Source organism: Pseudomonas sp. SIMBA_068 (assembly GCF_046534705.1).
In the GTDB taxonomy this organism is placed as follows: Bacteria; Pseudomonadota; Gammaproteobacteria; order Pseudomonadales; family Pseudomonadaceae; genus Aquipseudomonas; species Aquipseudomonas putida.
Map to the genome: position 1 here is coordinate 227,501 of NZ_JAWRYI010000005.1, position 57,671 is coordinate 285,171.

Genomic DNA, 57,671 nt, shown 5'->3' on the forward strand with positions numbered 1-57,671 from the left:
CCGCCAAAAGCTGGCTGACCGAAGCGCCACTGCGCATGCTGATGAACAACCTCGACCCACAGGTTGCGGAAAACCCGAAAGAACTGGTGGTGTATGGCGGTATCGGCCGCGCCGCCCGCAACTGGGAATGCTACGACAAGATCGTCGAAACCCTGACCCGCCTGGAAGACGACGAAACCCTGCTGGTGCAGTCGGGCAAGCCGGTCGGCGTGTTCAAGACCCACAGCAACGCCCCGCGCGTGCTGATCGCCAACTCCAACCTGGTGCCACACTGGGCCAACTGGGAGCACTTCAACGAACTGGACGCCAAGGGCCTGGCCATGTACGGCCAGATGACCGCCGGCAGCTGGATCTACATCGGCAGCCAGGGCATCGTCCAGGGCACTTATGAAACCTTCGTCGAAGCCGGTCGCCAGCACTACGGCGGCAGCCTGAAAGGCAAGTGGGTACTCACCGCAGGCCTCGGCGGCATGGGCGGCGCCCAGCCACTGGCTGCTACCCTGGCTGGCGCCTGCTCCCTGAACATCGAATGCCAGCAGAGCCGCATCGACTTCCGTCTGGAAACCCGCTACGTCGACGAGCAGGCTACCGACCTCGACGACGCGCTGGTGCGCATCGCCAAATACACCGCCGAAGGCAAGGCTATCTCCATCGCCCTGCACGGCAACGCTGCCGAAATCCTGCCAGAGCTGGTCAAGCGTGGCGTGCGCCCGGACATGGTCACCGACCAGACCAGCGCCCACGACCCGCTCAACGGCTACCTGCCTGCCGGCTGGACCTGGGAGCAGTACCGCGACCGCGCGCAGACCGAACCTGCTGCAGTGGTCAAGGCCGCCAAGCAGTCGATGGCCGTGCACGTGCAGGCCATGCTGGACTTCCAGAAGCAGGGCGTCCCGACCTTCGACTATGGCAACAACATCCGCCAGATGGCCAAGGAAGAGGGCGTGGCCAATGCCTTCGACTTCCCGGGCTTCGTCCCTGCCTATATCCGTCCGCTGTTCTGCCGCGGCGTAGGCCCGTTCCGCTGGGCGGCGCTGTCTGGCGAGGCCGAGGACATCTACAAGACCGACGCCAAGGTCAAGGAACTGATCCCCGACGACGCCCACCTGCACCGCTGGCTGGACATGGCCCGCGAGCGCATCAGCTTCCAGGGCCTGCCGGCACGTATCTGCTGGGTTGGCCTGGGCCTGCGCGCCAAGCTGGGCCTGGCCTTCAACGAAATGGTCCGCAGCGGCGAGCTGTCGGCACCGGTCGTGATCGGCCGTGACCACCTGGACTCGGGTTCGGTCTCCAGCCCCAACCGCGAAACCGAAGCCATGCGTGATGGCTCGGACGCTGTGTCCGACTGGCCGCTGCTCAACGCCCTGCTGAACACCGCAGGCGGCGCTACCTGGGTGTCGTTGCACCATGGTGGTGGCGTGGGCATGGGCTTCTCGCAGCACTCGGGCATGGTCATCGTCTGCGACGGCACCGATGAAGCCGCCGAGCGCATCGCCCGCGTACTGACCAACGACCCAGGGACTGGTGTCATGCGCCACGCCGATGCCGGTTATGACATCGCCATCGACTGCGCCAAGGAGCAGGGCCTGGACCTGCCGATGATCACTGGCTGATTGCCACGCTTTGGATCGCATCCCGCCAGGGGTGATACTGAACAACAAGAAGGAGCGCGCAGGCACCCACGAACGGGCCTGCGGCTCCACGCGATTTGGAGTAGTAACGTGACCGAACTCACCCTCAAGCCAGGCACCCTGACCCTGGCCCAGCTGCGCGCGATCTACGCCGCGCCCGTGCGCCTGCAACTGGATGCCAGCGCCGCGCCGGCCATCGACGCCAGCGTCGCCTGTGTCGAGCAGATCATTGCCGAAGACCGCACTGCCTACGGCATCAACACCGGTTTCGGCCTGCTGGCCTCGACCCGCATCGCCAGCCACGACCTGGAAAACCTGCAGCGCTCGCTGGTGCTGTCCCACGCCGCTGGCATTGGCGCGCCGCTGGATGACGACCTGGTGCGGTTGATCATGGTGCTGAAAATCAACAGCCTCAGCCGTGGCTTCTCCGGCATTCGCCGCAAAGTCATCGATGCGCTGATCGCCCTGGTCAACGCCGAAGTCTACCCGCACATCCCGCTGAAAGGCTCGGTGGGTGCTTCCGGCGACCTGGCGCCGCTGGCGCACATGTCGCTGGTGCTGCTGGGCGAAGGCAAAGCCCGCTACAAGGGTCAGTGGCTGTCGGCCACCGAAGCCCTGGCGGTTGCCGGCCTCGAACCGCTGACCCTGGCTGCCAAAGAGGGCCTGGCCCTGCTCAATGGCACCCAGGCGTCCACCGCCTATGCCCTGCGTGGCCTGTTCTATGCCGAAGACTTGTACGCTGCGGCTATCGCCTGCGGCGGCCTGAGCGTCGAAGCCGTACTGGGCTCGCGTTCGCCGTTCGATGCGCGTATTCACGAAGCGCGTGGCCAGCGCGGCCAGATCGACACTGCCGCGTGTTTCCGCGACCTGCTGGGCGATTCCAGCGAAGTGTCGCTGTCGCACAAGAACTGCGACAAGGTCCAGGACCCGTACTCGCTGCGCTGCCAGCCGCAGGTCATGGGCGCGTGCCTGACCCAGCTGCGCCAGGCTGCCGAGGTGCTGGGCATCGAAGCCAACGCCGTGTCGGACAACCCGCTGGTGTTCGCTGCCGAGGGTGACGTGATTTCCGGTGGCAACTTCCACGCAGAGCCGGTGGCCATGGCCGCCGACAACCTGGCCCTGGCCATCGCCGAAATCGGTTCGCTCAGCGAGCGCCGCATCTCGCTGATGATGGACAAGCACATGTCCCAGCTGCCGCCGTTCCTGGTGGAAAACGGTGGGGTCAACTCCGGCTTCATGATCGCCCAGGTCACCGCTGCCGCCCTGGCCAGCGAGAACAAGGCCCTGTCGCACCCGCACAGTGTCGACAGCCTGCCGACCTCGGCCAACCAGGAAGACCACGTGTCGATGGCCCCGGCTGCCGGCAAGCGCCTGTGGGAAATGGCCGAAAACACCCGTGGCGTGCTGGCCATCGAATGGCTGGGGGCATGCCAGGGCCTGGACCTGCGCAAAGGCCTGAAGACTTCGGCCAAGCTGGAGAAAGCACGCCAGGCGCTGCGCAGCGAAGTGGCGCACTACGACCGTGACCGTTTCTTCGCGCCGGACATCGAAAAGGCTGTGGAACTGTTGGCCAAGGGTAGTTTGACCGGTTTGCTGCCGGCAGGTGTGCTGCCAAGCCTGTAATGCCCCCTGGGGCCGCTGTGCGGCCCATTCGCAGCACAAGGCTGCCCCTGCAAAAGCGACGCGCTCCCTTGTAGGAGCAGCCTTGTGCTGCGAAAGGGCTGCATGCCAGCCCCCTGATCTCACGACCACAAAAACAATTTAAGGACGTGACATGCAACAAGCTCAAGGTCTCAAGCGCGGGCTAAATGCCCGCCACATCCGTTTCATGGCCCTCGGTTCCGCCATCGGAACCGGGCTGTTCTACGGCTCCGCCTCAGCCATTCAGATGGCAGGCCCGGCCGTGCTGCTGGCTTACCTGATCGGCGGCGCCGCTGTGTTCATGGTCATGCGCGCCCTCGGCGAAATGGCCGTGCACAATCCGGTGGCCGGCTCCTTCGGCCATTACGCCAGCACCTACCTCGGCCCCATGGCCGGCTTCATCCTCGGCTGGACCTACGCCTTCGAGATGGTCATTGTCGCCATCGCCGACGTCACCGCCTTCGGTATCTACATGGGTTTCTGGTTCCCGGAGGTAGCCCGCTGGATCTGGGTGCTGGGCATCGTCTTCATCATCGGCGGCCTCAACCTGTGCAACGTCAAGGTCTTTGGCGAGATGGAATTCTGGCTGTCGCTGCTCAAGGTGGGCGCCATCGTCGCAATGATCCTGGCCGGCCTCGGCATCATGGCTTTCGGTTTCAGCCAGGTGGGTACCGGGCATGCCGTCGGTGTGAGCAACCTGTTCGACCATGGCGGCTTCATGCCCAATGGCGTGGGCGGGCTGATCGCCTCCTTTGCCGTGGTGATGTTCGCCTTCGGCGGCATCGAGATCATTGGCGTGACTGCCGGTGAAGCCAAGGACCCGCAGCGGGTCATCCCCAAGGCAATCAACGCCGTGCCCCTGCGCATCCTGCTGTTCTATGTGCTCACCCTGTTCGTACTGATGTGCCTGTACCCGTGGCCGCAGATCGGCAGCGAAGGTAGCCCGTTCGTGCAGATTTTCAGCAACCTGGGGATTGGCTCTGCCGCCGCAGTGCTGAACGTGGTGGTGATTTCCGCTGCGATCTCGGCCATCAACAGTGACATCTTCGGTGCTGGCCGCATGATGTATGGCCTGGCCCATCAAGGCCATGCGCCACGCAGTTTCGGCAAGCTGTCTAAACACGGTGTGCCATGGATGACCGTGGTGGTGATGGGCGCCGCGCTGCTGATTGGCGTGCTGCTCAACTACCTGATCCCTGAGAACGTGTTCCTGCTGATCGCTTCGATCGCCACCTTCGCCACCGTGTGGGTGTGGTTGATGATCCTGCTCACCCAAGTGGCCATGCGCCGCAGCATGAGCCGTGAAGAAGTGACCCAGCTCAAGTTCCCGGTACCGTTCTGGCCATACGGCCCGGCCATGGCCATTGCGTTCATGGTCTTCATCTTTGGCGTGCTCGGCTACTTCCCGGATACCCAGGCGGCATTGATCGTCGGCGTGATATGGGTGGTGTTCCTGGTGGCGTCCTACCTGCTGTGGTGCAAGCCGCGCGCAGGGCAGGGCCAACCAGTGGCAGAGCCTGTCGAGCTGCACCGCTAGCAAAGGAGATTGTGCATGAGAACCGTCTGGCAGCATTGCCATGTGGCAACCATGGCCGAGGGCCGTTACTCGGCCATCGAAGACGCGGCCATCGTCACCAGCGCCGGGCTGATCGAATGGATCGGCCCACGCGCCGAGCTGGCGCCGGTCGACGCTGACCGCACGGTGGACCTGGGCGGCGCCTGGGTCACCCCCGGGCTGATCGATTGCCACACCCACGCCGTGTTCGGTGGCAACCGCAGTGGCGAGTTCGAGCAGCGCCTGCAAGGCGTCAGCTACGCGGAAATCGCCGCCCAGGGCGGGGGTATCGCCAGTACCGTGCGGGCTACCCGTGCGGCCAGCGAGGACGAGTTGTTCGCCAGTGCCCGCCAGCGGGTGCAGGCGCTGATGCGCGATGGTGTGACCACCATAGAGATCAAGTCCGGTTACGGCCTGGACCTGGTCAACGAGCGCAAGATGCTGCGCGTGGCCCGGCGCCTGGCTGACGAGCTGCCGGTCGCGGTGCGCGCCACCTGCCTGGCCGCGCACGCCTTGCCGCCGGAGTACGCTGGCCGGGCCGACGACTACATCGCGCACATCTGTGACGAGATGCTGCCGGCCTTGGCCGCCGACGGCCTGGTGGATGCGGTCGATGCGTTCTGTGAACACCTGGCGTTCTCCCCGGCCCAGGTCGAGCGGCTGTTCATCAAGGCGCGTGAGCTGGGCCTGCCGGTCAAGCTGCACGCCGAACAGCTGTCGTCGCTGCATGGCTCGAGCCTGGCGGCCCGCTACCAGGCGCTGTCGGCCGACCACCTGGAGTTCATGACCGAGGAAGACGCCATTGCCATGGCCGCAGCCGGCACGGTCGCCGTGCTGCTGCCGGGCGCCTTCTATTTCTTGCGTGAAACCCAGCTGCCACCGATGGATGCATTGCGCCGCCACGGGGTGAAGATTGCCCTGGCCAGCGACCTCAACCCCGGCACCTCGCCAGGGTTGTCGCTGCGGCTGATGCTGAACATGGGCTGCACGTGTTTCCGCATGACGCCGGAAGAGGCCTTGGCCGGCGTCACCGTGCATGCCGCCACGGCGTTGGGCCTGGGCGACAGCCACGGCTCGCTGGAAGTGGGCAAGGTAGCCGACTTCGTCGCCTGGCAAATCGAACGCCCCGCCGACCTGGCCTACTGGCTGGGTGGCGACCTGCCCAAGCGCGTGGTGCGCAAGGGCCACGAAATCTCCAACTGAGCGAGGCACGATGGACAAGGTTCTGAGTTTTCACCAAGGCCGCCTGCCGCTGCTGATCAGCATGCCGCACGCCGGCCTGCGCCTGAGCGACGCCGTGCGTGATGGCCTGGTCCAGGAGGCGCGCAGCTTGCCGGACACCGACTGGCACATCCCGCAGTTGTACGACTTCGCCCGCGACCTGGGCGCCAGCGTGGTAGCCGCAGAGTACTCGCGTTTCGTCATCGACCTGAACCGCCCGGATGACGACAAGCCGCTGTACGCCGGCGCCACCACTGGCCTGTACCCGGCCACGTTGTTCGAAGGCGAGCCGCTGTTCAAGGAGGGGTTGGCGCCGTCTGGCGAAGAACGGCAACGCTACCTGGAGCAGATCTGGCGCCCTTATCACGGCACCCTTCGTCGCGAACTGGACCGGTTGCGCGAGCAGTTTGGCTATGCCCTTTTGTGGGATGCCCACTCGATCCGCTCGCACATCCCGCACCTGTTCGATGGCAAGTTGCCGGACTTCAACCTGGGTACCTTCAATGGCGCCAGCTGCGATCCGGTGCTGGCCGAGCGGTTGCAGGGCGTGTGCGCCGAAGCGACAGGTTACAGTCATGTGTTGAATGGTCGGTTCAAAGGCGGACACATCACCCGGCACTATGGTGACCCCGCGAAGCATATCCATGCAGTGCAGCTGGAGTTGGCGCAAAGCACGTACATGGAGGAAACCGAGCCGTTTACCTACCGGGAAGACCTGGCGCAACCGACGCAGGTGGTTCTGAAGCAGCTTTTGCAAGCGCTGCTGGCTTGGGGGGCAGAACGATACCAGCGTTGAGTGGAAGAGGCGGTGCTCAAAGCGCAATTCAGGTTTATGATGCCCAACGGCAGTCAATATCCTCACACGGAGTGCGCAATGCAGACCCTCTACCCGCAGATCAAACCCTACGCCCGGCACGATCTGGCCGTGGAAGCGCCGCATGTGCTGTATGTCGATGAAAGCGGCTCGCCGGAAGGTCTGCCCGTGGTATTCATCCACGGTGGCCCGGGTGCTGGCTGCGACGCCCAGAGCCGTTGCTACTTTGACCCCAACCTGTACCGCATCATCACCTTCGACCAGCGCGGCTGTGGCCGCTCCACGCCCCATGCGAGCCTGGAGAACAACACCACCTGGCACCTGGTCGAGGACCTGGAGCGCATCCGCGAGCACCTAGGCATCGACAAATGGGTGCTGTTCGGCGGCTCGTGGGGCTCTACCCTGGCCCTGGCCTACGCCCAGACCCACCCCGAGCGTGTGCATGGGCTGATCCTGCGGGGCATCTTCCTGTGCCGGCCGCAGGAGATCGAGTGGTTCTACCAGGAGGGCGCCAGCCGCCTGTTCCCCGACTACTGGCAGGACTACATCGCGCCGATTCCGCCGGAAGAACGCGGCGACCTGGTCAAGGCCTTTCACAAGCGCCTCACCGGTAACGATCAGATTGCCCAGATGCACGCCGCCAAGGCGTGGTCTACCTGGGAGGGCCGTACCGCCACCTTGCGCCCGAACCCGCTGGTGGTCGACCGCTTCTCCGAGCCGCAGCGGGCGCTGTCGATCGCCCGGATCGAATGCCACTACTTCATGAACAACGCCTTCCTCGAACCGGACCAGCTGATCCGCGACCTGCCGAAGATCGCCCACCTGCCAGCGGTGATCGTGCACGGTCGCTATGATGTGATCTGTCCGCTGGACAACGCCTGGGCCCTGCACCAGGCCTGGCCGAACAGCGAACTGAAGGTGATCCGCGACGCCGGCCACGCCGCGTCCGAGCCGGGCATCACCGATGCCCTGGTGCGGGCAGCCGACCAGATGGCCCGGCGCCTGCTCGACCTGCCCCTGGAAGAAGCATGAGGGGTTTGCTGCAGCGCGTGCGCGGTGCGCGGGTTGAAGTGGCGGGGCAAGTGGTTGGCGCCATCGACCAGGGTTTGCTGGTGCTGGTGGCCGTCGAGCCTGAAGATTCCCGCGAGCAGGCCGATAAACTGTTGCACAAGCTGCTGAACTACCGTGTATTCAGCGATGAGCAAGGCAAGATGAACCTGTCGCTCAAGGATGTCGGGGGTGGTTTGTTGCTGGTGTCGCAGTTCACCTTGGCGGCGGACACCCGCAACGGCATGCGCCCGAGCTTCTCGACGGCAGCGCCGCCGGCCCTCGGGGCTGAATTGTTCGACTATCTTTTGCAGCAAGCGAAGCGCCAGCATGCCGACGTGGCGAGCGGGCAGTTCGGGGCAGACATGCAGGTGCATCTGGTCAATGATGGCCCCGTAACATTTATGTTACAAATATGAGGTCAAAAAACCCTTTGTTTAGAGGAAAACAAGGGGTTTTGTACGATAAATAGTTGTTCCAGCCTGATGCGTTGTCACGCGACCTGCTGGATAATCGCGCGCTGCATGGACCTGCGTTCGCAGGTTCGTTTCACTCTGACTCGAGCATTGTCTGGATCCGTTTGGGGAATCATTACGCCCTCACGGGGTCCGAACAGTGCTCGCCAACCCGGCATTTGTCGCTGGCCGTTGGTTTCATGATCTGTTTTCGGCGAGGGTTGCTCGTGATTGTTAGTCCCCAAAAAGCATCAAGAATCCCCGGCATCCGGCTACGCAAGGCCCTGATGGCCAGTGTGGCATTGGTCGGCCTGATGAGCGCGGGCCAGCTGTGGGCATTCAATCTTGACGATGTTGCAGCCAAGGCAAAGGATCTGGCCGGCCAGAAGTACGATGCACCAAAAAGCAACCTGCCGGCCGTGTTCCGCGACATGAAGTTCGCGGACTACCAGAAAATCCATTTCCTGCAGGAAAAGGCCGAGTGGGCCAAGGACAAGACCCCGTTCAAGCTGTCGTTCTACCACCAGGGCATGCACTTCGACACCCCGGTGAAAATCAACGAGGTCACCGCTTCCAAGGTCGAGGAAATCAAGTACGACCCGAGCCGCTTCGAGTTCGGTGACGTGCCACACGACCCGGAAACCACCAAGAACCTGGGTTATGCCGGTTTCCGTGTGCTGTACCCGATCAACAAGGCTGACAAGCAAGACGAGATCATGACCTTGCTGGGCGCCAGCTACTTCCGCGTGGTCGGCAAGGGCCATGTGTATGGCCTGTCGGCCCGTGGCCTGGCCATTGACACCGCGCTGCCGTCGGGCGAGGAATTCCCGCGCTTCACCGAGTTCTGGGTCGAGAAGCCCAAGCCGGCCGACAAGCACCTGGTGATCTACGCCCTGCTGGATTCGCCGCGCTCCACCGGTGCCTACAAGCTGACCCTGCGCCCGGGCAACGACACCGTGGTCGACGTGCAGTCCCGCGTGTTCCTGCGCGACCAGGTCAGCCGCCTGGGCATTGCCCCGCTGACCAGCATGTTCCTGTTCGGCCCCAACCAGCCGTCCAAGGTCCTCAACTACCGTCCGGCCTTGCACGACTCCGAAGGCCTGTCGATCCACGCCGGCAATGGCGAGTGGCTGTGGCGCCCGCTGAACAACCCGAAACACCTGGCCGTGAGCAACTTCAGCGTCGAGAACCCGCGTGGTTTCGGCCTGATGCAGCGCCAGCGTGCCTTCAGCGATTATGAAGACCTCGACGACAACTACCAGAAGCGCCCAAGCGCCTGGATCGAGCCGAAGGGTGACTGGGGCAAGGGCACCGTCGACCTGGTCGAAATCCCGACTGCGGACGAGACCAACGACAACATCGTGGCCTTCTGGAGCCCGGAGAAACTGCCGGAGGCAGGCAAGCCGATCGAGTACGCCTACCGCCTGCACTGGACCATCGACGAGGCGAAGTTCCAGGCGCCTGAGCTGGGCTCGGTCAAGCAGACCCTGCGCTCCACCGGTGACGTCAAGCAGTCCAACCTGATCCGCCAGCCAGACGGCAGCGTGGCCTTCCTGGTCGACTTCGCCGGCCCGGCCCTGGCCGCATTGCCGGAAGACGCCGCGGTGCGCAGCCAGATCAGCGTTGACGACAACGCCGAGGTGGTCGAGAACAATCTGCGCTATAACCCTGAGACCAAGGGCTGGCGCCTGACCCTGCGCCTGAAGGTCAAGGAAGCCAACAAATCCACCGGAATGCGTGCCGCGCTGGTGCGTGATGTGCCGGTCGAGCCCGCCAAGCCTGCCCAGGACGCCAAGCAGGACAAGGCCGCAGCCAAGCATGCCAAGGCCGAGAAAGCCGTCAAGGCTGAGCAACCTGCCAAGGCCGAACAACCTGCCGCCGATGCGGCGCCCACCAACGGGACCCCGGCCACCACCGAGAAGGTGCTGACCGAGACCTGGAGCTATCAGTTGCCTGCCGATGAGTAACTCAAACGCAAGGCCAGTATCGCTTGGCGAGTACCTGGCTCACCTGCCACTGAGTGACGAGCAACGGGCGGAACTCGCCAGTTGCAAGTCGTTCAGTGAGCTGCACCAACGCCTGGCGGCCGACCCGGCCGCCAGCCCCACCGAGGCCGTGCAGGCCTCGGTGGGCTCGCGCCTCACCGTGGGCAGCGCTGCCGAACTGGAAGACGCCGAAATGCTCGGCGTCGACGGCAGCGGCCGCCTGTGCCTGAAGATCGCCCCACCGATCAAGCGCACCAAAGTTGTGCCTGAGCCTTGGCGCACCAACGTGCTGATCCGCATGTGGAGGCGCATGACCGGCCGCCCCAACGCGCCGCAGCCACCCAAGCGCGAGCTGCCGCCGGCACGCTGGCGCACGGTTGGCTCGATCCGCCGTTACATCCTGCTGACCCTGATGATCGGCCAGACCATCGTCGCCGGTTGGTACATGAAGGGCATCCTGCCGTACCAGGGCTGGTCGTTCGTCGACCTTGACGAAGTCCTCAGCCAGCCGCTGTGGGATACCGTGGTGCAGGTGTGGCCGTATGCCTTGCAAACCTCCATCCTGGTCCTCTTCGGCATCCTGTTCTGCTGGGTATCGGCGGGCTTCTGGACCGCACTGATGGGCTTCCTCGAGCTGCTCACCGGTCGCGACAAATACAAGATTTCGGGCAGCAGCGCCGGCAACGAGCCAATTGCACCCGAGGCGCGTACCGCGCTGGTGATGCCGATCTGCAACGAAGACGTGCCGCGCGTCTTTGCCGGCCTGCGCGCAACGTTCGAGTCGGTGGCCGCCAGCGGCAACCTCGACCGTTTCGACTTCTTCGTGCTCAGCGACACCAACGACACCGACATTGCCGTGGCCGAACAACAAGCCTGGCTGGACGTGTGCCGTGAAACCAAAGGCTTCGGCCGCATCTTCTACCGCCGCCGTCGGCGCCGGGTGAAGCGCAAGAGCGGCAACCTCGACGATTTCTGCCGTCGCTGGGGTGGCGAGTACAAGTACATGGTCGTGCTCGACGCCGACAGCGTCATGAGCGGCGAGTGCCTGAGCAGCCTGGTGCGCCTGATGGAGGCCAACCCGGACGCCGGCATCATCCAGACCGGGCCGAAAGCCTCGGGCATGGACACCCTCTATGCACGCATGCAGCAGTTTGCCACCCGCGTGTACGGCCCGCTGTTCACCGCTGGCCTGCACTTCTGGCAGCTGGGCGAGTCGCACTATTGGGGCCACAACGCGATCATCCGCATGAAGCCGTTCATCGAGCACTGCGCGCTGGCGCCGTTGCCGGGCAAGGGCGCGTTCGCCGGTGCAATCCTTTCCCACGACTTCGTCGAAGCCGCGCTGATGCGCCGTGCCGGCTGGGGCGTGTGGATCGCCTACGACTTGCCGGGCAGCTACGAAGAGCTGCCGCCCAACCTGCTCGACGAGCTCAAGCGCGACCGCCGCTGGTGCCACGGCAACCTGATGAACTTCCGCCTGTTCCTGGTCAAGGGCATGCACCCGGTACACCGTGCGGTGTTCCTTACCGGGGTGATGTCGTACCTGTCGGCGCCGCTGTGGTTCCTGTTCCTGGTGCTGTCGACCGCGTTGCTGGCGACCAACACCCTGATGGAGCCGCAGTACTTCATCGAACCGTACCAGCTCTACCCGCTGTGGCCGCAGTGGCACCCGGAGAAGGCCGTGGCGCTGTTCTCCACCACTATCGTGCTGCTGTTCCTGCCCAAGCTGCTCAGCATCATCCTGATCTGGGCCAAGGGCGCCGTCGAGTTTGGCGGGCGGATCAAGGTCACCCTGTCGATGCTGATGGAGATGCTGTTCTCCATGCTGCTGGCACCGGTGCGCATGATCTTCCACACCCGCTTCGTGCTGGCCGCGTTCCTCGGCTGGGCAGCGACCTGGAACTCGCCGCAGCGTGACGACGACTCCACGCCGTGGGGCGAGGCTATGCGTCGCCATGGCCCGCAAACCTTGCTGGGCATTGCCTGGGCTGGGCTGGTGGCCTGGTTGAACCCGGCCTTCCTGTGGTGGCTGGCGCCAATCGTTGGCTCGCTGATGCTGTCGATCCCGGTTTCGGTGATCTCCAGCCGCACCCGCCTGGGCCTGGCCGCCAAGGACGAGAAGCTGTTCCTCATCCCTGAGGAATACGCCACTCCGCAAGAGCTGCTGGCTACCGACCAGTACACCCACGAAAACCGCTGGCATGCCCTGCATGACGGCTTCGTGCGGGCTGTGGTCGACCCGCGGCAGAACGCCCTGGCTTGCGCCATGGCCACTGCCCGTCATGGCCAGGCGGCGCCGATTGAAGCGCTGCGTGCCGAGCGCGTGGCCAAGGCCATGGAAGTCGGGCCTGAAGGGCTGGACCTCAACACCCGCCTGGCGCTGCTCAGCGACCCGGTAGCGCTGGCCCGCCTGCACGAGCAGGTGTGGGCAGAGCACAACGCGGCGTGGATCGATGTGTGGCGCGCTTCTATCAAGAACGACCCGCACTCGCCGCTGTTGCCGCTGCACCCTGAGAACGAAGGCCAACCGGCACTCGTCGGCGCCTGATCGGCCTGGGGCCGCTTTGCGGCCCATTCGCCGGCAAGCCAGCTCCCACAGGTATTGCGCAAGCCTCTGGCCTGTGTGAATCCTGTGGGAGCTGGCTTGCCGGCGATGAAGGCTCCCCAATCTTCCTGCCTAATCGGATTTTGGCCAACAAAGTCCCCCCCGGCGCTAGGTCCCCGAGCCGCCATGCGTTAGCATCCCATTCCGATACGACGCCTCGGCCGGTACGGCCGTGCCAACACAATAAGATTCGCTACTTTTCTTGCTAGGGGACTTGGTGATGATCAAGCAATACCTTTCGCGACTGCTGGTCGGTGTAACCGCCCTGGTCGCTGTAACTGCGGCCCAGGCAGGCGCCATCGATGACGCGGTCAAGCGCGGCACCCTCAAGGTGGGCATGGACCCGACCTACATGCCGTTCCAGATGACCAACAAGCGTGGCGAGATCATCGGCTTCGAAGTCGACATTCTCAAGGCCATGGCCAAGTCCATGGGCGTCAAGTTCGAAGCGGTCTCCACGGCTTATGACGGCATCATCCCGGCCCTGCTGACCGACAAGTTCGACATGATCGGCAGCGGCATGACCCTGACCCAGGAACGCAACCTGCGCCTGAACTTCAGCGAACCCTTCATCGTCGTTGGCCAGACCCTGCTGATCCGCAAGGAACTGGCGGGCGAGATCAAGTCGTACAAAGACCTGAACAACGAGAAGTACCGCCTGACCTCCAAGTTGGGCACCACCGGTGAAATGGTCTCCAAGAAGTTGATCGGCAAAGCCAAGTACCACGGCTACGACAACGAACAGGAAGCGGTGATGGACGTGGTCAACGGCAAGGCTGATGCCTTCGTCTACGACGCCCCGTACAACGTGGTAGCCGTGGAGAAAGCCGGTGCCGGCAAGCTGCTGTTCCTCGAAGAGCCCTTCACCTACGAGCCGCTGGCCTTCGGCCTGAAGAAAGGCGACTACGACAGCATCAACTTCATCAACAACTTCCTGCACCAGATCAAGCATGACGGGACCTACGATCGTATTCACGACAAGTGGTTCAAGAACAAGGACTGGCTGAAGGACATGGAATAAGGCCCAGGCCACAAGTCCGGCTTTGACCCCGACGCGCAGGCAAACCCTGCGCGTTCGCATTTACGGAAGTACCCCACGTGATCAAACACAAGAAAGCCCAGTGGCCCTGGCACGGGCTGACCGCCCTGGTGCTGGTTGGCCTGGCGATCAGCCTGTACATGGCCACCTCGATGATGTCCTACGAGTGGCGCTGGAACCGCGTACCGCAGTACTTTGCCTACAAGGCCGAAGACGTTCAGCGCGCTGCCGGTTATGGCACCGTGCAGGAGATCGTCATTGCCGGCGATAACGCCCGCGTCACGCTGAAGGACGAGCAAGGTGACGAGCAGGTCCTCGAAGTGGCCAAGGACAGCCTGCAACTGAGCCGCGGCGACGATGTGGCCGAAGGCGACCAGATTGGCGTAACCCGCCATTGGGCCGCCGGCCCGCTGGCCTGGGGCCTGTGGACCACATTGTGGCTGTCGGTGGTATCCGGCGCGCTGGGCCTGGTCATCGGCTTGTTCGCGGGCTTGTGCCGATTGTCCAGCAACCCGACCCTGCGTGACCTTTCAACCGTCTATGTCGAACTGGTGCGCGGCACGCCGCTGCTGGTGCAGATCTTCATTTTCTACTTCTTCATCGGCACCGTGCTCAACCTGTCCCGCGAGTTCGCCGGGGTGGCGGCGCTGGCACTGTTCACGGGCGCCTACGTGGCTGAAATCGTCCGTGCTGGCGTGCAGTCCATCACCAAGGGCCAGAACGAAGCCGCGCGCTCGCTGGGCCTGAACGCTGGCCAGTCGATGCGCCACGTGATCCTGCCGCAGGCTTTCAAGCGCGTGCTGCCGCCGTTGGCTGGCCAGTTCATCAGCCTGGTCAAGGACACCTCGCTGGTTTCGGTGATCGCCATCACCGAACTGACCAAGAGCGGCCGCGAGGCCATCACCACCTCGTTCTCGACCTTCGAGATCTGGTTCTGCGTGGCAGGTCTGTACCTGCTGATCAACCTGCCGCTGTCGCACCTGGCCAGCCGGCTCGAGCGGAGGCTTGCGCAAAGTGATTGAAGTCCGTGACCTGCTGAAAGTCTTCGACACCCGTGGCCAAGTGGTACGGGCTGTGGACAACGTCACCACCCAGGTCGCCAAAGGCGAAGTGGTGGTAGTGCTCGGCCCATCGGGTTCGGGCAAGTCCACCTTCCTGCGCTGCCTCAACGGCCTGGAGCATTTCGACCAAGGCCATGTGGCCATCGACGGCCTGCAACTGGCCGACCCGAAGACCGACATCAACGCCTACCGCCGCGAAGTCGGCATGGTGTTCCAGCACTTCAACCTGTTCCCGCACATGACCGTGCTGGAAAACCTGTGCCTGGCGCAGAAGGTGGTGCGCAAGCGCAACAAGGCCGAGCGTGAAGCCAAGGCCCGGGCGTTGCTGGAGAAGGTGGGTATTTCGCAGAAGGCCAACGAGTACCCGTCGCGCTTGTCGGGCGGCCAGCAACAGCGCGTGGCGATTGCCCGTGCCCTGGCGATGGACCCGAAAGTGATGCTGTTCGACGAGCCGACCTCGGCGCTTGACCCGGAAATGGTCGGCGAAGTGCTGGACGTGATGAAGACCCTGGCCCAGGAAGGCATGACCATGGTCTGCGTCACCCATGAAATGGGCTTTGCCCGCGAAGTGGCGGACCGGGTGCTGTTCTTCGACCATGGCAAGCTGCTGGAAGATGCCGCGCCTGGGGCGTTCTTCGATGCGCCGAAAGACCCGCGCGCGCAGGCTTTCCTGCGCCAGGTGCTGTAAAAAGCGGGGGCGCTTTGCGCCCCAATCGCCGGCAAGCCAGCTCCCACGGGTATGGCGCTGGCCTGCTTTTTGTGGGAACTGGCTTGCCGGCGATTGGGCTGCAAAGCAGCCCCGGTAATCTTAAATGCTGAACCGCCCAACCATCCCCCGCAATTGCTGCCCCAACTGCTCCAGCTCCCCGCTCGAGGCCGCCGTCTGTTCGCTGGCCGCACTGGTCTGATCCGACACATCCCGCACATTGATCACGCTTCGGTTGATCTGCTCGGCCACCACGCTTTGTTCTTCGCTGGCCGTGGCGATCTGCTGGTTCATGCCCTGAATGCTCGACACGGTGTCGGCGATCTGGCTCAGCGCATGCCCGGCCCTGCGGCTCAGCTCCACGCTCTGCTCGGTCAGGTTCTTGCTGCTGTCCAGCAAGCGGGTCACCTCGTCGGTACCGTTGTGCAGGCTGTCGATTAGCTGGCCAATCTCTTCGGTTGCAGTCGAGGTACGCTTGGCCAAACCGCGCACTTCATCAGCCACCACGGCAAAGCCGCGCCCGGCTTCTCCCGCCCGTGCCGCCTCGATAGCCGCGTTCAGGGCCAGCAAGTTGGTCTGTTCGGACACCGACTTGATCACATCGAGGATGCTGCCAATACGCTGGCTCTCGCCAGCCAGGTGCTGCATGGCCGCCAGGCAATGGTCCATCTGCCCGGCCAGTTGCTCGATACGGCCGATGGCTTCGGATACGACCTGGTCGCCCACCTGGGCCTGCTGGTCGGCGTTGGTTGCAGCCAGCGAGGCCTGCTCGGCGTTCTGTGCCACTTCCTGAACGGTGGCGCTCATCTGGTTCATGGCGGTGGCCACCTGGTCGGTTTCCTCGCGCTGCTGGTTGATCTTCAATTTGGTGTCCTCGCTGCTGGCTGCCAGCTGTGTGGCGGCCTGTGACAGCTGGCCGACGCCTTGGTCGATACCCCCGATAAGCTCGCGCAGGCTCAAGGTCATCTCACGCATGCGGCTTTGCAACTGGCCCATCTCGTCACGCCGTTGCACCGCGTCAACCTGGCTCAGGTCGCCTTTGGCTATGCGTGCAGCCACGGCCAGCGTCTGGCGCAATGGCTGGGTGATCTGCAAGGTGATCAGCCAGGCGGCCAACACCCCCATTGCGAGTGCCAGCAGCGCTACGCCGGTCAGCAGCGAGCGGGCGGCCAAGGCTTCGCTGTCGCGCTGTTCGATCTTGCGTTCACCCAGTTGCACGCTCACTGCGGCCAGTTCATCGCCCATTTGCTCCATCGCATTCTGCAGTTGCTCAACCCGCACGGCCGCGCGGCGGTACTGGTCCAGGCTGGCCCGGTATTTGGCCAACTCGGTACCGGGTTGCTCGGTGAGCGCGTGTGGCAAGCCCAGCGGCTCGAGGTTTTGTAGCAATTGCCCAAGGCTGGTATCGGCGGCGTCCAGCGCACGTTCGCCCACCCGCGTGAATTCCTCGACGGGGGAGAAGGTATAGGCCGGCATCAGGCTTTGCTGGTTAGCGCCATCGACATGCCGGGTGAGGTTATCCATCAGGCTCAGCACGGCACTGCGCTGGCCGTCGGCCGACATGTTCAGCAAGGCCTGGGTCTGTAGATTCTCGATGACCTCGTTTAGCTTATGTTCCTGTGCCTGCATGGTTTCGCGCAGGGCAGTTCGGTTGCAGCTCGCTGAAGGTGTCGCGCAGGCGCTGCAGCATCGCCAGCTTATCGCTCAGTAACTGGCGAGACTCATCAACGTTGCTGCGTTGCTGCAGCGTGGACAGCATGGCGTCCAGCTGGTCAAGGATGCGGGTAACTTGTGCTTTGCTGGCGTCGTCGTTAAGCACGCGATACGTGATGCGCTCTGCGCGCAGGTCTTTGGTGAGGTCGTTGATCAGGCCGATCTCGCTCAGCTGTTCCGAGCGGGTAATGGCGCCATCCAGTGCGCGCCAGCCGCTGAGGGTGGTGGCCAGGGTAAGCAGCAGGACCACCGCAAAGCCGAGGGCCAGCTTGGCAGCGACACTGATGTTGCCGAGCTTGCGGTTGAGGTATCCGAGCATGATGAGTCTCCGTCCATTCAAGAAAGGGGATGCAAGCGCATTGCTGGCATCTCACCTCTGCCAATCGGCAGCGGAGCTGTAGGACTTGACCTGAAAGCCAAGTAGGAAATTTCGCTGCGAACTGTAGGAGAGTTCTTCGCACTGGCCTCTTCGCGGGTAAACCCGCGAAGAGGCCAGTACAGGTGATTCATCCCTCAGATCAAAGCTTGAACCGCCCCACCAACCCCTGCAGGTGGGTCCCCAGCCGAGCCAGCTCCACACTGGAACTGGCCGTCTCTTCACTTGCTGCGGAGGTCTGGTCGGATATATCCCGCACATTCATCACGCTACGGTTGATCTCCTCGGCCACGGCTGTCTGTTCCTCGGCTGCCGTGGCAATCTGCTGGTTCATCGCCTGGATCGACGACACGGTGCGGGTAATGGTCTCCAGCGAGCTGCCGGCGCGGCGGGTCAGCTCGACGCTGCTGTCGGTCAGCTGGCGGCTGTTGTCCATCACGCTGGCCACCCGTTGGGTGCCGCTTTGCAGGCCGGCAATCAGTTCTTCGATCTCTTCCGTCGATTGCTGGGTGCGCTGGGCCAGGCTGCGTACTTCATCGGCCACCACGGCAAAGCCACGCCCGGCCTCGCCGGCACGGGCGGCTTCGATAGCCGCGTTCAGGGCCAGCAGGTTGGTCTGCTGAGCCACCGATTTGATCACGTCGAGCACGCTGCCGATCTTGTCGCTCTCGGCCTTGAGCTGGTTCATCGCTTCGCTGGAGTTGATCACTTCACCCGCCAGCCGCTCGATCTGTGCCACAGCCTCACCCACCACCCGGTCGCCTTCGCGGGCTTGCTGGTCGGCCATCAGGGCGGCTTCCGAGGCCTGCTCGGCGTTACGGGCTACCTCGTGCACGGTGGCCGTCATCTGGTTCATGGCGGTCGCTACCTGGTCGGTTTCGACCTTCTGGTTGTTGACCCCGGCGCTGGTCTGCTCGGTTACCGCCGACAGCTCCTCTGCGGCACTGGCAATCTGAGTGACACCGTCACCGATGCCGCCGATCAGTTCGCGCAGGCCTTGGGTCATGCGCTGCATGCTCGCTTGCAGCTGGCCCAGTTCGTCACGGCGGTTTACCTGCAGGTTCTGGGTCAGGTCGCCACTGGCTACCCGCTCGGCGGCGCGCAGGGTCTGGCGCAGGGGAATGATGATCTGCCGGGTAATTGCCCATGCCGCCAGCAGGCCGAGGGCCAGGGCCAGCCCGGTGGCCACGGCGAGCAGGGTCTTGGCCTGGGTCGCGCCGGCGTCACGCACGGCGGTTTGCGAAGTGGTCATCGCCTGGCTGGTCTGTAGCAGCAGCGTACCTTGCTCGGCCATGTGCTGCAGGGCCTGCTCGCTGGCGGTCTGGGCATTGCCGAACTGGCTGACCGCATCGCGGTAGCCGCCCATGGCGGTGGCGGCATCGTCGAGACCGGCGGCATGTTCGGCCGGCACTTTGGCCGGCAATGCGCGCAGCTCGGCGAGGGCCTGGTCGATGGCTTTCAGCGCCGTTTGCTGGAACTCGGCATTGCCGCTGTAGGTGTAGCCACGCACCTGGAAACGCGCTTGTTGCAGCAGGGCGCTGACGTCTACCGCGTGCTGGTACTGGTTGATATCGCCACCTTGCAGCAGGCCCCGCAGCACGCGGCCGATCAGCTCTGCAGCCTTGTCAGCGCTGTCGCCGAGCACGCTACGGCTGGCCTCGCGGCGCTGGCCGGCCTGCTTCAGCTCGTTGAATGCCTGCTGGTAAATGCGCACGGCCTCGCGCTGCTGCTCCAGGCGCTGGCGGTCGGTGGGGTTTTCGATCTGCCCGAGCATCAGCTGCACCTGGCGGTCGAGGTTGGCCAAGGCTTTTTCCAGCTCGGCCACCGACGCGTCATCACTGCGGCGCTGGTAATGCTGGCGGGCAATGCGCAGTTCCTGGGTGTACTGCTGGATGACCGAGATGTTACCCAGCTTGTCGCCACGGTCGATGATGCTGTCCATGCCGTGCCAGCCGGCCAGGGTAATAGCCAGGGTCAACAGCAGCACCAGGCCGAAACCCAGCCCCAGTTTGCGATTCACGCTCACATTGCCCAGCGATTGGGCTAACCATTGGTACATGTACGACTCCCCGGCGGCTTGGCAGCACAAATAATTGTTGTGTTGCCAAGGCCATCGGCTCCGGAGAGGGAAACTTGATGGGCGAAAAAACGGCGTTTACGTCAGAAAATACGCGAAAGCAGCGCAGTGACGGCGGTCTCTACCCGCAGGATGCGATCACCCAGCTGCACCGGTGCCAGGCCAGCCTTGCCCAGCAGGTCAATTTCGTAGGGGATCCAGCCGCCTTCGGGGCCGATGGCCAGGGTTACGGATTGCTCCACGGCGCGTGGACAGGCGGGGTAGGGGCCGGGGTGGCCGACCAGGCCCAGGGTGCCAGCGGCGATGGCGGGTAGGCGGTCTTCGACGAAAGGCTTGAAGCGTTTCTCGATGATCACCTCGGGCAGCACCGTGTCACGCGCCTGTTCCAGGCCGAGGATCAGGTTGTCGCGAATGCTCTCGGGCTGCAGGAAAGGCGTTTGCCAGAAGCTTTTCTCGACCTTGTAACTGTTCACCAGGATCAGCCGCGATACGCCGAGGGTGGCCACGGTCTGGAACAGACGTCGCAGCATTTTCGGCCGCGGCACCGCCAGCACCAGGGTCAACGGCAGCTTGGCTGGTGGTTGCTGGTCGAAGGCCACTTCAAGTTCGGCCTCGTGCTGTTCCAGGCGCAGCACCGTGGCCTTGCCCATCAGGCCGTTGATTCGGCCCACGCGCAGGTTGTCGCCCACTGCGACGCGGTGGATTTCCTGCATGTGGGTAAAGCGCCGATCAGCAAGAACGACGCGGTCGGCCGAGACGAAGTCGGCCTCTTCAAGGAGCAACAGATTCACGGTTGGGTCGCTGGTGGCTGGTCGTTGTGGTCGTTGGCTTCCTCGTCGTGGGCACTGCGCTTGCGGATCAGGCTACCGCACAGCACGCCGACCTCGAACAGCAGCCACATGGGCACGGCCAGCAGGGTCTGGGAGAAGATGTCCGGCGGGGTGAGGATCATGCCGACCACGAAGCAGCCGATGATCACGTAAGGGCGGATCTTCTTCAGGTACTTCACGTCGACCACGCCAATCCACACCAGCAGCACCACTGCCACCGGGATTTCGAAGGCGACGCCAAAGGCGAAGAACAGCGTCATCACGAAGTCGAGGTAGTTGGCGATGTCGGTCATCATTGCCACGCCTGCCGGGGTGGCGGCGGCAAAGAAACTGAACATCAGCGGGAACACGAGGAAATAGGCAAAGGCCATACCGGCGTAGAACAGCAGAATGCTCGACACCAGCAGCGGAATGGCGATGCGCCTTTCATGGCGGTACAGACCCGGTGCGATAAAACCCCAGATCTGCTGCAGGATGAACGGGATCGCCAGGAACAGCGAGACGATCATGGTCAGCTTGAACGGCGTCAGGAACGGCGAGGCCACGTCGGTGGCGATCATCGTCGCGTTGGCCGGCAAATGGTCGCGCAGCGGCGCCGAGACCAGGGTGTAGATCTGCTGGGCGAAGGAAAACAGCCCGGCAAAGATCAGGAAAATGACGGCAACACAGCGCAGCAGGCGGGTGCGCAGTTCGGTCAGGTGCGAGACCAGCGGCATCGGCTGGTCGTGTTCCGGATTCTCGCTCATGGGGCTCGCGGCGGTTGAGGCGGTTCAGGGGATGCGACCGGGGTTGCAGGTGCTTCGACCGGCCTGGCCTCAAGCCCGGCAGGTGGCTGCACGCTGGCCGTGGTTACCGGCGGCTGGGCAGGGGGGGTCATCGGGTTGAGGATGCGCTTGGCTTCCTCTTCCATCTGCAGGATGTGCTCGTTATGCAACTGGCGACGGATGTCGTCGGCGCCGATTTCGCGCTCCACTTCCATCTTGATGCTGTTGAAGCTGCGTTTGAGCCGGCCGATCCACAGGCCTGCGGTGCGCGCGGCACCGGGCAGGCGCTCGGGGCCGAGCACCAGCAGGGCGACCAGACCTACGAGCAGCAGCTCGCTGAAACTGATGCCGAACATGGGTCAGTCTTTCCGCTGCGGCTCTTGGACCGGTTGGGCCTGGCCTTCGATGGTGTGGCCTTGTTGCGGCTGGGCAGTGTTTTGCACTGGCGGCACAGGCTGGGCAGGCGGCGTTTGTTCTGCCGGCTTGGTCTCTTCTTCGTTCATGGCCTTGCGAAAGCCCTTGATCGACTCGCCCAGGTCACTGCCGAAGTTTTTCAGCTTCTTGGTGCCGAACACCAAAACCACGACAACCAGCAGGACGATCCAGTGTTTCCAGTCAAAAATACCCATGGTGCTCTCCTAGAATTCGTTGTGCTCAAGCCGAAGGCTGTCGAGCGGCCTTTTCATCGTGCCCGGACAGCCCGAAACGGCGATCCAGCTCATCCAGCACGGCTTGTGGATGCTGGCCCAGCGCGCTGAGCATCACCAGGCTATGAAACCACAGGTCGGCGGTTTCGTAGATGACATCACTGTAATCCTTGCTGACGGCAGCATCCTTGGCGGCAATGATCGTTTCGACCGACTCTTCGCCGAGCTTCTCGAGGATCTTGTTCAGGCCCTTGTGGTACAGGCTGGCCACATAGGAGCTGTCAGGCGCCGCTTGCTTGCGTTCTTCAAGTACTTCGGCCAAGCGGTTGAGGGTGTCGCTCATGTCAGTGTCCTGCGCTGTAGATGGCATCCGGGTCCTTCAGGACCGGGTCGACGATTTTCCACTGGCCGTCTTCAAAGACGCGGTAGAAGCAGCTTTCACGGCCGGTATGACAGGCGATATGGCCCAGTTGCTCGACCATCAGGATGATCACGTCGGCGTCGCAGTCCAGACGCAGCTCATGCAGCTTCTGCACGTGACCGGATTCTTCGCCTTTACGCCACAGCTTGCCACGCGAACGCGACCAGTAGATGGCGCGCTGTTCGGTGGCGGTCAGCGCCAGCGATTCGCGGTTCATCCAGGCCATCATCAGCACGCGTCCGGTCTTGTGGTCCTGGGCGATTGCCGGTACCAGGCCGTCGCTGTTCCACTTGATCTCGTCCAGCCAGTCTTTCATCGTCGACTCCAAAGCGGGCCCGCTCCTGTATCGGGCCCTTTGCGCTAGTGTGCCAGCCACAGGCGCGGCTGGCTATTGGCGCACGATCAGGTAAAGGCCTGCGGCCAGCATCAGCCAGGCCGGCCAGGCAGCAGGGGCGGCCAGGCTGGCGGCCTCGGCGGCGCCTGCGGCCAGCACCGCGCCACCACCGAGCAGGCCGGCGCCCAGCAGGCGCAGGGCCCAGCGGTCACCCTGGCGGCGGCGTTCCGGCAGTTGCGGATCGTTCAGGTGCGGTTGCGACAGGCGTTCGAGCAGGTCGCGGGCCATGTTGGTCAGGTGCGGCAACTGCTCGACCTGCCCATGAATGTTGCCGAGCACGGCCTTGGGGCTGTAGCGGTCGCGCATCCAGCGTTCGAGGTAGGGTTTGGCGGTGCTCCACAGGTCCAGGTCGGGGTACAGTTGGCGGCCCAGGCCCTCGATGTTGAGCAGGGTCTTCTGCAGCAGCACCAGCTGCGGCTGCACTTCCATGTTGAAGCGCCGCGCGGTCTGGAACAGGCGCATCAGCACCTGGCCGAAGGAAATATCCTTTAACGGTTTTTCGAAGATTGGCTCGCACACGGTGCGGATCGCCGCTTCGAATTCGTTGACCTTGGTATGCGCCGGCACCCAGCCCGAGTCGATGTGCAACTCGGCGACGCGGCGATAGTCACGCTTGAAGAAGGCAAACAGGTTACGCGCCAGGTAGTCCTGGTCCTCGGCGGTGAGGCTGCCGACGATGCCGCAGTCGATAGCGATGTACTGCGGGCTCCACGGCTTGACCGTGCTGACAAAGATGTTGCCCGGGTGCATATCGGCATGGAAGAAGCTGTCGCGGAATACCTGGGTGAAGAATACTTCCACGCCTCGCTCGGCCAGCAGCTTCATGTCGGTACGCTGGTCGGCCAGGGTGGCCATGTCGGTCACCGGTACGCCATAGATGCGCTCCATCACCAGCACTTTAGGGCGGCACAGGTCCCAGTAGACCTGGGGCACGTACATCAGCTCGGAGCCTTCGAAGTTGCGCCGCAGCTGGCTGGCGTTGGCAGCCTCGCGCAGCAGGTCGAGCTCGTCGTAGATGGTTTTTTCGTAGTCACCGACGATTTCCACCGGGTGCAGGCGGCGGGCATCGGCCGAGGCGCGTTCGGCGGCCTTGGCAATCAGGAACAACCAGGCCAGGTCCTGGGCGATCACCGGCTTCAGGCCCGGGCGTACCACCTTGACCACCACCTCTTCGCCGGTCTTCAGGCGTGCGGCGTGCACCTGGGCCACCGACGCCGAGGCCAGCGGTTCGACGTCGAAACGGCTGAACACCTCGCCAACCTTCGCGCCCAGCTGCGCTTCAATCAGTGCCACGGCCTGTTTCGGGTCGAACGGCGGCACACGGTCCTGCAACAGCATCAGCTCGTTGGCGATGTCGGTGGGCAGCAGGTCGCGGCGGGTGGACAGCAACTGGCCGAACTTGATGAAGATCGGCCCCAGGTCCTGCAGCGCCAGGCGCAGGCGCGCGCCACGGCTGAGTTCGGTGGGCTTGCGTGGCAGCCAGCGCCACGGCATCAACAGGCGCAGGCTGGCCAGCCACCAGGGCAGCAAGGGTTGGTCGAACAGCAGGTCATCGAGGCGGTAGCGAATCACCACACGCTGGATGCGAAAAAGACGGCGGACGGCGAGCAGCTTCATGCGTTTTCGCTGGTATCAAGGGATCGGGAGAGGCGCTTGATGCGCGCCTCGAGGCGTTCTGTATCGAGCTTCAGGGCATCGAGTTCACTGAAGGCGGCTTCGGCTTCGCGCTTGCCTACCAGGGTGCGGGACTCTTCGGCCAGGTACTCGGAAAGGTTCTGGCTGAAGCGCGCCAGGCCCTGGCGTGTCCAGCGTGCACGCAGGCGAATGTGGCCTGCCAGCATGGCCGTGGCGACCGGGCCGAGCCAGCGTTGCAGTTCGTGCTCCCAGTCCAGCTCCAGGTCCTGCAGCACGCCGAACAGGTCGAGCAGCACGGCGCTGTCGCCATGCAGTTCTACCTGCGGGCTGTGCAACACGGCGGTCTTGTCCCTGGCCAGGGCAAGTTGCACCAGGCTGCCGGCCGGTGCGCGCAGGCTGCAGTCGACCTCGCCTTCCCAGTGGGCGGCGAGCATCAGGCCGTCTTCATCGGGCAGGATGAAGACCTGCAGGGCCGGTTGGCGGCAGTCGATCTCGATGACCTTGCCTTCCAGCGCGGCCAGCCGCGGCAGGGCCGTGCTGTCCATGCGCAGGACGCGGTTCAGGCCATGTTCGACGCTGGCGAGCAGCCCGGCCAGCAGCATCAGGGTTTGATCCCCCGGTGCACGGCAACGATGCCGCTGGTCATGTTGTGGTAGGTGACGCGGTCGAAACCGGCCTCGACCATCATGCTCTTCAGGGTTTCCTGGTCCGGGTGCATGCGGATCGATTCGGCGAGGTAACGGTAGCTTTCCGAGTCGTTGGTGATCAGCTTGCCGGCCAGCGGCATGAAAGCGAACGAATAGGCGTCGTAGGCCTTGGACATCAGCTTGCTGGTCGGTTTGGAGAATTCCAGGATCAGCAGACGGCCACCGGGCTTGAGCACGCGCAGCATCGAACGGATGGCTTCGTCCTTGTGGGTGACGTTGCGCAGGCCGAAAGCGATGGTCACGCAGTCGAAGTGGTTGTCCGGGAACGGCAGTTTTTCGGCGTCGGCCTGGACGAACTCGATGTTGCCGGCCACACCACGGTCCAGCAGGCGGTCACGGCCAACCTTGAGCATCGAATCGTTGATGTCCGCCAGCACCACCTGGCCCGTCGGGCCGACCAGGCGCGAGAACTTGGCGGCCAGGTCACCGGTACCGCCGGCGATGTCCAGCACCCGGTTGCCGCTGCGCACGCCCGACAGCTCGATGGTAAAGCGCTTCCACAGGCGGTGCATGCCGCCGGAAAGCACATCGTTCATCAGGTCGTACTTGGCTGCCACCGAGTGGAACACTTCGGCGACTTTTTTCGCCTTCTGGCTTTCAGGTACGTCCTGGTAGCCAAAGTGGGTGGTGGGTTCGGCGTGGTCGCCTTTGCGCTGGTCGTTCATATCGCTTCACCGGAAAAAATTACCGCCATTCTAGGGCGAACGGGCGGATTTGTCTTGGCGGGGTGTACCAGTGGGCAGGGGCGGGCATAATGCTGATTATGTCTACATCTTCAGGAACGCCCGCATGACCCAGATCAGCGTCGAACGCAAACATTCCCTCGGCCGTGATGCCGCCCGCGCCAAGGCCGAAGCGCTGGTCGACAAGCTCAGCCGTGAGTACGACCTCAAGGCCACCTGGAACGGTGACCGCGTGGACGTTGCGCGCAGTGGCGCCAATGGCAGTGTGCACATTGGCGACGACAGCATCCGCGTCGAATTGAAGCTGGGCATGATGCTGTCGATGATGAGCGGCACCATCAAGGGTGAGATCGAACGGGCGCTGGACAAGGCCCTGGCCTGAGCCAGGGCCGCTCTCTGGCTACTGCGGCGCGTCCGTCGGGAAAGGAATGATGCCAATTACCTGCTCCAGGCGCAGATCGCCGCGGTAGATCGCGATGCGCTCGCGTGCGTCTGCGGCCTGCTCGAGCATGGCCTTGCGGCCCCTTACGCCTGCATCCCAGAACTTGAGGTGGCCCTTGACGAAGTCATGCCCTCTCGCTTCGAGGCTGGGATAGTGAAAATGCGCCTCCCATAGTAACCGCTGTGGCGCTTGCACATCGCGAATCTCGTAGACGTCGAGGTAATCATTGGCGTGACGTAGCTGCCGGCGAATCACGGTCTGCCTGATCCGAATCCGCTTCTGCTCAGCCAGGAAGCGAAGGGCCTTGCCGTCGGGATGGCGGGTGTTCAGATACGCGTCGGTGAGCAGCCGAAGCCTTTCGTGATGGATGCGGTCTACCGCTGCCCGAAGGAGGTCGACCAAGCTGGAATCCAGTGGATTGTTCAGCTCGGTCAGTTGCTGCTGCACTTCGCGCATGTCACCTGCCGGCCATTCCAGAAAGTCGGCCAGGCTGTTGGGCTCATCGGCATAGTGAGCGGCGAAGGCAATTTTCCCATCCACCTCTGCCAGCAGGCGACTTGCTCGCTGGCGCAGCTGTGCCCGGTCGTGCTGGGCCGGCCGCGCTTGCTCAGGCACGGCATGCCATACCCCGTCGCGTTGCGCGAAACTGCCCGCAGGCTCCTGATTGAATGCACTGCGCTGGATGGCCCGATTGCCCATTTGGTCGATTTCCACCAACAGCGGTCGACCTCGGTCAACACGGATGACCCGGCGCCTGATCGTTGCGGGGCGATGATAGGGCGTTGGCGAGGGGAGACTGATGCCGCTGTCGAGATTGGTCAAGGTCGCGCTCAGTTGCTGCTCCGTGATCTGGGTAATGGTGGACAGTTCGCGTATATATTCGTCCAGCACGTCAGCGACCAGCGCAGGCGAGTCCAGTGTCCTCATGTATTGGGCGCGATCCAGCACGGTACGGTATTTCTGAAGGATATCCTCAAGCAGTTCGGCTTTGACCTGGGCCGTCTCTTCGGTGGCTTCCAGACCGTCGTGGCTCCAGATCGTACGGCTGAATTCGATGCCGCTGAGCGGCGCGCGCATCGCAAGCAAATGCTCGGCCGTGTCCGCAGAGAGCCGAGTCTTGTCCACGGCGAGGTAGGCCAGGTCACTGAGCAGCTGGGCCCGAATGACCAGTGTCGAATACGTCCTGCGTCGAATGGTCTGGGCGAGTTTCGTGGCTTTGTCGGCAAAATCGATCTTGGGGTCCGGCAGTACTTGCGCCAAGGTCCGGTCCAGCCGCTGGCTGACGACAAGCAGGCGGCGGCTGGCCTGGCTGGAATCGCGTACCCGTTCGCAATAATCGAGGTATTGCTGTATCTGCTCGGCAGTCTCTGGAACGCGGGGCAGCCCGATGGACTGTGCGCTCAGTGCCTGGTGGTCGACCTGCTCCAGCAAGCGGCGGCACAGCAGCATGTCGTTTTCGATGGCTGCACCGTACCAGTTGCCGTATCGGCGTCGGCTCGGGGCTCGGGTGTCGAATTTGCTGAACCGTGGTTCGGCCATCTCCTTGAACACTTCGATATTCCCGTGTAGCAGCGTGCTTTGCCGTTCCAGGTAGAGCGCGGATGCCCTGATTTCCGGTAAGTGCCGTAGGCGCTGGGCTTTGAGTGCCTGCCTCTGAAGCTGCAAGGCTGGCGGCGGTGTATCACGCTCATGTGCAGGTAGTGCATCGACAGCCATGCTGTATTCCCGCGCGAGGTCGTCATAAACCTGCAGTTGCACTTGGCTGCGTTCCATCAGGGGTGCCATCTGATTCAGCGCTTGTTGGTTAGCCGTGGCGGTTGCGCTCAGCGTGTCGAACCGCTGGCGGTTTTCCGCGTTGATGGATTGCCTGTTCCTTGGCATGCCGCCAGAGAGGTTCAGATTCAAAGTCCATTGGCCATTCCAGCGCGTCAACCAAGGGCCTTTTTGGCGTTCACGACCAACGATATGGTAGCCGTCCCGGGCGCCATCCCATTGGGACACCCATTCGCTGCTGCTCGGCTCGGGGCCGATGATCTGCATGCCGTTCCAGGTCTCGATGACTTCATAGGCGCCATCGCCCAGTTTGACGTAGTAACGGCCGGCGATGTTGAACAACCCACGCAAACGGCCACTTGCCAGTGGTGCGTGCCCTTCCAGTGGCTGCAAGGCTTGCAGCTGTGCCAGTGACTGGCGCTCCTGCACTGACAGGTTGCTCAGGCGCTGCTCGTCATGCCAGCCATCTACACGCACCCGCGTGGGCTGCTGCGCCTCGACGGGGGCCTGCCACGGTTTCTCCTGTGGCTGCTCGAGCGCTGGGGGCGGGGATTCTTCCTTCGGCGCAGGGCCTGAAAAGCGCAACGTAACGGCCGCTTCGCTGTTGGCAGGTGGCGTTGCCGGGCGGTGGGCAAGGAGCAAGGCCAGGTTGGTGAGCAGGTCTATGGCGGCGACGATCTTATCGTCACCGCTGCGCTTGATCAGCGCCTCCACGTCTTCCTTGGCCGCCGACAGCGCCACGACCAGCCACACCAGGGTGGTCATAGGACCATGCCAAAGCTGGGTGACGGTATTGAAGATCGCCCAGGCAGCCTCCTTCACCAAAGCCCGCACTTCCTGGGCATTGGATACGCTATTGCTGGCTGAGGCCAATAGCATAGTGTCGATGCGGGCGTTGAACAGGTGGGTGTCCATTTCATCCGTCCAGGCCTGGAACGAGGCCTGTACCGGGCGTCTCAGGCGTTGCAAAAGACCGTCCAGCAGCTCGACCGGCACATTGAGCAGGTGCGTCAGCGTGGTAATGTTTGGGTGCAGGTGCGGGTGCTTGAACCCGTCGTTTTGGTAAATCGGACGCGCGTCTTCGTCGAGCCAGGCCAATACGCTCTCTTGCAGTGCGCCCCTACTGCGGATTGCGTCCATCAGCAATTCGAGGGTCGGAAATTCCTGCAACGCCCTGTCGGCATAGAAGGGGCGGTACAAGACCCAGCTGCCGCTTGCCGGTATTTCGATGATGAACATCCCGTGTGCCACATCGCTTGCCGAAGCGCCAGGCGCGCAATGGAACGCCAGGGGGGCGATGCGCAGAAGGTCCGCGCCATTGTCCATGCCCTGGCAGAACCTGATCATTGCCTGGCTCGCCGTTTCGCCAAGCTGTCGCTCGATCTTGGCCTTCAGGGTGCTGAAGCGAAGGGCGTAACGCCACTCCCTGGCATGTTGCCTGATTCGTTCGGACCTGCGCGGTTCGGTCCTGACTTGATCTTGCAGGTAGGTGGGGTAGTGAGCGCTGATATCGACCTGATGAATCAGCGCCCTGATCTGCTCGATGCTTAGCCAGTCCTTCACGGGCGAGCCATCCTCGAAACTGAGCCCGGTCATCACCTCGCCAGCCTCAAGGCGCAGGCGGGAGATCGCCAGATCGGTCAGGGGCACCGTGTGCAAGAACAGTGATTGCCCTTGTGTGCCGGGGCCGATGATGGCTTGGGAAATGCGGATGTGCACCTCGTTCGGGTCGTGTATCGCCTTGTCTGGGTAGCTGGTCTGCAGGGTCTCACGCAAGCGGCGAGCGGCGTAATCACGGATATCTTCGACATCGCCCAGCGATGTGCAGCCCTTCGACCGACCTTGGTTCGCCGCCAGATCGAGCAGTGCAGTTTGATAGGCGTAGCGGTCCTCAGCACTGGCATTTAGCAGCCATCGCGGTGGGCTGACAGCGGGTGCAGTTCGTTCCTGCGAAGGCAGGTCGAAGAAGTAAGCTGACGGGTCGCTCACCTGACGCAGTTGTCGCTCCAGCTCGTCGACGGTTGCCAGGCCACCAATACGCAGGCGCCCGATGTCGTCCAGAATATCGTTCAGCAGTTGCCTTGCCTGGAAGGCGAAAGGGCGTCCGATCACCGGTGTGTGCGCCCAGGACAACGCTTCGAAGCGGTAGCGTTGTGCTAGCTGCCGTTGCAGCGCGGTGGCAAAGCTGGGCAGGTCGACATGGCGGTGAACCGAACCGCAGGGTTTGCATTGCAGAACCAGGTTGCGGGTACCACTTGTGGTGATGAGCAACAGATCCGGTAGGGTGACGGTGCGTGCCTCGCCATCCGTCCCGAGCGTGACTTGTATCGCCTCGACAGCCAGGCTGTCGAATACCCCGTCGAGCAAGGCGTACATGGCAGCTTTTTCATCATCTGCCAGGCCTTGGCGAGGGAGGTTCTCGAGCAATGCGGCCTTGATGGTGTGTTCCAGCCAGAGCATGCGCGAGACTTGGCTGTCTTCGTCGAGCCCGTTCCAGAAGCCGATCTGGGCTTGCTGGAAGGCGGGTATCAACGCACCAAGCACTGTATCGAAGTCATCGTTGAGCTTCGTCAGGTCCGGGATGATTTCGGGTTGGCGGATGTTGTCCGGGCCTTGCTCCTGAATTTGAAACACATGGGGCGGGCTGATGCTCAGCTTGTCTGCGGCGCTTAGTTGCGCACGTTCCTTGGCCAGAAAATGCCTGAGAAGCTCGTCCACCAGCCCGCTCTGACGTGGGAGATCACCTGTGCTGGCCGGTGCATGCAGGATGACGAAAGGATCGAGCGATGTGATGTGAGGGTGGTTGCGGTGCAACCATGGATACCGGTCGTTGAAAATCTGGAATGCTTCTTTTGATAAAACGTCCCGCACGCTGGGTCGTTTGGAGAAACAGGCTGCCACGCTTTGCTTGAACGTCAGCCTGGGTGGGTTTGCTACAGCAGTCATGGCGTCGATGTCCGTGAGGTGAAGCCTGCGACGCTAGCGCTATGGCCAACGGTGCTTGCGGTATATAGATCCGACAACGATGACCTTAGGGTGAGGTTTCTAATTTTCTTCCCTACCTTAATGCTCAAGCCCAGCCTCCATGGGCGGTTTTCCACCACTCATGAGCATGAGGTACACAGCATGGCCAAAGTGATTGTGAAGAAAAAAGACGAAGCCCTGGGCACGCTTGGCGAGGTGCGCGGCTATGCGCGCAAGATCTGGCTGGCCGGTATCGGCGCCTACGCCCGCGTTGGTCAGGAAGGCTCTGACTACTTCCAGGAGCTGGTCAAGGCCGGCGAAGGCGTCGAGAAGCGCGGCAAGAAACGCATCGACAAAGAGCTCGATGCCGCCAACCACCAGCTTGACGAAGCCGCTGAAGAAGTGAGCCGCGTACGCGGGAAGGTAGAAATTCAACTCGACAAGATCGAAAAAGCTTTCGACGCACGGGTCGGTCGCGCCTTGAATCGCCTGGGTATTCCGTCTAAACATGACGTTGAGGCGTTGTCGGTGAAGCTTGAACAGCTGCACGAGCTGCTTGAGCGCGTCGCGCACAAACCATAAGGAGAGCAGGATGGCTGGCAAGAAGAATTCCGACAAAGAAAGCAGCTCCTGGGTCGGCGGGATCGAGAAGTACTCCCGCAAGATCTGGCTGGCGGGGCTGGGTATCTATTCGAAAGTTGACCAGGACGGCCCGAAGCTGTTCGACTCGCTGGTGAAAGATGGCGAGAAGGCCGAGAAGCAGGCGAAGAAGGCGGCTGAAGATGTAGCCGAAACCGCCAAGTCGTCGACCACTTCGCGCGTGTCTGGCGTGAAGGACCTTGCGCTGGGCAAGTGGAGCGAACTCGAAGAGGCCTTCGACAAGCGCCTGAACAGCGCCATCTCTCGCCTGGGCGTGCCGAGCCGCAACGAGATCAAGGCCCTGCACCAGCAGGTGGATAGCCTGACCAAGCAGATCGAGAAGCTGACCGGTGCTTCGGTTACGCCGATTTCGTCGCGCGCTGCGGCGTCCAAGCCGGCTGCGAGCAAGGCAGCGGCCAAGCCACTGGCCAAGGCAGCGGCGGCCAAGCCTGCTGCTAAAACGGCGGCGGCCAAACCTGCAGCAAAGCCTGCGGCCAAACCTGCAGCTGCCAAGCCGGCGGCAAAACCGGCAGCAAAACCGACAGCGGCCAAGCCAGCGGCAGCGAAGAAACCTGCGGTGAAGAAAGCACCGGCCAAACCGGCAGCCGCCAAACCTGCAGCGCCAGCGGCCAGTGCCGCCCCGGCCGCTACCCCAGCCCCGGCACCTGTAGCCGCCCCGGCCAGCAGCGCACCGTCGGCACCAAACGGCACCGGTACCCTGATCTGAAAGCAGATTGCCTTCCGGGCAAACACGGTCAGCGTAGGAGCGGCCTTGTGCCGCGAATGGGCTGCAAAGCAGCCCCGGGATCTTTGCCTTGACGCTGAGATCGCGGGGCCGCTTTGCGGCCCATTCGCGGCACAAGGCCGCTCCTACAATGACGGCGTTGTCAGCATGTTGTTTCTACCCTTCCAGATAGCGCACCGCCAACTGCTCCGCCGCCGCCCGCGCCTGTGGCTGCAGATGCGGCGCCACCAGCATCATCACCTGGTACACCACAATTCCCACATCCGCCTCGCGTCCCAGCACCCGCTGGTAATCCAGCGAGAACAGCAGCGTCATTGTGATCTGCTCCACCAGTTGCCCCAGCGCCTGGGTCTCACTCTCTACCAACCCCTGGCCCTTGAGGCTGGCGAGCAACGCCGCCAGCGTACGCTTGAGTGCATTGATCAGGCTGCGCATGCCGCGCGCCAGCTTGGGCAGGCGGCCGGTGAGGTTGGACAGGTCCTGGAACAGAAAGCGGTACTGGGCCATGTGCTCGACGATCAGGTGCAGGAACAGCCAGTAGTCCTCGGCGTCCAGGCGCACGTCCAGGGGCGGGTCGAGCAGGGGCATCAGCGCTTCTTCGAAGCGCTCGAACAGGCCCAGCACCAAGGGCTCCTTGCCATGGAAGTGGTAGTACAGGTTGCCCGGGCTGATACCCAGTTCGTTGGCAATCTCCAAGGTGGATACGTTCGGTTCGCCCTGCTGGTTGAACAGTTGCAGGGCGCATTCGAGGATACGGTCGCGGGTCTTCATCCAGTCGTAGGGCTCATCGGGTCAGGACATAGGTGCCTGGCGCCGGGCCGAGCGGTGGATAGGTACTGTTGCCCAGCTCGGTACGGGGAGCCTTGAGCGGGCCGGAGCGCGGTGTGATCCATTCCAGCCACAAGGGCCACCAACTGCCGTCGCTGCGTTTGGCCTCGTAGAACCAGGCGCGCGGGTCGCCGGACAGTTTGGGGTTTTCCAGGTAGTAGGCCTTGGGGTTGCCCGGCGGGTTGATGATGCTCTGGATGTGCCCGCTGTTGGCCAGCACGAAACGCCGGTCGCCACCAAGCAGCAAGGCCGAGCGGTACACGGCGTCCCATGGAGTGATGTGGTCGTTGCTGCCGGCCACGGTAAAGCTGTCCAGGTCGACCTGCTTGAGGTCGATGGGCGTGCCGCACACTTCGAGGCCTGCCGGGTGGGTGAGCGGGTTGTGCTTGAAAAAGTCCAGCAAGTCCCCGTGCAGTGCCGCGGGCAGGCGTGTGTTGTCGGCGTTCCAGTACAGGATGTCGAACGCGGGTGGGGCTTTGCCCAACAGGTAGTTGTTGACCCAGTAGTTCCAGATCAGGTCGTTGGGGCGCATCCAGGCGAAAATCCTGGCGACTTCGCCGCCGTCCAGCACGCCCCGTTGATAGGATCGGCGCTTGGCGGCCTCTACCGTCTGCTCGTCGGCGAACAGGCTGGCCGGGCTGTCGAACTTGCTGTCGAGCAGGCTCACCAGGTAAGTGGCGCTGCGGATCTTGCGCAACTGATGCTTGGCCTGCAGGTGGCCCTGCAGCGCGGCCATGGTCAGGCCGCCGGCGCAGGCACCCATCAGGTTGGGGTCGCGGTTGCCGCTGATGCTGCGGCAGGCGTTCAGCGCTTCTTCCAGGGCCTGTACGTACGTGGACAGGCCCCATTCGCGGTGGCGCGGGTCGGGGTTGCGCCAACTGATCATGAACACCTGCAGGCCGTTCTTGAGCATGTACTGAACGAAGCTGTTGTGCGCCTGCATGTCGAAGATATAGAACTTGTTGATTTGCGGCGGCACCACCAGCAAAGGCCTGGCGTGCTGTTTTTCGCTCATCGGCTTGTACTGGATCAACTCCAACAGCTCGTTGCGAAACACCACCGCACCGGGCGTTGCCGCCAGGCTGGCACCCACCTCGAAGGCACGTTCGTCCACCTGGCGCGGCAGGCCGTCGTTGTGGCGCAGGTCGTCGAGCAAGTGGGCCACGCCACGCACCAGGCTTTGCCCGCCGGTGTTCAGCAGTTCTTTGACCGCCAGCGGGTTGAGCAGCGAGTTGCTCGGTGCCAGGGCGTCATTGATCATGCCAAACAGAAAGTGCGCACGGGCGCGGTCATCGTCGTCCAGGTGACTTTCATCGATCCACTGGCGCGTCTGCTTCTGCCAGGCCAGATAGGCCTGCAAGCCACGGCGATAAAACGGGTTGTGGCTCCAGGTCGGGTCGCTGAAGCGGCCATCGCGAGGGTTGGGCTGGTAGGGCGTGTCGCCCAGCATCACGCGGCCCAGCTGGCTGCCGAACGCCAACAGATGCCGTGCCGTGTGCAGCGGGTTGGTCAAGCCGTGGCGGCCAACCCTGCGCAGGGTCGACACCAGGTCGCGCCCGCGTAGGCCGAGTATGGCGTTCTGCACGTTCATGCTGGTGGCGGGAAGCGTTTTCGTTCCTTTGCCCGGTTTGTCTGTCATGGCAACACTCCCTCGTCTTACCCGATGCTTGGGCAGCGACAATCAACCGCCAGAGGCGGGGCGCGGATGCATGACCGCGCGCTGACGTTCTTCCTGGAGAAACTTCATGATGATCGGTGCGACGGCCTCGGCCCGGGTAATCAGGAACAGGTGGCCATCGTCAATTATGTGTAGCTGGGCATTGGGAATCCGCCAGGCGAGCAGGCGCATGTTGACCAGCGGGATCAGCGGGTCGTCGTCACCGGCCAGCACCAGCGTTGGCTGGTGGATCTTGTGCAGCCAGTGGATGCTGGTCCAGCCCAGGCCGGCGAACAGCTGCCAGTAATAGCCCAGCTTGCCCCCGGAGCGCACCTTGGACGCATGGTGCATGGCCAGGTCCGGGTCGCGGCGGAAGGCGCCGCCGTAGATCAGCGGTGCGATGCGGATCACATGGGAGGGCTGCACGTAGCGCCTGGGGCTCGCCATCATCCACAAGACTTTAGGTTTGCCCGGCACCATGACTGCGCCGGCGGCAGTGGCGGCCAGCACCAGTTTCTTGCAGCGCTCCGGGTAGTCGTGGGCAAACTGCTGGGCCAGGGCGCCGCCCCAGGACACGCCGATGGCGCTGACCTGGCCGTAGTTCAGGTAATCGAGCATGCGTGCTGTGAGCTTGGCCAGCCCAGGAAAGCGATAGGGATGACGCGGGGTGGATGAACCACCCACACCGGGCACGTCGAAGGCGATGACCTCCAGGTCCGGGTCCAGCGCCTCGATGAACGGGAACACCAGCTCCAGGTTGGCGCCGATGCCGTTGAAGATCAGCAACGGTGTCAGGTGTGGCTTGCCCGGGCGGACGGCGGTGCGAATGGACTGGTCGTCCAGTTCGACGGTCCTGAAGATGTAGGGTTCCGGCATGCGTTCGACTCTGTCGTGAAAAAAGCGCCGTGGCGCGCTCATGGCGGCCACGGCAACGCAACTCAGCGCTCGTGAACGTAGGTGCCTGGTGCGGCTTCGCCAGCGGCATAAGCGCGGTTGCCCAGGCGGGTTGGCGCTTTTTTCAGCTCCCCGGCACGTTCGCTCAGCCAGCTCTGCCAGTGCAGCCACCAGGAGTCGGCGTGCTTGGTGGCGTTTTCCTGCCAGGCCAGCGGGTCACCCGGGCGGTCAGCGCCAGTCATGAAGCGCGCCTTGGGGTTGCCTGGCGGGTTGAGGATGCTCTGGATATGGCCGCTGTTGGACAGCACGAACTCGATCTTGCCGCCGAACAAGTGCGCCGAGCGGTAGCACGATTGCCACGGGGTGATGTGGTCTGCAGTGCCTGCAACGCTGAAGATGTCGCACTGCACATTTTTCAGGTTGATCGGGGTGCCGCACACTTCCAGTGCATCCGGGCGGATCAGTGGGTTGCTCTTGAACATTTCGATCAGGTCGCCGTGGAAGGCGGCCGGCAGGCGCGTGGTGTCGTTGTTCCAGAACAGGATGTCGAACACCGGCGGCTCGTTGCCAAGCAGGTAGTTGTTGACCCAGTAGTTCCAGATCAGGTCGTTGGGGCGCATCCAGGCGAACACCTTGGCCATCTCGCTGCCTTCCAGCACGCCAGCCTGGTAGGAGTGGCGCTTGGCACTTTCCAGGGTTTGTTCATCGACGAACAAGGCGACCTGGTTGTCCATGGTGGTGTCCAGCACGCTGACCAGCAGGGTCAGGGCATTGACCTTGTTTTCGCCAATGGCGGCATAGTGGCCCACCAGCGCAGTGCAGGTAATGCCACCGGAGCAGGCACCGAGCATGTTCAGGTCTTTGCTGCCGGTAATCGCCAGCACCGCGTCGACGGCTTCTTTCAGCGCATCGATGTAGGTGGACAGGCCCCATTCACGCTGGGCCTTGGTCGGGTTGCGCCAGCTGATGATGAAGGTTTGCTGCTGCGAGCGCAGGCAGTAGCGTGCCAGGCTCTTTTCCGGGCTCAGGTCGAACACGTAGAACTTGTTGATCTGCGGTGGCACCACCAGCAGCGGGCGGGCATGCACCTGCTCGGTGATGGGGCTGTACTGGATAAGCTCCAGTACATCGTTGCGGTACACCACCGCGCCTTCGCTGGTGCCCAGGTTCTTGCCCACTTCGAAGGCGTCCATGTTCACCTGGCTGGGCATGCCGCCGTTGTTGACCATGTCCTTGGCGAGGTTGGACAGGCCGTCGAGCAGGCTCTTGCCGCCGGTTTCGAAGAAGCGTTTGACCGCTGCCGGGTTGGACAAGGTATTGGTCGGCGCCATGGCTTCGGTCATCAGGTTGATGACGAATTGGCCGCGGCTGATGTCCTGGGGTGGCAGGTCGCTGTTGCCGATCCAGTCCTGCAACTCGTTGCGCCAGGCCAGGTAGGTTTGCAGGTAGCGGCGGTACAGCGGGTTGTTGCTCCAGGCCGGGTCGTTGAAACGGCGGTCGTCGCTTTCCGGGGCCAGGCTGGACTTGCCCAGCAGCACGTTTTTCAGTTCCAGGCCAAAGTGGGCCACATGCTTGGCACTGTGCAGCGGTTGGCGCACGGCCTGGCGCAGCACAGTGCGTGCCGAGCTCAACAGGTCCTTGCGGCGAATGCCGATGACCGGGTTCAGCCCCAGGGTGTTTTCCGAGGCCTGCCGCTGCAGCTCATCGTTGTTCTTGTTACTCATCTACGACGCTCCGTTGTCCTGAGACGAGTACCGGTTGCTGTGACAAGCGCACAGCCCTGAGCCCGGTACTGCTACTCGGGTGACCAGTGATAAGGAACAGCGGTGCTGCGGGGGTTCTGACTGCCTGCAAAGTGATGCAGGGAACTTGCCACACCCATTGGTTACCCGACTTTCATGTAATGCGCAAGACAGCCCTTCACTGGGCTGTCTGCAAGTCATTCAAACAGATGAATTTAGAAAATGCGCTCTAAACCCTGCAGGCCTTGGGCTAGAGCATGAGTTTCACAACCGATGCGGCCGGGTCGCGGGATTTTCCGGCCTTGTGCAGCTCGTCGAGGTAGTCGGCCCACAGCTGTTCCTGGCGAAGGCACAGCTGTTCCAGGTATTCCCAGGTGAACAGGCCGCTGTCATGGCCGTCGTCGAAGGTCAGTTTCAGTGCATATTGGCCGGCAGGCTCCAGGCCGACCAGGCCGACGTTGATCTTGCCGAACTGCAGGATGGGGTTGCCGTGGCCCTGGACCTCGGCGGAGGGGGAGTGCACGCGCAGGAGTTCGGCGGGCAGGTGGTAGACCTCGCCGGGGGCGTAGGTGAGGGTGAGGGTTTTCGAGGCTTTGTGCAGGTTTATGGCGGTGGGCATGCGGGCCATGGCTGGAATCTCTCGGGAGCTGATGATGCACAGCTTCGGGACATTCTGGGGATTGCGCAAGGGGAACTGCTTTGCAGCCCAATCGCCGGTAAGCCAGCTCCCACAGGTGCTCCACAGCATTCAGGATCGTGATAATCCTGTGGGGGCTGGCTTGCCGGCGAAAGGCCGCGAAGCGGCCCCTGCGGTCTTACAGGATGTAACGGGACAGGTCTTCGTTCTGCGCCAGTTCACCCAGATGGCTGTTCACATACGCAGCGTCGATCTGGATCGGCGTTTCGTCATGGGCACTGGCCAGGTCGCCAGCGCTGAACGACACCTCTTCGAGCAAACGCTCAAGCAGGGTGTGCAAGCGGCGGGCACCGATGTTCTCGGTCTTTTCGTTGACCTGGTAGGCAATCTCGGCCAGGCGCTTGATGCCATCGCCGATGAACTCGATGTTCAGGCCTTCGGTCTTCAGCAGGGCCTGGTACTGCTCGGTCAGCGAAGCGTGCGGCTCTTGCAGGATGCGCTCGAAGTCTTCAGGGGTCAGTGCCTTCAGCTCGACACGGATCGGCAGGCGGCCTTGCAGCTCGGGTACCAGGTCGCTTGGCTTGCTCAGGTGGAACGCACCCGAGGCGATGAACAGGATGTGGTCGGTCTTGACCATGCCCAGCTTGGTGTTGACGGTGCAGCCTTCGATCAGTGGCAGCAGGTCGCGCTGCACGCCTTCACGGGACACATCGGCACCGCCAACGTTACCACGCTTGGCAACCTTGTCGATTTCGTCGATGAACACGATGCCGTGCTGCTCGACCGCTTCCAGGGCCTTGGCCTTGAGCTCTTCCTCGTTGACCAGGCGGCCCGCTTCTTCGTCGCGAACCATCTTCAGCGCTTCTTTCACCTTCAGCTTGCGCGCCTTGCGCTTGCCTTTGCCCATGTTGGCAAACAGGTTCTGCAGCTGGTTGGTCATCTCTTCCATGCCAGGCGGCGCGGCAATTTCGACGCCCACGGCATCGGCCACTTCGATTTCGATTTCCTTGTCGTCCAGCTGGCCTTCACGCAGGCGCTTGCGGAACAGCTGGCGGGTGTTGGAATCGCTGCTGGTCTGCGCGGCTTCTTCCGAGAAGCTGCTGACCCGCGCCTGCGGCAGCAGGGCATCGAGGATACGGTCTTCAGCGGCGTCCTCGGCGCGGTGGCGCACGCGGATGATCTCCTGCTCGCGCAGCATCTTCAGCGCGGCGTCGGCCAGGTCACGGATGATCGACTCGACGTCGCGGCCCACGTAGCCTACTTCGGTGAACTTGGTGGCTTCGACCTTGAGGAACGGCGCGTTGGCCAGCTTGGCCAGGCGACGGGCGATTTCGGTCTTGCCGACGCCGGTAGGGCCGATCATCAGGATGTTCTTCGGGGTCACTTCGGCACGCAGCTCGGCAGGCAGCTGCATCCGGCGCCAGCGGTTGCGCAGGGCAATGGCGACGGCGCGCTTGGCGTCGTCCTGGCCGATGATGTGGCGGTTGAGTTCGTGGACGATCTCGCGGGGGGTCATGGACATGATCAATAGGGTCCTGGGGCAGGTGAGTCAGCGTGGAAAAGCCCCTTCACCGGGAAGAGGCGCCAAAGCAACTGAATCAGTCGGCCAGGTCCTGCTCCTCGATGGTCAGGTTGTGGTTGGTGAACACGCAGATGTCGCCGGCGATGTTCAGGGCAGTTTCAGCGATTTCACGGGCCGAAAGGTCGGTCTTGTTCAGCAGGGCGCGGGCTGCTGCCTGGGCGTAGGCACCCCCGGAACCCATGGCGATCAGGCCGTCTTCGGGCTCGACCACGTCACCGTTGCCGGTGATGATCAGGGAGGCATCCTTGTTGGCCACGGCCAGCATGGCTTCCAGGCGGCTCAGGGAACGGTCGGTACGCCATTCCTTGGCCAGCTCGACGGCGGCGCGAACCAGGTGGCCCTGGTGTTTTTCCAGCTGGCCTTCGAAGCGCTCGAACAGGGTGAAGGCATCGGCGGTGGCACCCGCGAAGCCGGCGATGACCTGGCCGTGGTACAGGCGGCGCACTTTCTTGGCGTTGCCTTTCATCACGGTGTTGCCGAGAGATACCTGGCCGTCGCCGCCCATGACGACTTTGCCGTTACGGCGGACAGAAACGATGGTGGTCAAGGGGAGAGTCTCCACGCAGCGGGGCGAAAGTGCCTGATGCAGACTCATATGGGGGTTGGGGGAAGGATTTCAACCGTGGGGGATGAATGGTTGGTGCTCTCCTGCAAAGGCCTCATCGCCGGCAAGCCAGCTCCCACAGGTCATCAGAGGGCCTGAGGGCAGTGATTTCCTGTGGGAGCTGACTTGCCGGCGATGAGGCCTGTGAGGGTTACTCAGGCCTCGTGGCAGATGTGGCCATCGACCAAGGTATAACGCACCGCACCCGGCAGGCAGTGGCCGATGAACGGGCAGTTCTCGCCACGCGAGAACCACTGCTCGCCGGCAACGGTGGAGGCTTGCGGGTCGAACAGCACCAGGTCGGCCGCACCACCCACTTTCAGCTCACCGGCCGGCAGGCGCAGGGCGGCAGCCGGGCCGCTGCTCAGGCGGGCGAGCAAGGTCGGCAGGTCGAGCAGGCCGTCCTGTACCAGGGTCATGGCCAGTGGCAGCAGCAACTCGACGCTGCTGATGCCCGGCTCGGTGGCGCCGAACGGGGCCAGCTTGGCGTCGCGCTCATGGGGCTGGTGGTGGCTGGAAATCGCCTGGATCACGCCCGATTTGACCGCGGCGCGCAGGCCATCCCGGTCTTTGGCAGTGCGCAGCGGTGGCTGCACGTGGTACAGGCTGGAAAACTCGCGCAGCGACTCATCGGTGAGTATCAACTGGTACAGCGCCACATCTGCGGTCACCGGCAGGCCGAGTTCCTGCGCCTGGGCAATCAGCTGTGCGCCACGGGCGCTGGTGATCTGGCTGAAGTGCGCACGCACGCCGCTTTGTTCCACCAGCAGCAGGTTGCGCGCCAGTGCCACGGTTTCGGCGCTTTCCGGGATGCCCGGCAGGCCGAGGAAACTGGCCATGGCACCTTCGTGGGCCAGGCCGCCCTCGGCCAGGTCGCGGTCCTGGGAGTGGAACACCACGGTCAGGTCGAAGGTGGCGGCGTATTCCAGGGCGCGGGCCAGGGTACGGTTGTTGGGGATTTGTTTCAGGCCATTGCCGAAGGCCACGCAACCGGTGTCGCGCAGGGCCACCAGCTCGGCCAGTTGCTCGCCTTCGAGGCCTTTGGTCAGGGCGCCGATCGGGTACACCTTGCTGTTGGCAGCCTCACGGGCGCGGTCCAGGATCAGCTCGGCCACCGCCGAGGTGTCCAGCACAGGCTTGGTCTGTGGCGGGCAGCACAGGCTGGTGACACCGCCGGCCACGGCTGCGCGGGTTTCACTCGCGATGTTGCCTTTGCGGCTGTAACCCGGCTCGCGCAGGGACACACCCAGGTCGACCAGGCCCGGTGCGGCGACCAGGCCATCGGCCTGGATCGTGCGGCTGGCGCTGAAGCCGGCCGGCGCGGCGCCGATGGCGGCAATGCGGCCACCGTCCAGGTGCAGGTCGGTGACCTGGTCCAGGCCTGTCTTGGGATCGATGACCCGGGCGCCAAGAATACTGATGGTCACTGGGCGTTCTCCTGGTCGAATTGACGTTGCGCGTTCTGCCCGCTCATGGCCATGGACAGCACGGCCATGCGCACGGCGATGCCGTAGGTGACCTGGTTGAGGATCACCGAGTGCTTACCGTCGGCCACCGCCGACTCGATTTCCACACCACGGTTGATCGGGCCTGGGTGCATGACGATGGCGTCAGGCTTGGCCCCGGCCAGGCGCGCGGTGGTCAGGCCGAACAGGCGGTAGAACTCACCTTCGCTGGGCAGCAGGCCGCCGGCCATGCGCTCGCGTTGCAGGCGCAGCATGATCACCACGTCGACATCCTTCAGGCCTTCGGCGAGGTCGGTGTAGACCTTTACGCCGTACTGCTCGATGCCGATCGGGATCAGGGTTTTCGGGCCGATCACGCGGATGTCCGGGCAGCCCAGCGCTTTGAGCGCCAGCATGTCGGAGCGGGCCACGCGCGAGTGCAGGATGTCGCCGACGATGGCTACCGAGAGGTTCTCGAAGCTGCCCTTGTGGCGGCGAATGGTGAGCATGTCGAGCATGCCCTGGGTCGGGTGCGCGTGGCGGCCGTCACCACCGTTGATTACTGCGACGTCCGGGCACACGTGCTCGGCGATGAAGTGCGCCGCGCCGGAGTCGGAATGGCGTACCACGAACATGTCGGCCGCCATGGCTTCGAGGTTGCGCAGGGTGTCGAACAGGGTCTCGCCCTTGCTGGTCGAGGAGGTCGACACGTTCAGGCTGATCACGTCGGCCGACAGGCGCTGGGCCGCCAGTTCGAAGGTGGTGCGGGTACGGGTCGAGTTCTCGAAGAACACGTTGCACACGGTCTTGCCGCGCAGCAACGGGACTTTCTTCACGGCCCGGGCACCGACTTCCAGGAAGGAGTCGGCGGTGTCGAGGATCTCGGTGAGCAGTTCGCGGGGCAAACCGTCGAGCGAGAGGAAGTGGCGCAGCTGGCCCTGATCATTGAGCTGCAGCGGGCGCTTGGCGTCGATTGGCGTCATCGCGGGGGACTCTTAAAGGGCGGAAGCGGAGGCGAGGTCCTGGCGCTCGAGGGCGAGCGGTGCGGGTCCGGTCAATTTTACCCGTTCATGGGCGGCCAGCGACAGGGTGGCACCGAGCACATTCGGACGGATCGGCAATTCGCCGGCATCCAGGTCCAGCAGGCAGACCAGGGTGACGCTGGCCGGGCGGCCGTAATCGAACAGTTCGTTGAGCGCCGCGCGGATGGTGCGACCGCTCATCAGTACGTCATCCACCAGCACCAGGTGCTGGCCCTCGACCTCGAACGGCAGCTCGGACGGGCGCACTTGTGGGTGCAGGCCGTTCTGGCTGAAGTCGTCGCGGTAGAACGAGACGTCCAGGGTGCCCATGGGGCTGCTGTCGCCCATGGTTTCCTGCAGGGCCTGGGCAACCCAGACACCGCCGGTGCGGATACCGATGTAACGGGGCTCGGTGATTGCCCGGCGCGCCAGGTGGGCACGAAGGTCGACAGCCATCTGCCGAATCAGGTCGGCGGGATTGGGTAGGCTCATTGCGGGCTCCTCGGAAGGGTGCGCCGGGCGGGCCCGGCGGCAAAGATGATCAGGTATTGGCCTCCAGCCAGCCTTGCAGTAACAGGGCGGCGGCGATGGCATCGACCGGGTTGTCGCGGTAGCTGCCGCGCTGGCCGCCACGGGCCATGCGCTCGCCCTTGGCCTCGAAGGTGGTCAGGCGTTCGTCGTGGGTATGCACGGGCAGGTTGAAGCGGCCGTTCAGGCGGCGGGCGAACTTTTCGGCGCGGGCGCTCATCTCGCTGGCCGTGCCGTCCATGTTCAACGGCAGGCCGACGACAATGGCATCGGGTTTCCACTCATTGATGAGCTTTTCCACCTGAGCCCAGTCCGGCACGCCGTTCTGCGCCTTCAGGGTGCACAGCTCGCGTGCCTGCCCGGTGATCACCTGGCCGACGGCCACGCCGATCTGTTTGCTGCCGTAGTCGAAACCCAGCAAGAGGCGTAGTTCGGCCATCAGGCGTGGCCCGCCTGGCTGGTCAGCAGGTGCAGGTTGATCCCCAGGCTGGCGGCCGCTGCTTCCAGGCGCAGGTCGCTGGCCCGGTCAAAGATGATTTCCGGGTCGAACGGGCAGTTGAGCCAGGCGTTGTCGGCCAGCTCCGCCTCCAGTTGACCCGCTTCCCAGCCGGCATAACCGAGTGTGATCAGGCTCTGTTTCGGGCCCACCCCGGCGGCGATGGCCAGCAGCACATCCTGCGATGTGGTCAGCGACAGGCCTTCGAGGGCCACGGTGGCCTGGAAGCTGCATTCGCTGCTGTGCAGCACGAAGCCGCGGTCGGTCTGCACCGGGCCACCCTGGTAGATCGGCACCTGCAAGGTGCTGGCCGGCGGCGTTTCGTCCGGGCGCAGCTGCTCGAGGATGTCGGCCAGGCTCAATTCCTGCGGCCGGTTGACCACCAGGCCCATGGCGCCATGCTCATTGTGCTCGACAATGTACGTGAGGGTCTGGGCGAAGTTCGGATCGGCCATGTGCGGCATGGCGATCAGGAACTGGTGCTTGAGGTAGCTCGGGGCGAGGGTTTTCATGGGGGATAGTGTGGCGCCAGGCGGCGAGGCTGACAAGGTGCTCGACAGGCCGGATTCGGGACCGCTTCGCGCTCCATCGCCGGCAAGCCAGCTCCCACAGGAACTGCACATGGCTTGAGACCGATGCGGTCGGTGTGGGAGCTGGCTTGCCGGCGATGGGCCGCGAAGCGGCGCTGAGTCAGTTACTGGACAGACGGTCCCCACGGGCAAAACGCCAGGTGCGGATGATCTCCAGCCGGTCAAACTCGGCCAGATCCCCGGTAAACGGTGCAAACGGCGCGGCCAGCCGCACGATGCGTTGCGCCGCCTGGTCCAGCACCTGCTGCCCGGACGATTCCAGTACCAGCACTTCGTACAGAGAACCGTCGCGGTTGATCGACACCATCATCCGCAAGTTGCCGTAAATCTGTTGCCGACGTGCTTCGTCGGGGTAGTTCAGGTTGCCCACCCGCTCGACCTTCTTGCGCCACTCTTCCTTGTACCAGGCGCCCTTGTCGCGCATGGTCGAGGCGGCATTCAGGCGATGGATGCGCGGGCGCTTGGCGTACATCTGCTGCTCGTTGGACAGCTCCGCCTCCAGGCTGGCGATCTGGCTGGACAGCTGCGAGCTGTCGAAGTCGGGCGCTGGCGCCGCGGGCTTGGGCTGGGCCTTGCTTTCCTTGGGCTTGGGTTCGACCTTTTGCGGCTTGGGCGCAGTCGTCACTACCGCCGACTTTTGTGGGGTAGGGGGTGGTACTACCTCGGGCCTGGCGGCGGGTGGCGGGGTGATCTTGTTGATCTTGCTGTCCTGGAACGGCGCCAGTTCGGTGGTGGTGGGCACCGCTTTCTTGTCCAGCGTGCCGCTGCCCTGCTGGTTGTCCTGAGCCTGGAAATCGGCCTTCTCGGGCGCTTTCTCGCTCTTGAAGGTGGCCAGGGTGATGTCCATGGTGTGGCGGATTTCGGCAGGCTTGACCACGGTGAAGCCGACGCCAAGAATCAGCGCCAGGTGCACCAGGGCAGCCAGGAACAGGGTAAAGCCGAGCCGGTCCACCGGGCGAACACGGGGCGGCAGCAGGTCGGAGGGGATGTCAGCGGGCAGCGTCATCAGGTATCCAGCAACTGCTGGGCGGGGCAGCAGCTCAGTCGAATAGGACCGGCATCATACCCCACTCTGCGGCTTTGCTTCGCGTTGGCTGTCAGCGCGCCTTGAGGTGGCGATCAATGGCATCCATCAATTTGCCACCGATATCGGTGTTGTAGGCAGCATCGATCTCGCGGATGCAGGTGGGGCTGGTGACGTTGATTTCGGTGAGGTAGTCGCCGATCACGTCCAGGCCCACGAACAACAGGCCCTTCTCGCGCAGGGTCGGGCCGACCTGGGCGGCAATCCAGCGGTCGCGCTCGGTCAGCGGGCGCGCTTCGCCACGTCCGCCAGCGGCCAGGTTGCCTCGGGTTTCGCCGCTGGCCGGAATACGCGCCAGGCAGTAGTCCACTGGCTCACCGTCGATCATCAGGATGCGTTTGTCGCCGTCCTTGATCGCTGGCAGGTAAGCCTGGGCCATGATCTGCTGGGTGCCCAGTGCGGTCAGGGTTTCGAGGATCACCGACAGGTTGGGGTCGCCAGCGCGGTGACGGAAGATCGACGTACCGCCCATGCCATCCAGCGGCTTGAGGATCACGTCAACATGCTTGGCCGCGAATTCGCGAATGATGTCCGGGCGGCGGCTGACCAGGGTTGGGGTGGTGCACTGCGGGAACAGCGTGGCGAACATCTTTTCGTTGCAGTCGCGCAGGCTCTGCGGGCGGTTGACCACCAGCACGCCATCATTCTCGGCCTGCTCCAGCAGGTAGGTGCTGTAGACGAACTCCATGTCGAAGGGTGGATCCTTGCGCATCAGGATCACGTCCAGCTCGGCCAGCGGGCTGTCTTGCTCCTCGCCAAGCTCGAACCAATGCGCCGGGTCGGCAAACACCTTCAGCGGGCGCATGCGGGCGCGGGCCTTGCTTTCGCCCTGGTACAGGTCTTGCTGTTCCATGTAGAACAGGCTCCAGCCGCGTGCCTGGGCGGCCAGCAGCATGGCCAGCGAACTGTCCTTCTTGTAGGAGATGGACGCGATGGGGTCCATGACAATGCCGAGGCGAACGCTCATGGGGTGGTTCCTCTTGGCGGCAGGTGGCCGCGATGGCGAAAGAAAAGTGGCTCAGGGTGGCGCCGCGAACGCCGCCGGTCAAGGGGCGGCGCAGATGGAATGGCCACCCGGAGTATGCTAAAAGTGCAGCTAATTTCCATTGGTAGGCGTCTATGGAACAACCCCTGAAGGTGATGGTGATCGACGATTCCCGCACGATCCGCCGCACCGCGCAGATGTTGCTCGGTGAGGCGGGCTGCGAGGTGATCACCGCCAGCGACGGCTTCGATGCCCTGGCCAAGATCGTCGACCACCAGCCCAGCATCATCTTCGTTGATGTGCTGATGCCGCGCCTGGACGGCTACCAGACCTGCGCCGTGATCAAGCACAACAGTGCTTTCAAGGACACCCCGGTGATCCTGCTGTCGTCGCGCGATGGCCTGTTCGACAAGGCCCGCGGCCGGGTGGTCGGCTCTGATCAGTTCCTGACCAAACCGTTCAGCAAGGAAGAGCTGCTCGACGCGATCCGCGCCCACGTGCCCGGGTTTACCGCGCCTCCACAACACGTACCCTGACCGCGCCCCGCCATGGCACGGCCTTACTTTCCTGATGGGGAAACAGCATGGCCCGAGTTCTGATTGTCGACGACTCGCCGACAGAGATGTACAAATTGGCCGGATGGCTTGAAAAGCACGGTCATGAGGTGCTCAAAGCCAGCAACGGTGCCGATGGCGTGGCGCTGGCGCGTCAGGCAAAGCCCGATGCAGTGTTGATGGATATCGTCATGCCTGTTCTCAACGGCTTCCAGGCGACCCGGCAATTGAGCAAGGACCCCGAGACCAGCGCCATTCCAGTATTGGTCGTTACCACCAAAGACCAGGAAACCGATCGCATCTGGGCAAAGCGCCAGGGCGCGAGGGGTTTCGTGACCAAGCCCGTGGAAGAAGACGACCTGATCGCCAAGCTCAAAGAAGTGCTAGGCGCTTGACCACCCGCCCGCAAGGCGCGTCGCTGACCGCCTTCGAGCTGTTGCTGGACATTGACCGGCGCTGCCGCCTGCTGGTCGCCGACCAACCGCCGCAAGACAACCGCCTGCAACAGTGGAGCGGTATCGGTTTTCGCATTGCCGGGCAGTGGTTTGTCGCGCCCATGGGCGAGGTGGCCGAGGTGCTGCGTGAACCGCGCAGCAGCCGCGTCCCCGGTGTGCAGCCATGGGTGTGCGGGGTAGCCAACCTGCGCGGCCGGTTGTTGCCGGTGATGGACCTGAGCAGCTTCTTCGGCCTGGGCCACGCCGCCCCGGGCAAGCAACGGCGGGTGCTGGTGCTGGACCACGAGGCACTGTTCGTCGGCCTGCTGGTGGACGAGGTACTGGGCTTGCAGCACTTTGACCTGGACAGCCTGCAGCTGTCGCCGCCCCAGCCACTGCTGCGCGCCGCTGCACGTTTTGTGCAGGGGCATTTCCCGCGTGAACGCAATTGGGCGATCTTCAGCCCCTTCGCCCTGGCCCAGGCGCCGGGCTTTCTCGATGTGGCGTTATAGGACCTGCGAACGTGAACAAGCCTGCCACCTCCGTTACCGCAACCACCGTGAGCCCGCGTACCCGCAGCATCGCGCAGATCACTGTGCTGTTTTTGATCCTGATCCTGTCGATCATCCTGTTGTTCGCCAACTTCGCGTACCTGAACACCCAATCCAATTACGACAAGCAGTACATCGGCCATGCCGGGGAACTGCGAGTGCTGTCGCAACGCATCGCCAAGAACGCCACTGAAGCCGCTACCGGCAAGGCCCTGGCCTTCAAGCTGCTGTCGGATGCGCGCAACGATTTTGAGCGGCGCTGGGGCTACCTGCGCCAGGGTGACAAGTCCACCGGCCTGCCGCCTGCGCCGCCCACGGTGCGTGACGAGATGGAATCGGTACGCCGCGACTGGGAAAACCTGCGCAAGAACACCGACACCATCCTGGCCAGCGAGCAGACTGTGCTGTCGCTGCACCAGGTAGCGGCGACCCTGGCCGAAACCGTGCCGCAGTTGCAGGTGGAATACGAGAAGGTGGTCGAGATCCTGCTGCAAAGCGGCGCCCCGGCCAACCAAGTGGCGGTGGCCCAGCGCCAGCTGTTGCTGGCCGAGCGCATCCTCGGTTCGGTCAACACTGTGCTGGCCGGTGACGATGCCGCAGCCCAGGCGGCCGACGCTTTTGGGCGCGATGCCGGGCGCTTTGGCCAGGTGCTGGAGGGCATGCTCAGCGGCAACGCGGCAATCCAGATAACCCGCGTCGAAGACGCCGACGCCCGCGCGCGGCTGGCGGAAATCGCCGAACTGTTCCAGTTCGTCGCCGGTTCTGTGGATGAAATCCTCGAAACCTCGCCCGAACTGTTCCGCGTGCGCGAAGCTGCCGGCAACATCTTCAGCCTGTCGCAAACCCTGCTCGACGAAGCGTCGCACCTGGCCAACGGTTTCGAGAACCTGGCCGGCGGGCGCACCCTCGATACTGTGGGCGGCTATGCCCTGGGCGTGCTGGCGCTGGCCTCGATCATTCTCATCGGCCTGATCATGGTGCGCACCACCAACCGCCAGCTGCGCGAAACGGCGGAAAAGAATGAACGCAACCAGCAGGCGATCATGCGCCTGCTCGACGAAATCGAAGAGCTGGCCGATGGCGACCTGACCGTGACCGTATCGGTAACCGAAGACTTTACCGGCGCCATTGCCGACTCGATCAACTATTCCGTGGACCAGCTGCGCGACCTTGTGGCCACCATCAACCACAGCGCCGTGCAGGTGGCTGCGGCTGTGCAGGATACGCAAAACACCGCTCGCCAGCTGGCCAAGGCGTCCGAGCACCAGGCCGAGCAGATCAGCGAGGCCTCCGAGGCCGTCGGCGACATGGTCGAGTCGATCGACCGGGTGTCCGCGCATGCCTACGAATCGGCCAAGGTAGCCGAACGCTCGGTGGCCATCGCCAACAAGGGTAACGAGGTGGTGCACAACACCATCAATGGTATGGACAACATTCGCGAGCAGATCCAGGACACCGCCAAGCGGATCAAGCGCCTGGGTGAGTCTTCCCAGGAAATCGGCGACATCGTCAGCCTGATCGACGACATTGCCGATCAGACCAACATCCTGGCCCTTAACGCGGCGATCCAGGCCTCGCTGGCCGGTGAGGCTGGCCGTGGTTTTGCCGTGGTCGCCGACGAGGTGCAGCGCCTGGCCGAACGCTCGTCATCGGCTACCCGCCAGATCGAGGCGCTGGTGCGCACCATCCAGGCGGACACCAACGAGGCGGTGATCTCCATGGAGCAAACCACCGCCGAGGTGGTGCGCGGCGCGCGCCTGGCCCAGGATGCCGGGGTGGCGCTGGCCGAGATCGAAGGGGTATCGCAGAACCTGGCCGACCTTATCCACAGCATCTCCGACGCTGCCCAGCTGCAAACCTCGTCAGCCGGGCAGATCTCCCACACCATGGCGGTCATCCAGCAGATTACCGCGCAGACCTCCGCCGGCTCCGGTGCCACTGCCGACAGCATCCGCCACCTGGCCCGCATGGCCAGCGAGATGCGCCGTTCGGTGTCCGGTTTCACCCTGCCACCACCTGCCGAGCCCAAGTGAGGCGCCGCGCCGAGGAAGTGACCATGGCATCTGCTGCTGTAAGCCCCGAGCGCCACGACACGGTGGCGCTGGCCTGGACCAAGGCTGCCATTCTCGACTGCCTGGGCCAGGCGCGCCAGGCGCTGGAGCGTTTTGCCGGCGAGCCCGGCGACCTGTCGATATTGGCCTTCGTGGTCGACAACCTGCACCAGGTGCACGGCTGCCTGCGCATGCTCGAACTGCGAGGTGCGACGCGCCTGGCCGAAGAGCTGGAACTGTTCGCCAAGGCTCTGGCCGACGGCCAGGTGAGCCCGCGGGGTGATTGCCTGGGTGCGTTGTTCCGCGGCCTGGAGCAATTGCCCTCATACCTTGAGCGCTTGCGCGGTGCACGCCACGACCTGCCCTTGGTGATGCTGCCGCTGCTCAACCAGCTGCGCGCCTGCCGTGGCATCGAGCCGCTGGCCCAGGCCAGCCTGATCAGCGGTGCTGCGCAGCGCTTTGCCGGCTCCGACGACCTGGCCAACCTCGACCTGTCGCTGGGCAACTGGCGCGATCAATTACAGGCCGGGCCTGGCCGCGATGCCCTGCGCTCGGTGGTGACCGCGCTGTGCGACGACCTGATGCGCATAAAGGAGCGCCTCGACCAGTTCGTGCGCAGCGACCGTCAGCACAGCGAGCAGCTCGATGCCCTCCTGGCGCCGTTGCGCCACGTGGCCGACACCCTGGCTGTGCTGGGCTTCCAGCAACCACGGCGGGTGATCATCGACCAGGTGCTGGCGCTGCAGGCCCTGGCCCAGGGCGAACGGGCGGTAGACGACGCGGTGTTGATGGATGTAGCGGGCGCCCTCTTGTATGTGGAAGCCTCCCTGAACGGCATGGTCGGCCCGCTGGAGGAAAACGGCCAGGGCGGGCTGCCAGGTTCGGACCTGGCCGAGATACGCCAGTTGGTGCTGAACGAATCGCTGAACGTGTTGCAGCAGGGCAAAGACCTGATCGGCGATTACCTGGAGTCCGACTGGCCCCGGCAGCGCCTGCAACCCCTGCCAGGGTTGTTGCAGCAGGTTCGCGGGGCGTTGGCCATGTTGATGCTGCCCGCCGTGGCCGAACTGATTGCCGGCTGCGCAAGCTATGTGCAGCGTTGGTTGCAGCACCTGGAGGATGAGCCACCCGCTGACGAGCTGACCCACCTGGCCGAGGCCCTGAGCGCCGCTGAGTGCTACCTGCAGTGGCGGGTGGCCGACCCGCTGGCGGATGGCCAGCCGTTCATCGACATGGCGCGTGCCAGCCTGGCGGCGTTGGGCGTGCACTGTGCGCAGGCGGACGCCCGCGCGGGCCTGGATGCCGAGGGCGATGGCATCGATGACGAGCTGCGCGAGGTGTTCCTCGAAGAAGCGGGCGAGTTGCTGCCGGAAATCGAGCGCCACTGGTTGCGCTGGCGTGCCGACAACCAGCAGCGCGGGGTACTCGGGGAAGTGCGCCGTGCGCTGCATACGCTCAAAGGCAGTGGCCGCATGGTGCATGCCGAGGCGGTGGCGGAACTGGCCTGGGGTGCCGAGCACTTGCTGAACCGGGTGCTGGAGGGCCGCAGTGTGCTCAGCCCTGAAGGCGTGGTGGCCCTGCAACAGGTGTTCGTCCATCTGCCCGATCTGCTGGCCGACTTTGCCGCCGGCCAGCTGCCGCAACTGACCGAAATCGAACAACTGGCGGGGCACCTGCATGCCTTGGCTGAAAACGACGCACCCGCGGCGGCCCATATCGATGGCCTCGATCCGCAGTTGCTGGATATCTTCCGCAGTGAGGCGCTGGGCCACCTGGCCAGCCTCGATGATTTCCTGCAGGGCGCCGACGGCCATGACACGCCGGTCAGCGATGGCCTGCAACGTGCCCTGCACACGCTCAAAGGCAGTGCCGCCATGGCCGGGGTGATGCCGGTCGCCGAGCTGGCCACCGCCTTCGACCGCTTGGCCCGTGAATACAAGGGCCATCAACTGCCCCTGCAAATGGCCGAGATCGAATGGCTGGAAGCCGCGCGCTCGCTGTTCCATCTGGGCCTGGCGCAACTGGATAGCACGCCGCTGGCAGCCATCCCTGGCGCAGCGGAGCTGATCGAAACAGTTGGCCAGGCAGTAGATAACCGCCTGGCCACCGTGCATGACGAACCGCAGCATCCCCGGCGCAGCAAGCGCGACCCGCAGTTGGTTGCCAGTTTCCTCGCCCAGGCCATGGACATTCTGCTCGATGCCGAGTCGTTGCTGTCGCGCTGGCAGCAACAGCCTGGCCAGCGTGACGCACTGGATACACTGCTCGACCAGATGACCACCCTGGGCCACGCGGCGCACCTGGCCGACTTGTGGCAAATGGATGAGGTGTGCGAGGCCTTGCTGGACCTGTATGGCGCGGTAGAAGAGGGCAGCCTGCCCGCCGATGCACGCTTTTTCGCCCAGGCGCAGCACGGCCATGAAGCCCTGCTGGACATGCTCGACGAAGTGGCGGCCGGGCAGGATATCGCGTCACGGCCAGAGCTTGTCGACAGCCTGCGCAACCTGCTGGACCAGGCCCTGGCCCCGGATGCCACCGGCCTGGTGGGCATCGACACGGTCACCCCGCTGCACCCGGACATGGACCTGACGGGTACCCTGGGGCTGTCGCATACCCCTTTGCAGCCAGAGGTGGCCGAGCCACTGCCTGAAGAGCCGGAAAGCCCCGGCGAAGAGCTGCTGGAAGTGTTCCTCGAAGAAAGCTCGGACATCGTCGAGAGCGCCGCCGCATCCCTGGCACGCTGGCAGGCCGACCCGCGCAGCAGCGTCGAGGTGGACAACCTGATGCGCGATCTGCACACCCTCAAGGGCGTGGCGCGCATGGTCGAAATTGCCCCGATCGGAGATTTGGCCCACGAACTGGAGTTTCTCTACGAGCTGCTGGCTGCCGGGCGTTTGCCGCCGAGCCCGCCACTGTTCGCGTTGCTGCAGAACTGCCATGACCGCCTGGCGCACATGCTTGATGCCGTGCGCCTGGGGCAGCCATTGCATGCTGCCACGGCGCTGATCGACTATATCCGTAACTTCAGCAGCGCAGCCCTGACCGACAGTGCAGCCGGCCAAGGGCCGGTCGAAGCCGCCGCCAGCGAGGTGCCGGCGACAGCGCCAGAGCGGGCGCCAGGCGACATGGTCAAGGTTGACGCCGAGTTGCTCGATGACCTGGGTAACCTGGCCGGCGAACACTCGATCATCCGTGGGCGCATCGAGCAGCAGGTCAACGATGCGCAGTTCACCCTCAACGAGATGGAAACCACCCTGGAGCGTATGCGCGACCAGTTGCTGCGCCTGGACATCGAGACCCAGGGGCGGATCTCCAGCCGCCAGCCGTTCGAAAGCGATTCCTATGATGACTTCGACCCCCTGGAAATGGACCGCCACTCGCAGTTGCAGCAACTGTCGCGGGCCTTGTTCGAGTCTGCCTCGGACTTGCTCGACCTGAAGGAAACCCTGGCCCAGCGTGCCCAGGAGGCCTACAGCCTGCTGCAGCAGCAGGCGCGGGTGAACAGCCAGTTGCAGGAAGGCCTGACCGCCACCCTGATGGTGCCCTTCGAACGCCTGGTGCCACGCCTGCAGCGTGTGGTGCGGCAGGTGGCCAGCGAGCTGGGCAAGCAGGTGGAACTGGTGGTCGGCAACGCCGAAGGCGAACTGGACCGCAGTGTGCTCGAACGTATGGTGGCGCCGCTGGAGCACATGCTGCGCAACGCAGTCGACCATGGCCTGGAAAGCCGCGAAGCGCGGCTGGCCGCTGGCAAGCCGGAGCAGGGCATCATCCACCTGAATTTGCTGCACGAAGGCGCCGATATCGTTATCGAAATGATTGACGACGGTGCTGGTGTACCCCTGGACGCGGTGCGGCGCAAGGCCATCAAGCGCGGCCTGTTGGACCCGCAGGCGGACTTGAGCGATCACGAGATCCTGCAGTTCATCCTGCGCCCGGGCTTTTCCACCGCCGAGAAGATCACCCAGATATCCGGGCGCGGCCTGGGCATGGACGTGGTGCACGAGGAGGTCAAGCAGCTGGGTGGCTCGATGAGCATCGAGTCGGCCCAGGGCAAGGGTGCGCGCTTCTTGATCCGGCTGCCGTTCACCGTATCGATCAACCGTGTGCTGATGGTGCACTTGGGCGAAGAGCAATACGCCATCCCGCTCAACACCATCGAGGGCATCGTCCGCGTACCGCCGGCAGAGCTGGCGGCTTGTTATCAGCTGGACACGCCCCGCTATGTCTACGCCGGCCACGAATACGAGCTGCGCTACCTGGGCGAGTTGCTGCAAGGCCTGCCGCGCCCCGCGCTGCTGGGGCAGAGCGTGCCGTTGCCGGTGCTGCTGGTGCATTCCAAGGAGCAGTCGTTCGCCATCCAGGCCGACAGCCTGTCGCCCAGCCGCGAGATTGTGGTGAAGAGCCTGGGGCCACAGTTTGCTGCGGTTGCCGGGTTGTCGGGGGCGACGTTGCTGGGCGATGGCCGGGTCGTGCTGATTCTCGACCTGCTTGGCCAGTTGCGCGGCCAGCAGCGGCGCCTGGCCCGCTTGCCCGGCGGCGGCACCCAGCGCCAGCTGCTCGGCCCCGCGCCGCGGCGTGCGTTACTGGTGATGGTGGTGGACGATTCGGTAACCGTGCGCAAAGTTACCAGCCGCCTGCTGGAGCGCCACGGCATGAGCGTGCTGACGGCCAAGGACGGGGTCGATGCCATGGCCCTGCTGGCAGAGCACCGCCCCGACGTGTTGCTGCTGGACATCGAAATGCCACGCATGGACGGCTTCGAGGTGGCCACGCGCATTCGCCGTGACGAGCGGCTGAAGGACCTGCCGATCATCATGATCACTTCGCGCACCGGGCAGAAGCACCGCGACCGTGCCATGGCCATCGGCGTCAACGAATACCTGGGCAAGCCGTACCAGGAGTCTCTGCTGTTGCAGAGCATTGCCCACTGGAGCCAAACCCATGCTTGAACTGATCTCCGGCCAGCGCAGCAGCCTGACCGGGCTGTTGCTGCCATTGGGTGACCGTACCCTGGTGCTGCCCAACGTGGCGGTGGCCGAGCTGAGCGGCCAGCGCAACCTGGTGTGCCAGCCCGGCGACCCCGCCTGGCACCTGGGCTGGATCGACTGGCGGCAGCAACGCCTGCCGCTGATCGGCTTCGAGGCGGCGTGCGGTGGTGAAACACCGTGCGGTGAGCGGGCCCGGGTGGTGGTGCTCAATGCACTGGGTGATACCGGCCTGCGCTACCTGGCGCTGTTGCTGCAAGACATCCCGCGCTCGTGCAAGCTCGACAGCCAGCTGAACTACGTGGATGTGGCGCTGGGCAGGCTGGAGCTGGCGGCGGTGCAGGTGGGCGAGCAGGTGGCCCGGGTGCCGGACCTGGTTGCCTTGGAAAGGCTGGTGCGTGACGCGGATCTGCAACCTGACCTTGGGTAGGATGTAAGGCACAGGGCGTAGTCGTCTGGATGTGGGAATCGGGCTACCGCAACACGCTGTAGGAGCAGCCTTGTGCTGCGAAGAGGCCGGTAAGGCTGAAGGTCATCTTCGGCTGCTATGGCCTCTTCGCAGCACAAGGCTGCTCCTACAGGGCTTGTGTTTACCTTGAAATCGACACCGGGTGAGGCCATCAGCATCACATCAGGAACCCAGCCCACCTGAAGAGGTCTGTGTTTGCATGTATTACGGTGAACGCTTCAACGCCTGGACCCACCTGGTCGGTGCTGTCCTGGCCTGTATCGGTGCCATCTGGCTGATCGTGGTCGCGGGCCTGCAAGGCGACCCGTGGAAGATCGTCAGTTTCTCCATCTACGGCGGTACGCTGCTGTTGCTGTACAGCATCTCCACCCTGTACCACAGCACCCGCGGGCGGGCGAAGGTGATCATGCGCAAGCTCGATCACCTGTCGATCTACCTGCTGATCGCCGGTAGCTACACGCCCTTCTGTCTCGTCAGCCTGCGTGGCCCCTGGGGCTGGAGCCTGTTCGGCGTGGTCTGGGGGCTGGCGGTGATCGGCATGTTGCAGGAGATCAAGCCGCGCTCCGAAGCGCGGGTCCTGTCTATCATCATTTATGCCGTGATGGGCTGGATCGTGCTGGTGGCAGTGAAGCCGTTGCTGCACTCGCTGGGCGGCGTCGGCTTTGCCTGGCTGGCCGCCGGCGGGGTGTTCTACACCGTGGGCATCATCTTCTTCGCGCTCGACAGCCGTTTGCGCCACGCGCACGGCATTTGGCACCTGTTCGTGATTACCGGCAGCCTGCTGCACTTCGTGGCGGTGTCGTTCTACGTGCTCTAGTTAAAAATCCCCCCACAATTGCTGTGCCACCGACAGCGCCACCACTGGCGCAGTTTCGGTGCGCAGCACCCGTGGCCCAAGGCGGGCAGCGTGGAAGCCGGACGCTTTGGCCTGCTCGACTTCGGCCTCGCTCAGGCCGCCTTCGGGGCCGATCAGAAACGCCAGGGTCGCAGGTTTTTCGTGGCTGGTAAGCGGCTCGGCCACCGGGTGCAGGACCAGTTTCAGGTCCGCCTGGGTGCTGCCCAGCCATTCGGCCATGGTCACGGGTGGGTGGATGACCGGCAAGGTGGAGCGGCCGCATTGTTCGCAGGCGCTGATCGCCACTTGGCGCCAGTGGGCCAGGCGCTTGTCGGCGCGCTCGTCTTTCAACCGCACTTCGCAGCGTTCGCTGACGATCGGGGTGATCTCGTTGGCGCCAAGCTCGGTGGCTTTCTGGATCGCCCAGTCCATGCGCTCGCCACGGGACAGGCCCTGGCCGAGGTGCACGTGCAACGGTGAATCGGCCTGGCCGGCGAGGGCCCGGCCGAGGCTGACGCGTACGGTTTTCTTGCCCACTTCAAGCAATTGGCCGAGGTATTCCTGGCCGCTGCCGTCGAACAGCTGCACGGCGTCGCCGGGGGCCATGCGCAGTACGCGGCCGATGTAGTGGGCCTGGGCTTCGGGCAGGTCGTGCTCGCCAAGGCTCAGGGGGGCGTCGATGAAGAAGCGGGACAGTCTCATGGGTTTGCTCGGTAAATAGAGAGACACAGATTCCCTGTGGGAGCGGGCGTGTCGATGCGTCGAACCGCCGCGAATCAGGCGCTGCGGTGCCTGGCAAGGGCTTCGCCCTTGTTCGCGGGCACGCCCGCTCCCACAGGAAAAGTGGTGTGGCGAATTGCCGGGCCTAGCCCGGGTCGCGGAAGTCGGGGTGGAAGTTGGCCGGCACGGCAACACTGACGCTGTCGCGGGTGGCGATGTCGATGCCTTCGCTGGCAACTTCTGCAAGGAAGTCGATCTGCTCCGGGGTGATCACGTATGGCGGCAGGAAGTACACCACGCTGCCCAACGGCCGTAGCAGGGCGCCGCGGGTCAGGGCGTGTTCGAACACCTTCAGGCCACGTCGCTCCTGCCAGGGGTAGGCTACCTTGCCAGCTTTGTCCTTGACCA

At 63.8% G+C, this 57,671-nt stretch carries 50 protein-coding genes and 2 pseudogenes (2 of these 52 running past the window's edge); 22 read left to right on the forward strand and 30 right to left on the reverse strand.

What is annotated here, in order from left to right; genetic code table 11:
• From hutU to SB756_RS14595, 12 genes are all read left to right on the forward strand, one after another.
• On the forward strand, positions 1-1,613 hold the 3' portion of the coding sequence (hutU, locus tag SB756_RS14540; RefSeq protein ID WP_016502006.1) for a urocanate hydratase. Its footprint begins 61 nt before the window's first position; 1,613 of the gene's 1,674 nt are visible here — the last part of the coding sequence; its start codon lies beyond the left edge, outside the window; the stop codon is at positions 1,611-1,613.
• A 108-nt stretch (positions 1,614-1,721) separates the two neighbouring features.
• Positions 1,722-3,254: a histidine ammonia-lyase gene (hutH, locus tag SB756_RS14545; RefSeq protein ID WP_086978649.1), complete on the forward strand. Its 1,533-nt coding sequence runs from the start codon at positions 1,722-1,724 to the stop codon at positions 3,252-3,254.
• A gap of 151 nt (positions 3,255-3,405) precedes the next feature.
• Positions 3,406-4,809, forward strand: a complete 1,404-nt coding sequence (locus tag SB756_RS14550) for an amino acid permease (protein ID WP_410911021.1) — start codon at positions 3,406-3,408, stop codon at positions 4,807-4,809.
• 15 nt (positions 4,810-4,824) lie between these two features.
• Positions 4,825-6,030, forward strand: a complete 1,206-nt coding sequence (gene hutI, locus SB756_RS14555) for an imidazolonepropionase (protein ID WP_341796980.1) — start codon at positions 4,825-4,827, stop codon at positions 6,028-6,030.
• 10 nt (positions 6,031-6,040) lie between these two features.
• Positions 6,041-6,844, forward strand: coding sequence for an N-formylglutamate deformylase (hutG, locus tag SB756_RS14560; protein ID WP_341796979.1), 804 nt, complete (start codon positions 6,041-6,043; stop codon positions 6,842-6,844).
• A 78-nt stretch (positions 6,845-6,922) separates the two neighbouring features.
• Positions 6,923-7,894 (forward strand): prolyl aminopeptidase, encoded by a 972-nt coding sequence (gene pip / locus SB756_RS14565; protein ID WP_016489576.1) that lies wholly within the window; start codon positions 6,923-6,925, stop codon positions 7,892-7,894.
• Positions 7,891-8,328: a D-aminoacyl-tRNA deacylase gene (gene dtd / locus SB756_RS14570; RefSeq protein ID WP_049275031.1), complete on the forward strand. Its 438-nt coding sequence runs from the start codon at positions 7,891-7,893 to the stop codon at positions 8,326-8,328. Before pip ends, dtd begins: the two co-directional genes overlap by 4 nt.
• 263 nt (positions 8,329-8,591) lie before the next feature.
• On the forward strand, positions 8,592-10,331 hold the full coding sequence (locus SB756_RS14575; protein WP_341796978.1) for a glucan biosynthesis protein G: 1,740 nt from the start codon (positions 8,592-8,594) through the stop codon (positions 10,329-10,331).
• Positions 10,324-12,897 carry a glucans biosynthesis glucosyltransferase MdoH gene (gene mdoH / locus SB756_RS14580; RefSeq protein ID WP_410911022.1) on the forward strand — a complete coding sequence of 858 codons (2,574 nt, stop codon included), beginning with the start codon at positions 10,324-10,326 and terminating at the stop codon, positions 12,895-12,897. The genes SB756_RS14575 and mdoH overlap by 8 nt, the downstream gene beginning before the upstream one ends.
• 280 nt (positions 12,898-13,177) lie before the next feature.
• Complete coding sequence (locus SB756_RS14585; RefSeq protein WP_024717349.1) at positions 13,178-13,975, forward strand: transporter substrate-binding domain-containing protein; 798 nt, start codon at positions 13,178-13,180, stop codon at positions 13,973-13,975.
• Between the two features lie 77 nt (positions 13,976-14,052).
• On the forward strand, positions 14,053-15,015 hold the full coding sequence (locus tag SB756_RS14590) for an amino acid ABC transporter permease (protein ID WP_016501998.1): 963 nt from the start codon (positions 14,053-14,055) through the stop codon (positions 15,013-15,015).
• Complete coding sequence (locus tag SB756_RS14595; RefSeq protein ID WP_041168148.1) at positions 15,008-15,742, forward strand: amino acid ABC transporter ATP-binding protein; 735 nt, start codon at positions 15,008-15,010, stop codon at positions 15,740-15,742. Before SB756_RS14590 ends, SB756_RS14595 begins: the two co-directional genes overlap by 8 nt.
• A gap of 120 nt (positions 15,743-15,862) precedes the next feature.
• On the opposite strand, the gene SB756_RS14600 is transcribed toward SB756_RS14595, so the two are convergent.
• From SB756_RS14600 to ubiE, 13 genes and pseudogenes are all read right to left on the reverse strand, one after another.
• On the reverse strand, positions 15,863-16,756 hold the full coding sequence (locus SB756_RS14600) for a methyl-accepting chemotaxis protein (protein ID WP_410911055.1): 894 nt from the start codon (positions 16,754-16,756) through the stop codon (positions 15,863-15,865).
• Positions 16,757-16,765: 9 nt separating this feature from the next.
• Positions 16,766-17,792 (reverse strand): annotated as a pseudogene (locus tag SB756_RS14605) (methyl-accepting chemotaxis protein); the annotation flags it as partial.
• A 199-nt stretch (positions 17,793-17,991) separates the two neighbouring features.
• A complete protein-coding gene (locus SB756_RS14610) occupies positions 17,992-18,864 on the reverse strand; it encodes a methyl-accepting chemotaxis protein (RefSeq protein ID WP_373873707.1) in 873 nt (290 codons plus the stop codon).
• Positions 18,847-19,908, reverse strand: a pseudogene (locus tag SB756_RS14615) (methyl-accepting chemotaxis protein); the annotation flags it as partial. The pseudogene SB756_RS14615 and the gene SB756_RS14610, both read right to left, overlap by 18 nt.
• A gap of 101 nt (positions 19,909-20,009) precedes the next feature.
• A complete protein-coding gene (locus tag SB756_RS14620) occupies positions 20,010-20,717 on the reverse strand; it encodes a 16S rRNA (uracil(1498)-N(3))-methyltransferase (protein WP_341796974.1) in 708 nt (235 codons plus the stop codon).
• Positions 20,714-21,502: a twin-arginine translocase subunit TatC gene (gene tatC / locus SB756_RS14625; protein ID WP_043198305.1), complete on the reverse strand. Its 789-nt coding sequence runs from the start codon at positions 21,500-21,502 to the stop codon at positions 20,714-20,716. The genes SB756_RS14620 and tatC overlap by 4 nt, the downstream gene beginning before the upstream one ends.
• A complete protein-coding gene (gene tatB, locus SB756_RS14630; RefSeq protein WP_258654238.1) occupies positions 21,499-21,876 on the reverse strand; it encodes a Sec-independent protein translocase protein TatB in 378 nt (125 codons plus the stop codon). The genes tatC and tatB overlap by 4 nt, the downstream gene beginning before the upstream one ends.
• 3 nt (positions 21,877-21,879) lie before the next feature.
• A complete protein-coding gene (locus tag SB756_RS14635; RefSeq protein ID WP_341796973.1) occupies positions 21,880-22,149 on the reverse strand; it encodes a twin-arginine translocase TatA/TatE family subunit in 270 nt (89 codons plus the stop codon).
• Between the two features lie 25 nt (positions 22,150-22,174).
• Positions 22,175-22,510: a phosphoribosyl-ATP diphosphatase gene (locus tag SB756_RS14640; protein WP_016489563.1), complete on the reverse strand. Its 336-nt coding sequence runs from the start codon at positions 22,508-22,510 to the stop codon at positions 22,175-22,177.
• Between the two features lies 1 nt (position 22,511).
• Positions 22,512-22,904, reverse strand: coding sequence for a phosphoribosyl-AMP cyclohydrolase (hisI, locus tag SB756_RS14645; protein ID WP_019472588.1), 393 nt, complete (start codon positions 22,902-22,904; stop codon positions 22,512-22,514).
• 72 nt (positions 22,905-22,976) lie between these two features.
• The gene (gene ubiB, locus SB756_RS14650; RefSeq protein ID WP_341796972.1) at positions 22,977-24,599 is read right to left on the reverse strand and encodes a ubiquinone biosynthesis regulatory protein kinase UbiB; all 1,623 of its coding nucleotides are present in this window, start codon (positions 24,597-24,599) and stop codon (positions 22,977-22,979) included.
• On the reverse strand, positions 24,596-25,219 hold the full coding sequence (locus SB756_RS14655; protein ID WP_338745472.1) for an SCP2 domain-containing protein: 624 nt from the start codon (positions 25,217-25,219) through the stop codon (positions 24,596-24,598). Before SB756_RS14655 ends, ubiB begins: the two co-directional genes overlap by 4 nt.
• Positions 25,219-25,989 (reverse strand): bifunctional demethylmenaquinone methyltransferase/2-methoxy-6-polyprenyl-1,4-benzoquinol methylase UbiE, encoded by a 771-nt coding sequence (gene ubiE, locus SB756_RS14660; protein ID WP_043198296.1) that lies wholly within the window; start codon positions 25,987-25,989, stop codon positions 25,219-25,221. Before ubiE ends, SB756_RS14655 begins: the two co-directional genes overlap by 1 nt.
• 124 nt (positions 25,990-26,113) lie before the next feature.
• Here ubiE and SB756_RS14665 point away from each other — a divergent pair, with 124 nt between their 5' ends.
• Positions 26,114-26,389: a polyhydroxyalkanoic acid system family protein gene (locus SB756_RS14665; RefSeq protein ID WP_003249289.1), complete on the forward strand. Its 276-nt coding sequence runs from the start codon at positions 26,114-26,116 to the stop codon at positions 26,387-26,389.
• Between the two features lie 18 nt (positions 26,390-26,407).
• Here SB756_RS14665 and SB756_RS14670 read toward each other — a convergent pair whose 3' ends face one another.
• Positions 26,408-31,123 carry a hypothetical protein gene (locus SB756_RS14670; RefSeq protein WP_410911023.1) on the reverse strand — a complete coding sequence of 1,572 codons (4,716 nt, stop codon included), beginning with the start codon at positions 31,121-31,123 and terminating at the stop codon, positions 26,408-26,410.
• Positions 31,124-31,348: 225 nt separating this feature from the next.
• On the opposite strand from SB756_RS14670, the gene SB756_RS14675 reads away from it, so the two are divergent.
• A complete protein-coding gene (locus SB756_RS14675; protein WP_016501986.1) occupies positions 31,349-31,768 on the forward strand; it encodes a phasin family protein in 420 nt (139 codons plus the stop codon).
• 10 nt (positions 31,769-31,778) lie between these two features.
• Positions 31,779-32,552, forward strand: a complete 774-nt coding sequence (locus SB756_RS14680) for a phasin family protein (RefSeq protein ID WP_410911024.1) — start codon at positions 31,779-31,781, stop codon at positions 32,550-32,552.
• A 174-nt stretch (positions 32,553-32,726) separates the two neighbouring features.
• Here SB756_RS14680 and SB756_RS14685 read toward each other — a convergent pair whose 3' ends face one another.
• The 14 genes from SB756_RS14685 to gshB form a co-directional block, all read right to left on the reverse strand.
• Positions 32,727-33,341 (reverse strand): TetR/AcrR family transcriptional regulator, encoded by a 615-nt coding sequence (locus tag SB756_RS14685; protein WP_016501984.1) that lies wholly within the window; start codon positions 33,339-33,341, stop codon positions 32,727-32,729.
• A gap of 13 nt (positions 33,342-33,354) precedes the next feature.
• On the reverse strand, positions 33,355-35,037 hold the full coding sequence (phaC, locus tag SB756_RS14690; protein ID WP_410911025.1) for a class II poly(R)-hydroxyalkanoic acid synthase: 1,683 nt from the start codon (positions 35,035-35,037) through the stop codon (positions 33,355-33,357).
• Between the two features lie 42 nt (positions 35,038-35,079).
• The gene (gene phaZ / locus SB756_RS14695; protein ID WP_341796968.1) at positions 35,080-35,931 is read right to left on the reverse strand and encodes a poly(3-hydroxyalkanoate) depolymerase; all 852 of its coding nucleotides are present in this window, start codon (positions 35,929-35,931) and stop codon (positions 35,080-35,082) included.
• 62 nt (positions 35,932-35,993) lie between these two features.
• Complete coding sequence (gene phaC / locus SB756_RS14700; RefSeq protein ID WP_016501981.1) at positions 35,994-37,673, reverse strand: class II poly(R)-hydroxyalkanoic acid synthase; 1,680 nt, start codon at positions 37,671-37,673, stop codon at positions 35,994-35,996.
• Positions 37,674-37,941: 268 nt separating this feature from the next.
• Positions 37,942-38,319 carry a DUF971 domain-containing protein gene (locus SB756_RS14705; RefSeq protein ID WP_341796966.1) on the reverse strand — a complete coding sequence of 126 codons (378 nt, stop codon included), beginning with the start codon at positions 38,317-38,319 and terminating at the stop codon, positions 37,942-37,944.
• 187 nt (positions 38,320-38,506) lie between these two features.
• Positions 38,507-39,850, reverse strand: a complete 1,344-nt coding sequence (hslU, locus tag SB756_RS14710) for an ATP-dependent protease ATPase subunit HslU (RefSeq protein ID WP_341796965.1) — start codon at positions 39,848-39,850, stop codon at positions 38,507-38,509.
• Between the two features lie 76 nt (positions 39,851-39,926).
• Positions 39,927-40,457 carry an ATP-dependent protease subunit HslV gene (gene hslV / locus SB756_RS14715; protein ID WP_003249309.1) on the reverse strand — a complete coding sequence of 177 codons (531 nt, stop codon included), beginning with the start codon at positions 40,455-40,457 and terminating at the stop codon, positions 39,927-39,929.
• Positions 40,458-40,669: 212 nt separating this feature from the next.
• Positions 40,670-41,941, reverse strand: coding sequence for a dihydroorotase (locus SB756_RS14720; RefSeq protein WP_341796964.1), 1,272 nt, complete (start codon positions 41,939-41,941; stop codon positions 40,670-40,672).
• On the reverse strand, positions 41,938-42,942 hold the full coding sequence (locus tag SB756_RS14725; protein WP_008099987.1) for an aspartate carbamoyltransferase catalytic subunit: 1,005 nt from the start codon (positions 42,940-42,942) through the stop codon (positions 41,938-41,940). Before SB756_RS14725 ends, SB756_RS14720 begins: the two co-directional genes overlap by 4 nt.
• Positions 42,943-42,954: 12 nt before the next feature.
• Positions 42,955-43,473 (reverse strand): bifunctional pyr operon transcriptional regulator/uracil phosphoribosyltransferase PyrR, encoded by a 519-nt coding sequence (gene pyrR, locus SB756_RS14730; RefSeq protein ID WP_341796963.1) that lies wholly within the window; start codon positions 43,471-43,473, stop codon positions 42,955-42,957.
• 49 nt (positions 43,474-43,522) lie between these two features.
• On the reverse strand, positions 43,523-43,948 hold the full coding sequence (ruvX, locus tag SB756_RS14735; RefSeq protein ID WP_174370678.1) for a Holliday junction resolvase RuvX: 426 nt from the start codon (positions 43,946-43,948) through the stop codon (positions 43,523-43,525).
• Positions 43,948-44,517 carry a YqgE/AlgH family protein gene (locus tag SB756_RS14740; RefSeq protein ID WP_016501975.1) on the reverse strand — a complete coding sequence of 190 codons (570 nt, stop codon included), beginning with the start codon at positions 44,515-44,517 and terminating at the stop codon, positions 43,948-43,950. The genes ruvX and SB756_RS14740 overlap by 1 nt, the downstream gene beginning before the upstream one ends.
• A 178-nt stretch (positions 44,518-44,695) precedes the next feature.
• Positions 44,696-45,601 carry an energy transducer TonB gene (locus tag SB756_RS14745; RefSeq protein WP_016501974.1) on the reverse strand — a complete coding sequence of 302 codons (906 nt, stop codon included), beginning with the start codon at positions 45,599-45,601 and terminating at the stop codon, positions 44,696-44,698.
• A gap of 91 nt (positions 45,602-45,692) precedes the next feature.
• Positions 45,693-46,646 carry a glutathione synthase gene (gene gshB, locus SB756_RS14750; RefSeq protein ID WP_341796961.1) on the reverse strand — a complete coding sequence of 318 codons (954 nt, stop codon included), beginning with the start codon at positions 46,644-46,646 and terminating at the stop codon, positions 45,693-45,695.
• Between the two features lie 152 nt (positions 46,647-46,798).
• Between gshB and SB756_RS14755 the strand changes: the two genes are divergently transcribed.
• From SB756_RS14755 to trhA, 7 genes are all read left to right on the forward strand, one after another.
• Entirely contained in the window at positions 46,799-47,200 is a 402-nt protein-coding gene (locus SB756_RS14755; RefSeq protein ID WP_341796960.1) for a PleD family two-component system response regulator, read from the forward strand.
• A gap of 47 nt (positions 47,201-47,247) precedes the next feature.
• A complete protein-coding gene (gene pilH, locus SB756_RS14760; RefSeq protein WP_016489541.1) occupies positions 47,248-47,613 on the forward strand; it encodes a twitching motility response regulator PilH in 366 nt (121 codons plus the stop codon).
• A complete protein-coding gene (locus tag SB756_RS14765; RefSeq protein ID WP_016489540.1) occupies positions 47,610-48,164 on the forward strand; it encodes a chemotaxis protein CheW in 555 nt (184 codons plus the stop codon). Before pilH ends, SB756_RS14765 begins: the two co-directional genes overlap by 4 nt.
• Before the next feature lie 47 nt (positions 48,165-48,211).
• Positions 48,212-50,236, forward strand: a complete 2,025-nt coding sequence (locus tag SB756_RS14770; protein ID WP_410911056.1) for a methyl-accepting chemotaxis protein — start codon at positions 48,212-48,214, stop codon at positions 50,234-50,236.
• A 23-nt stretch (positions 50,237-50,259) separates the two neighbouring features.
• Positions 50,260-55,203: an Hpt domain-containing protein gene (locus tag SB756_RS14775; protein WP_410911026.1), complete on the forward strand. Its 4,944-nt coding sequence runs from the start codon at positions 50,260-50,262 to the stop codon at positions 55,201-55,203.
• Positions 55,196-55,669, forward strand: coding sequence for a chemotaxis protein CheW (locus tag SB756_RS14780; RefSeq protein WP_016489537.1), 474 nt, complete (start codon positions 55,196-55,198; stop codon positions 55,667-55,669). Before SB756_RS14775 ends, SB756_RS14780 begins: the two co-directional genes overlap by 8 nt.
• Positions 55,670-55,907: 238 nt before the next feature.
• Complete coding sequence (trhA, locus tag SB756_RS14785) at positions 55,908-56,525, forward strand: PAQR family membrane homeostasis protein TrhA (protein WP_341796958.1); 618 nt, start codon at positions 55,908-55,910, stop codon at positions 56,523-56,525.
• On the opposite strand, the gene SB756_RS14790 is transcribed toward trhA, so the two are convergent.
• Positions 56,526-57,245, reverse strand: a complete 720-nt coding sequence (locus SB756_RS14790) for a 16S rRNA (uracil(1498)-N(3))-methyltransferase (protein WP_341796957.1) — start codon at positions 57,243-57,245, stop codon at positions 56,526-56,528. It lies immediately after the preceding gene.
• A gap of 163 nt (positions 57,246-57,408) precedes the next feature.
• On the reverse strand, positions 57,409-57,671 hold the end of the coding sequence (locus SB756_RS14795) for an adenosylmethionine--8-amino-7-oxononanoate transaminase (RefSeq protein WP_410911027.1). The gene runs 1,144 nt beyond the window's last position; only the last 263 of its 1,407 coding nucleotides appear in the window; its start codon lies beyond the right edge, outside the window — the gene reads right to left on this strand; its stop codon occupies positions 57,409-57,411.

Bases quoted from the DNA above. Each gene is read 5' to 3' on its own strand.
- SB756_RS14775 (WP_410911026.1), top strand. From the start codon at position 50,260: ATGGCATCTGCTGCTGTAAGCCCCGAGCGCCACGACACGGTGGCGCTG.
- ubiB (WP_341796972.1), bottom strand. From the start codon at position 24,599: ATGAAGCTGCTCGCCGTCCGCCGTCTTTTTCGCATCCAGCGTGTGGTG.
- dtd (WP_049275031.1), top strand. From the start codon at position 7,891: ATGAGGGGTTTGCTGCAGCGCGTGCGCGGTGCGCGGGTTGAAGTGGCG.
- SB756_RS14550 (WP_410911021.1), top strand. From the start codon at position 3,406: ATGCAACAAGCTCAAGGTCTCAAGCGCGGGCTAAATGCCCGCCACATC.
- ubiE (WP_043198296.1), bottom strand. From the start codon at position 25,989: ATGAACGACCAGCGCAAAGGCGACCACGCCGAACCCACCACCCACTTT.
- SB756_RS14745 (WP_016501974.1), bottom strand. From the start codon at position 45,601: ATGACGCTGCCCGCTGACATCCCCTCCGACCTGCTGCCGCCCCGTGTT.
- SB756_RS14665 (WP_003249289.1), top strand. From the start codon at position 26,114: ATGACCCAGATCAGCGTCGAACGCAAACATTCCCTCGGCCGTGATGCC.
- ruvX (WP_174370678.1), bottom strand. From the start codon at position 43,948: ATGGCCGAACTACGCCTCTTGCTGGGTTTCGACTACGGCAGCAAACAG.
- SB756_RS14755 (WP_341796960.1), top strand. From the start codon at position 46,799: ATGGAACAACCCCTGAAGGTGATGGTGATCGACGATTCCCGCACGATC.
- SB756_RS14725 (WP_008099987.1), bottom strand. From the start codon at position 42,942: ATGACGCCAATCGACGCCAAGCGCCCGCTGCAGCTCAATGATCAGGGC.
- phaZ (WP_341796968.1), bottom strand. From the start codon at position 35,931: ATGCCGGAACCCTACATCTTCAGGACCGTCGAACTGGACGACCAGTCC.
- SB756_RS14640 (WP_016489563.1), bottom strand. From the start codon at position 22,510: ATGAGCGACACCCTCAACCGCTTGGCCGAAGTACTTGAAGAACGCAAG.
- gshB (WP_341796961.1), bottom strand. From the start codon at position 46,646: ATGAGCGTTCGCCTCGGCATTGTCATGGACCCCATCGCGTCCATCTCC.
- hslU (WP_341796965.1), bottom strand. From the start codon at position 39,850: ATGTCCATGACCCCCCGCGAGATCGTCCACGAACTCAACCGCCACATC.
- hutI (WP_341796980.1), top strand. From the start codon at position 4,825: ATGAGAACCGTCTGGCAGCATTGCCATGTGGCAACCATGGCCGAGGGC.
- trhA (WP_341796958.1), top strand. From the start codon at position 55,908: ATGTATTACGGTGAACGCTTCAACGCCTGGACCCACCTGGTCGGTGCT.
- phaC (WP_410911025.1), bottom strand. From the start codon at position 35,037: ATGACAGACAAACCGGGCAAAGGAACGAAAACGCTTCCCGCCACCAGC.
- SB756_RS14610 (WP_373873707.1), bottom strand. From the start codon at position 18,864: ATGCAGCGCATGACCCAAGGCCTGCGCGAACTGATCGGCGGCATCGGT.
- SB756_RS14675 (WP_016501986.1), top strand. From the start codon at position 31,349: ATGGCCAAAGTGATTGTGAAGAAAAAAGACGAAGCCCTGGGCACGCTT.
- SB756_RS14790 (WP_341796957.1), bottom strand. From the start codon at position 57,245: ATGAGACTGTCCCGCTTCTTCATCGACGCCCCCCTGAGCCTTGGCGAG.
- tatB (WP_258654238.1), bottom strand. From the start codon at position 21,876: ATGTTCGGCATCAGTTTCAGCGAGCTGCTGCTCGTAGGTCTGGTCGCC.
- tatC (WP_043198305.1), bottom strand. From the start codon at position 21,502: ATGAGCGAGAATCCGGAACACGACCAGCCGATGCCGCTGGTCTCGCAC.
- SB756_RS14705 (WP_341796966.1), bottom strand. From the start codon at position 38,319: ATGGCCCGCATGCCCACCGCCATAAACCTGCACAAAGCCTCGAAAACC.
- pilH (WP_016489541.1), top strand. From the start codon at position 47,248: ATGGCCCGAGTTCTGATTGTCGACGACTCGCCGACAGAGATGTACAAA.
- hutG (WP_341796979.1), top strand. From the start codon at position 6,041: ATGGACAAGGTTCTGAGTTTTCACCAAGGCCGCCTGCCGCTGCTGATC.
- phaC (WP_016501981.1), bottom strand. From the start codon at position 37,673: ATGAGTAACAAGAACAACGATGAGCTGCAGCGGCAGGCCTCGGAAAAC.
- SB756_RS14600 (WP_410911055.1), bottom strand. From the start codon at position 16,756: ATGGGCCAGTTGCAAAGCCGCATGCGTGAGATGACCTTGAGCCTGCGC.
- mdoH (WP_410911022.1), top strand. From the start codon at position 10,324: ATGAGTAACTCAAACGCAAGGCCAGTATCGCTTGGCGAGTACCTGGCT.
- SB756_RS14635 (WP_341796973.1), bottom strand. From the start codon at position 22,149: ATGGGTATTTTTGACTGGAAACACTGGATCGTCCTGCTGGTTGTCGTG.
- SB756_RS14780 (WP_016489537.1), top strand. From the start codon at position 55,196: ATGCTTGAACTGATCTCCGGCCAGCGCAGCAGCCTGACCGGGCTGTTG.
- SB756_RS14740 (WP_016501975.1), bottom strand. From the start codon at position 44,517: ATGAAAACCCTCGCCCCGAGCTACCTCAAGCACCAGTTCCTGATCGCC.
- SB756_RS14655 (WP_338745472.1), bottom strand. From the start codon at position 25,219: ATGCTGCTGGCCGGGCTGCTCGCCAGCGTCGAACATGGCCTGAACCGC.
- hisI (WP_019472588.1), bottom strand. From the start codon at position 22,904: ATGAAAGACTGGCTGGACGAGATCAAGTGGAACAGCGACGGCCTGGTA.
- pyrR (WP_341796963.1), bottom strand. From the start codon at position 43,473: ATGAGCCTACCCAATCCCGCCGACCTGATTCGGCAGATGGCTGTCGAC.
- SB756_RS14685 (WP_016501984.1), bottom strand. From the start codon at position 33,341: ATGAAGACCCGCGACCGTATCCTCGAATGCGCCCTGCAACTGTTCAAC.
- pip (WP_016489576.1), top strand. From the start codon at position 6,923: ATGCAGACCCTCTACCCGCAGATCAAACCCTACGCCCGGCACGATCTG.
- SB756_RS14680 (WP_410911024.1), top strand. From the start codon at position 31,779: ATGGCTGGCAAGAAGAATTCCGACAAAGAAAGCAGCTCCTGGGTCGGC.